This is a genomic window from Kerstersia gyiorum, from assembly GCF_004216755.1.
Lineage (GTDB): Bacteria > Pseudomonadota > Gammaproteobacteria > Burkholderiales > Burkholderiaceae_B > Kerstersia > Kerstersia gyiorum.
This window is the reverse complement of the sequence record NZ_SGWZ01000007.1, coordinates 114,026-171,696: the sequence shown is the minus strand read 5'-3', so window position 1 is coordinate 171,696 and position 57,671 is coordinate 114,026. Positions and strand designations below refer to the sequence as shown.

Genomic DNA, 57,671 nt, shown 5'->3' with positions numbered 1-57,671 from the left:
GCCGCCGGAACAGGCGCCCGAACAGGCCACCGCCGCGTTTCAGATAGACTTCCCAATCTTCGTAATAACGCTGCAGCCGCTCTATCGCCTTGCGCTGGGCAGCGTCCGGCTTGTAACCGCGCTCGGCCAGAGCATGTTCGTAGTACTCGATGACATTCATGCGCCCATCACTCCATGGCATTCGCGAACAAAGCGTGAGATGCACCGGGCTGTGCCATCATCTTCCGCTCAAAAGAGCGATTGTAAGTGCCTGTTGGCAGCAGAACCACAGACATCCCTGAAAATCCTGTCAAAACCACGACACGTGCACGCAATCTCCGTCAGCTGATGGATGCACTCCGCCCGTCAACGCCCCACGCAGCGGGACGACTGCGCGGCCCCGGCGCCAAGCTTGTCTGCGCCTGTCCTGCTTGCTACCCCTGTCCTGCTTGCTGCACCTAGCGCTGCTTCGCTACCCTTGCCGTGCCGCACTGCCCAGGCCTGCGGCCGCTGTGTGGCCCGGCCGTTCCTCAGTCTTCCGGGCTTCCGGGCTTCCGGGCTTCCGGGGCAACGGTAACAAGCGTTCGCAACGACCAATCAGCACCATAACAAAGGGCGCAACCTCGACGGAACGCACCGCGATCAAGCCATCGGTTGCGCGGTTTATCCCGGAGTAGATCCATCGCGCCACCATGCGGGGCTAAGGCGCTACTCAGACGCCCGCCGCATTCCAATCTTTTCATAAGATCTTTGAAAAATCGAACACTGAATTGACCGACGGTCGGTCGATTGATAACATAAACGCAAATATAGATAACCATTCGCATTTCTACACACCCGGGAATCCCTCGCCATGAATACTGCACGCCGCCGCGCCGCACTTGCCGCCGCGTATCTCGGCACGTTTCTCGCCACGCTGGATATCAGCATCGTCAACGTCGCCCTGCCCACCATGCAAACCGCCTTGCAAACCGATATTGCCGGCTTGCAATGGGTGGTCAATGCCTATGCCATTTGCCTCTCGGCGTTCATGCTGTCCGCTGGCCCGGCTGCTGACCGCCACGGGCACCAACGGGCCTGGCTGGCAGGCGTCGTCCTGTTCACGGTCGGCTCGGCAATCTGCGGGCTGGCCTCGACGCTGGCTGTACTGCTGGCCGGCCGGGCCATCCAGGGCGTATCGGCTGCCCTGTTGATTGCCGGCGCCCTGCCCATCCTGACCCACCTCTTCCCGGAACCCAAGGCCCGCGCCAACGCCATCGGCGGCTGGTCTGCCTTCTGCGCTCTGGCGCTCATCCTCGGACCGCTGCTGGGCGGCCTGCTGCTGCACGGCCTGGGCTGGCAGAGCATCTTCCTCATTAACCTGCCCCTGGGCCTGCTTGCCATCGCGCTGGGAGCCTGGGGCATACCGGAGCGCCGTTTTCCTGACCACGCGGCCCGTGACCCCTGGGGCCAGGCCCTGAGCGTCATCGCCCTGGGCGCGCTGGCCTATGGCCTGATCCAGGCCGGCGACACCGGTTTCGGCACTCCGGCCACCCTGCTGGCGCTGGGCGTGGCTGTACTCGGCTTCATTCTGTTTGCCGTGGTGGAGCGCCGCTTGGCGCGCCCCTTGCTGCCTTTGCAACTGTTTCGCCAGCCCGCCTTTGTCCTGGCGAACAATGCTTCCTTCATGCTGGGCTTCGCCTACTACAGCAGCCTGTTCTTCTTTTCGATCTACTTGCAGCAGATCCACGGCTGGTCGCCGGTCGAAACCGGCTGGCGCATGATGCCGCAGTTCTTTGTCACCGGCTGCCTGTCCATGCTGTTCGGGCGGCTGGGCATGTGGCTGCCGGTACGCACCCTGATGATCAGCGGCTACGCCCTGACCGCCCTGGCCATGTTTGCCATGATGCTCTGCGATGCCCACACGCCCTACTGGTTCATCGGCATCAACCTGGTGCTGCTGGGCGCAGGTGCCGGACTGGCAGTTCCTGCCACCAGCCTGGTCATCATGGTCATGGCCCCGGCAGAACAGGCCGGCTCGGTCTCGGCCACCATGAATGCCTTGCGCCAGGCCGGCATGACACTCGGCATCGCGCTGCTGGGCGCCCTCATGAGCAGCCAGGCTATCCGCCAGCTCACGCACAGCGCCACCGAGGCCGGGTTGCCGGACGCCGCCGCCCTGGCCCACCTCGCCATCAACCAGCATCAGTTCCCGGCTGACGCCGGCGCGCAACTGGCCGGGCTCTATACCTCAGCCATGACCAGCGGCTTCCACCTGGCCATGCTGGGCGCAGGTGTGGCGTGCCTGCTCGCCATCGCCGGCCTGCTCGCCATACGCCATCCCGCGCCAGCGCAGGCCTAGCCGCGGCGGCCTGGGCATCCTAGTGAACAGCGGCAGGCCCGCCCCATGAAAAAAGCCCCCATCCTCGCGGAAGGGGGCTTGGAGTCCAATCACCCGCCCGAGGCGGGCTGGAATCAGAAGTTCAATGCACGCTTGTCCACGGCCAGCGCAGCTTCTTTCATGGCTTCCGACAGGGTCGGGTGAGCATGGCAGATGCGGGCGATGTCTTCAGCGGCGCCACGGAATTCCATGATGGTCACGGCTTCGGCGATCAGCTCGGAAGCAACCGGGCCGACGATATGCACACCCAGGACTTCGTCGGTCTTGGCATCAGCCAGCACCTTCACGAAACCGGTGGTGTCGCCCAGGGCGCGCGCACGGCCGTTGGCCAGGAAGGGGAAGCTGCCCGCCTTGTAGGCGCGGCCTTCCTTCTTGAGCTGCTGCTCGGTCTGGCCCACCCAGGCGATTTCCGGCGAGGTGTAGATCACCCACGGAATGGTCGCGAAGTTGACATGGCCATGCTGGCCGGCGATGCGCTCGGCAACCGCCACGCCTTCTTCTTCGGCCTTGTGCGCCAGCATCGGGCCGCGCACCACGTCACCCACCGCCCACACATTGGGCAGGTTGGTGCGGCATTCCGCGTCCACGGCGACAAAACCGCGCTCGTCCAGGGTCAGGCCCACGGCCGGAGCGTTCAGGCCAGCGGTGAACGGCACGCGCCCGATCGACACGATCAGGCGGTCCACCGTCAGCTTCTGCTCTTCACCAGCGGCGTTCTTGTAGCTGATATCGACCTTCTTGGCGGAAGGCTTGATTTCGCTGATCTGCACGCCAACCTGGATGTCCAGGCCCTGCTTGGTGAAAGCCTTCAAGGCTTCCTTGGCAACCTGCTGGTCGGCAGCCGCCAGGAACTCGGGAGCCGCTTCCAGCACGGTCACGGCGGAACCCAGGCGGCGCCACACGCTGCCCATTTCCAGGCCGATCACGCCCGCGCCGATCACGCCCAGCTTGCCGGGCACTGCGTCCAGGCTCAGGGCGCCGTCGTTGGACAGGACGATCTTTTCGTCGAAGGGCACGCCTGGCAGTTCGCGCGGAGCCGAACCCGTCGCCACGATCACATGACGGGCAACCAGGTTTTCCTCGGTCTTGCCGGTCACATTGATGGACCAGCCGCCCTCGACCTGACCGGCAAATGCCGCATGGCCGTGGAAGAAGGTGACCTTGTTCTTCTTGAACAGGTACAGAATGCCTTCGTTGTTCTGTTTGACGACTTCGTTCTTGCGGCCGATCAGCTTGTCGAGCTTCAGGGACACGCCCTTCACTTCGATGCCGTGCTCGGCAAAGTGGTGATTGGCTTGTTCGAAATGCTCGGACGATTGCAGCAGTGCCTTGGACGGAATGCAGCCGACGTTGGTGCAGGTGCCGCCAGGCGCAGGACCGCCCTTGGCATTTTCTGCGGCATCGACGCAAGCCACGGACAGACCCAGTTGCGCGGCGCGGATCGCAGCCACGTAGCCGCCAGGGCCTGCGCCGATGACGACAAGATCAAATTGCTTGGACATGATTGAGGAATCTCTCGCTAGTGTCGGCGTGCCGGCCATGCCTGGTGCATGGAACGGCAGCCTCGGGGACGCAGCCCGCTCGCGGCGGCTGCTGCGAATGACCGGCCCCGGCAGGCACTGCCGGGGCCATGCTGGTGCTTACAGGTCCAGCAGCAGGCGCTGCGGATCTTCCAGCGCTTCCTTCATGGCGACCAGGCCCAGGACGGCTTCGCGGCCGTCGATGATGCGGTGGTCGTACGACATGGCGAAGTAGTTGATCGGGCGGATCACGACCTGGCCGTTTTCCACAACCGGGCGTTCACGCGTGGCGTGGATGCCCAGGATCGCGGCTTGGGGCGGGTTGATGATCGGGGTCGACAGCATCGAACCGAACACGCCGCCGTTGGAAATCGAGAAGGTACCACCGGTCAGCTCTTCCAGGCCCAGCTTGCCTTCGGAGGCACGCTTGCCGAAGTCGGCGATCTGCTTTTCGATCTCGGCGATCGACAGCTGGTCAGCGTTGCGCAGGATGGGCACCACCAGGCCACGCGGGCTGCCGACAGCGATACCGATGTCGAAGTAGCCGTGGTAAATGATGTCCTTGCCGTCCACCGAGGCGTTCAGGATCGGGTATTTCTTCAGCGCAGCAACCACGGCCTTCACGAAGAAGGACATGAAGCCCAGCTTGACGCCGTGTTCCTTTTCGAAGCGCTCCTTGTACTTGTTGCGCAGGTCGATCACTGCCTTCATGTTGATTTCATTGAAGGTGGTGAGGATGGCGTTTTCGCTTTGCGATTGCAGCAGGCGCTCGGCCACGCGGGCACGCAGGCGGCTCATCGGCACGCGTTGTTCCGGACGGCCGTCCAGCGACAGCTGCACCGGCTGGGCAGCAGCAGGAGCGGCGGCGGACTTGGCGGCAGGCGCCTGGGCAGCCAGGGCATCGCCCTTGGTCACGCGGCCGCCACGACCGGAGCCTTCCACCGAGCTGGCTTCGACGCCCTTCTCGGCCAGGATCTTGGCAGCAGCAGGAGATGCCACACCAGCAGCGCTGGCAGCAGCAGGCGCTGCGGCCGGCGCAGCAGCGGCAGCGGCGGGGGCTGCAGCGGCGACAGGAGCAGCGGCGGCGCCCTTGCCTTCGGTGTCGATCTTGGCGATCAGTTCACCGGAAGTCACGGTGCTGCCGTCACCACGGACGATCTCGGCCAGCACGCCAGCCTTGGGCGCAGGCACTTCGAGCACGACCTTGTCGGTTTCGATTTCGATCAGGATCTCGTCAGCGGCAACGGCTTCGCCAGGCTGCTTCTTCCAGTTGAGCAGGGCGGCTTCCGAGACGGACTCGGAAAGCTGCGGGACAACAACGTCGATAATGGCCATTATGTTCTTCCTGTATGGATATTGGTTCTGTTCCGGAATGGATTACTTGCTCAGCACGAAGCCCTTGAGCTTGCCGAAGGCCTGTTCGATCAGGGCCTTTTGCTGCTCGACGTGCTTGGCGAGATAGCCCACGGCAGGCGAAGCGGATGCGGGACGGCCCGCGTAGCTCAGCTTCTGGCCAGCGCTCATGTTTTCATACAGGTGGTGCTGGATGTAGAACCAGGGGCCCTGGTTCTGCGGTTCGTCCTGCACCCACACCACTTCAGCAAGATTCGGGTACTTCGCCAGCTCGGCGGCGAAATCCTTGTGCGCAAACGGATACAGCTGCTCGACGCGGACGATGGCGACATCTTCCGCATTGCGTTCGCGGCGGGCATGGACCAGATCGTAATAGACCTTGCCCGAGCAAGCCAGCAGGCGCTTGACCTTTTCCGGCTGGATGGCGGTATCGACTTCGCCGATCACCGGACGGAAATGGCCGTTGGCCAGTTCTTCCAGGGGCGAGCCTGCATCCTTGTTGCGCAGCAACGACTTCGGCGTGAAGATCACCAGCGGCTTGCGGAACTGACGGATCATCTGGCGGCGCAGCAGGTGGAAAATCTGCGCGGACGTCGTCGGTTGCACGGCCTGGATGTTGTTGTCGGCACCCAATTGCAGAAAGCGCTCGATGCGGGCCGAGGAGTGCTCGGGGCCCTGGCCTTCATAGCCGTGCGGCAGCATCATGGTCAGACCGCATTGGCGACCCCACTTGGCTTCGCCAGAGACGATGAACTGGTCGATCACGACCTGAGCGCCGTTGACGAAGTCGCCGAACTGGGCTTCCCAGATCGTCAGCGTGTTGGGTTCGGCCGAAGCATAGCCATATTCGAAACCCAGCACTGCCTCTTCGGACAACACGGAGTCGATCACTGTGAACGGGGCCTGGTCTTCCGAGACGTTCTGCAGCGGAATATAGATGCCGTCATTCCAGCGCTCGCGCTTCTGGTCGTGCAGCACGGCATGGCGGTGCGTGAACGTGCCACGGCCGGAATCCTGGCCGGTGATGCGAATCGGGTAGCCGGCAGCCACCAGGGTGGCGAAAGCCAGGTGCTCGCCCATACCCCAGTCGAGGTTGACCTCGCCACGAGCCATTTCCGCACGGCTGTTGAGCAGGCGCGCCACCAGCGGGTGCACCGTAAAGCCTTCCGGCACTTGCGTCAGCTTTTCGCCGATGCGCTTGAGTTCGGCCAGCGGCACGCCGGTATCGGCATGATCCGTCCACTTGGCGTTCAGGAATTGGGTCCAGTCGGTGGCGTACTTGCCCTTGTAGTTAGTCAACACCGGTTCGATGGTGCGTTGGCCGTCTTCCATCAGCTGGCGATAGGCAGCAACCAGTTCGTCACCGCTGCCAGCCGGCAGGATACCCTGGCTTTCCAGCTTTTCAGCATACAGCTGACGGGTGCCGGGGTGCTGGCCGATACGCTTGTACATCAGGGGCTGCGTCAGCGCCGGGGTGTCCTGCTCGTTGTGGCCCAGCTTACGGAAGCAGACGATATCGACCACGACGTCATGGTTGAATTCGCGGCGATAGTCCAGCGCCAGGCGGGTCACGAACACGACAGCTTCGGGGTCGTCGCCGTTCACGTGGAACACCGGTGCCTCGATCATCTTGACCACGTCCGTGCAATACAGCGTGGAGCGCGAGTCACGCGGGTCGGAAGTCGTGAAACCGATCTGGTTGTTGATGACCAGATGCACCGTGCCCCCCGTGCCGTAACCGCGGGTCTGAGCCAGGTTCAGCGTTTCCATGACCACGCCCTGGCCGGCGAAGGCGGCATCGCCATGCACCAGCACCGGCAGGACTTGTTCGCCCTTGACGTCGCCGCGGCGATCCTGGCGAGCGCGCACGCTGCCTTCCACCACGGGGTTGACGATTTCCAGGTGCGACGGATTGAATGCCAGCGACAGGTGCACGGGGCCACCGCGTGTCGACAGGTCGCTGGAGAAACCATTGTGGTACTTCACGTCGCCATCGGTCAGGCCTTCGGCGTGCTTGCCTTCAAACTCGGCGAACAGGTCGCCGGGCATCTTGCCCATGATGTTCACGAGCATGTTCAGGCGGCCACGGTGAGCCATACCGACGATGATTTCCTGCACGCCGGATTCACCAGCGTGGTTCACCAGTTCGTCCATGGCGACGATAAAGCTTTCGCCGCCTTCCAGCGAGAAACGCTTCTGGCCCACGTACTTGGTGTGCAGGAAGCGTTCCAAGCCTTCGGCCTCGGTGAGCTGCTGCAGGACATGGCGCTTTTGATCGACGGTCAGGTCCGGATGCGAATGCACCGATTCCAGGCGTTGCTGGATCCAGTGTTTGGCCTTCGGATCGGAGATGTGCATGAACTCTGCGCCGACGGAACCACAGTAGGTGTCGCGCAGGGCCTTGAGGATGTCGCGCAGCGTCATCCGGTCGGCGGTGGTGAAGTAAGTATCGGTCGCGGCGTAGACTTGGTCCAGGTCGGATTCGGTCAGGCCATAGAAGGCAGGATCGAGCTCCGGCAGTTGCGGACGCTCATGGCGCTTCAACGGGTCCAGTTCGGCCCAGCGGGCGCCCAGCGAACGGTAGGCGGAAATCAGCGTCTGGACAACGATCTGCTTGCTGGCGACGGAAAGGTCGGGTTCCTGGACACGGACGGCGAAGGCATTGGCCCGGGCGCGTTCGGCAAAGGATTGGACGATGGGAGCGTGGGCCCTGTCGCGCGTGGCTTCCTGACCATCGGTTGCAGGCTGATGCTGCAACTGGTCGAAGTAGGTGCGCCAGTTATCAGGCACTGCACCCGGATTGTCCAGGTACGTTTCGTAGAGTTCTTCTACGTATGGCGCGTTCCCCCCAAACAGGTATGAGGAGGACAGGGATTCTGTTTGCGATGACATGTAACGCTTCACCTTTCCGGGCGTTTCACCCTTGACGATGCAGGAAAACCTTCCGCGACACGGCCAAACCGGTTAGCGGATAGCGGGGCAGAAGGCGACGTGAACGAGCCTCAATAGCCGTATTGCAGTCCAGTATAGCGCTTTCATTCGCCTTGAGGCCCATTTTTGGCCCCGTTCTAGTCCAAGTGCGGCCCGCCAAAATAATTTTGTGCGGCGCGATGGCAGCAGTAGCTAAGACTTAGCGGTGACATGCCAAACAAATGCCGTTCGATAAGTCCAAATCACGCCTTCCAGCCATGCAGCGCAAAAACCGTTAATGCAGCGCAACACATGACAGCTGCCCGCAGGCCTTCGTTTTCGAGTATCTTTTGACTCTTGCCGGCGCAGCAGACCTACGCACGGCCCTAATTTCTCACCTGTCTTTCAGAAAGTCCATGGACGAAAATCTGACCAAACTGGCGCTGGACTACCACGCCTACCCCAAGCCCGGGAAAATCTCGGTCACTCCCACCAAGCCGCTGGCCAACCAGGACGACCTGTCCCTGGCCTACTCGCCCGGCGTGGCCGCGGCAAGCATGGCCATCCATGCGGAAGGCAACGCCGCCGCCGCCCGCTACACCTCGCGCGCCAACCTGGTGGGCGTGATCACCAACGGTACGGCCGTCCTCGGACTGGGCAACATCGGTCCGCTGGCCGCCAAACCAGTGATGGAAGGCAAAGGCGGGTTGTTCAAGAAATTCGCCGGCATCGACGTTTTCGATATCGAGCTGGCGGAAAACGACCCGGACAAGCTGGTCGACATCATCGCCGCGCTGGAACCCACCCTGGGCGGCGTGAACCTGGAAGATATCAAGGCGCCCGAGTGCTTCTATATTGAGAAGAAGCTGCGCGAGCGCATGCGCATCCCGGTGTTCCACGACGACCAGCACGGCACCGCCATCATTTCCGGCGCTGCCGTCCTGAACGGCCTGAAGATCGTCGGCAAGCCGCTGGACTCCGTCAAACTGGTCTGCTCTGGCGCGGGCGCTGCTGCCATCGCCTGCCTGGACCTGCTGGTCAGCCTGGGCATCCGCCGCGAAAACATCTATGTCGTCGATTCCCGTGGCGTAATCACCGTGGGCCGCGACGCCAACATGGAGCCCAACAAGGCCCGCTACGCCCAGCAGACTGATGCCCGCACGCTGGCCGATGTTACCGCCGGCGCCGACGTCTTCCTGGGCTGCTCGGCCCCCGGCGTCATGACCGCCGACATGGTCAAGACCATGGCCGACCGTCCGCTGATCCTGGCGCTGGCCAACCCCGAGCCCGAAATCCGTCCTGACGTGGCCAAGGCCGCGCGCCCGGATTGCATCATCGCCACCGGCCGCTCCGACTACCCCAACCAGGTCAATAACGTCCTGTGCTTCCCCTTCATTTTCCGTGGCGCGCTGGATGTCGGCGCTTCGCGCATCACCGAAGACATGAAGCTGGCCTGCGTGCATGCCATCGCTGCGCTGGCCCAGGCGGAACAGAATGATGAAGTCGCCCTGGCCTATGCCGGCCAGGAACTGAGCTTCGGCCCCGACTACATCATTCCCAAACCCTTCGATCCCCGCCTGATCGTGGAAGTGGCTTCGGCCGTGGCCCTGGCCGCAGAAAAATCCGGCGTGGCCGCCCGCCCGATCCAGGACATGGATGCCTACCGCCAGGAGCTGCAGGCCTTCGTCTACCACTCCGGCCAGCTGATGCGCCCGCTTTACAAGCAGGCCCGCCAGGCACCCAAGCGCGTCATCTACGCCGATGGCGAAGAAGAACGCGTGCTGCGCGCCGTCCAGACGGTCGTGGACGAAAAACTGGCCTTCCCGATCCTGGTCGGCCGCCCTGCCGTGATCGACATGCGCCTCAAGAAATTGGGCCTGCGCCTGGAAGCCGGCACGCACTTCGAAGTCGTCGACCCCGAGGATGACGTGCGCTTCAACGAAACCTGGCAAGCCTACTACCAGCTCAAGGGCCGCAATGGCGTCACGCCCGCGGTCGCCAAGGCGATGATCCGCAAGCACAACACGCTGATCGGCGCGCTGCTGGTCAAGCGCGGCGATGCCGATGCGCTGATCTGCGGCGTCAGCAGCCGCTACGACAACCAGTTGCGCTACATCGACGAAGTGATCGGCCGCAAGCCCGGCATCAAGGCCTATGGCGCGCTCAACGTCCTGATGCTGCCAGAACAGACACTGTTCATCACCGACACGCACGTCAACGAGAATCCCAACGCCGAGGAACTGGCCGACATCACCATCCAGGCCGCGCACGAAATGCGCCGCTTCGGTGTCGAGCCGAAGATCGCCCTGCTGTCGCACTCCAACTTCGGCAGCCGCCCCAGCGAATCGTCGAACAAGATGGCGCTCGCCCGCGAACTGCTGGCGCAACAGGCGCCGGACCTGGAAGTCGATGGCGAAATGCACGCGGACTCCGCACTGTCGGAAAAAATCCGCAAGCTGTCGTTCCCGGATAGCACGCTCAATGGCCGCGCCAACCTGCTGGTCATGCCCAACCTGGATGCCGGCAACATCACCTATAACCTGCTGAAGATGACCGGCAGCCATGGTGTCGCCATGGGCCCCATCCTGCTGGGCGCCGCCCTGCCCGCGCACGTGCTGACCAACAGCGCCACCGTGCGCCGCATCGTCAACATGACGGCGCTGGCCGTGGTGGACGCGCAACAGCACGCGGAAGCCGCGAACTAAGGCAAGCCTGCTCCGCCCGGCTCCCGCCACAACGGGACCGGGCGACAAAAATGGGCCCCACGCCGCGCCTTCGGCTTGCTGCCCCCCAAGGGGACGTTTTTGCCTTGGGGCGGCCCGGCGACAAAAAATCCCGGCGGACACCACTCCGCCGGGATTTTTCTTTGGCTGACCGCCTGCGGCGCAATTGCCTCGGCGGCCTGTCAACACCGCACATCCAGGTGCGGCTGTCTCCCGGAACGCTGCCCCACGCAGCATTCCGCCTCCTCTACACCCAATGGCTACCGCCCAAAGCCGCAGCGGCCCAACACGTGCGCACGGTCACCTGCCCGAGAACGCAGGGACGGCAATTGCCGCAAACCGTGCGCGATCCTCGCGCCGCCACCGGAAAGCGCGAGGACTTTACTGCCTTGTTACTGCCAATACTGGTACAGACGGCCTGCGCGCATCAATGCTGGGCGGCGAACTGGGCCTCTTCGGTCGAGCCCGTCAGCGCGGTAGTGGACGAAGCGCCGCCCTCGACCGCCTGGGTCACGGCATCGAAATACCCCGTCCCCACTTCGCGCTGGTGCTTGACTGCCGTGAAACCACGCTCGCCAGCGGCGAATTCCTTTTCCTGCAGCTCCACGAATGCGCTCATGTTGCGGCGGGCATAGCCGTAGGCCAGATCGAACATGCCGTAGTTCAGGGCATGGAAGCCGGCCAGCGTGATGAACTGGAACTTGTAGCCCATGGCACCCAGCTCGCGCTGGAACTTGGCAATCGTGTCGTCGTCCAGGTTCTTCTTCCAGTTGAAGGAAGGCGAGCAGTTGTACGACAGCAGCTTGTCCGGGAATTGGCGGTGAATGGCCTCGGCGAAGCGGCGGGCATAAGCCAGGTCGGGCACCGAGGTTTCGCACCAGACCAGGTCGGCATAAGGGGCGTAGGCCAGGCCACGTGAGATCGCCTGCTCGATGCCCGGACGCGTGCGGAAGAAGCCTTCCACGGTGCGCTCGCCGGTGATGAACGGACGGTCGTTTTCGTCCACGTCGCTGGTCAGGAGATCCGCTGCATCGGCATCCGTGCGTGCCACCAGCAGCGTGGGCACATTCAGCACATCGGCCGCCAGGCGGGCAGCAGCCAGCTTGGCCACCGCTTCACGCGTAGGCACCAGCACCTTGCCGCCCAGGTGGCCGCACTTCTTGGCCGAGGCCAGCTGGTCTTCGAAGTGCACGCCCGCCGCACCGGCCTCGATCATGGCCTTCATCAGTTCGAAGGCATTGAGCACGCCACCGAAACCGGCCTCGGCATCCGCCACGATAGGGGCGAAGTAGTCGATATAGCCTTCATCACCAGGGTTGCGCCCTTCCATCCACTGGATCTGGTCGCAACGCTGCAGACTGTTGTTAATGCGACGCACCACCTGGGGCACCGAGTTCGCCGGGTACAGCGATTGGTCGGGATACATCTCGCCCGCCAGGTTGGCGTCACCCGCCACCTGCCAGCCGGACAGATAGATTGCCTTCAGGCCGGCCTTCACCTGTTGCATGGCCTGGTTGCCGGTCAGGGCACCCAGCGCGTTCACGAAGGGTTGTTCATGCAGCAACTGCCACAGCTTTTCGGCGCCGCGGCGCGCCAGCGTGTGTTCGATACCGGCAGTACCGCGCAAGCGGACCACCTCGGCGGCGTCGTAATCACGACGGATGCCTTTCCAACGCGGATTTTCCGCCCAGTCTTTCTGCAGTTCGCGGATCAGGTTTTCGCGGGTGCTCATGGTTTGCCTCCTCAGCAGCTTCTTTGGATTGACGATGAAAAAATTGAAACCGTTGGGAGAAATTCTAAGTTTTATATGCGCCGCAACATATCAATTAGTCTTGCACAGGACAAATTAATTTTTCCTTAAAAATCAATAAGATAACAGAACCAAACCACACTATGAAATGATACATCCGAGATGTGAAAAACAAATTTTCGCAGCGCAGCAAACATTTTTCATCAGATAAATCCTGCGTTTCACCATATAAAATATGGGGTATCGTTTTCTCTCGGGCGGGCGCCTTACCATGCACTGGCGGCAGCCAACAGGGCAGCATGCGGCCCAGGCGGACAAACGACCGCCAGCCGCTGCCCGGCTCTTGCCCTCCTCATTGTCTTCTTCGCCCTGGTTTTGCCATGTCACACACCCCATTGCCCGGCGCAACATTGCTGGGCCAAAGCGTCAGCTACCCCGACCATTACGACCCCACCGTCCTGCATGCCATCCCCCGGGAAGCGGCGCGCCAGGCGCTGGGCTACGCTGCCGTCCTGCCATTCCAGGGCGCGGATATCTGGCGCGCCTATGAGCTCTCCTGGCTGAACGCACGCGGCAAGCCACTGGTAGCCACGGCCAGCTTCGTCATCCCTGCCGATAGTCCGAACCTGATCGAATCGAAATCCTTCAAGCTGTACCTGAACAGTCACAACCAGGCCCGCCATGCCAGCGCCGCCACGCTGCAGGAACTGCTGGCCCGGGACCTGTCCAGGGTGGCGCAGGCACCGGTGCAGGTTGCGCTGCAACTCGAGGCCGGGGACATGGCTACCCCACCGTTGGCGGAGCTTTCAGGGCAATGCATAGACGGGCTGGATATTGACATCGAACGCTACGACCCGGCGCCCGAACTGCTGGCCTGCCGGCCAGACGCGGGCACAATCGAGGAAACCCTGGTTTCGCGGCTGCTGCGGTCCAACTGCCCGGTCACCAGCCAACCGGACTGGGGCAGCGTACAGATCCAGTACCGGGGCCCCGCCATGGATCATGCTGCGCTGTTGCGCTATATCGTTTCGTACCGTACACACACCGGCTTTCACGAACAATGCGTGGAGCAGATTTTCCGCGACATCATGGCCCAGTGCCGCCCCGAGCAACTGCGTGTCCATGCCTGCTACACGCGACGTGGAGGCCTGGATATCAACCCGTGGCGGGGCACGCATGGCATGCCGGCACCCGACGCAGCCCGCACCCCGCGCCAATAGGCCAGACAGGCTACGGCGGCGGCCAGGCTTGCGGAGGCAAAAAAAAGCGCCCTTGCGGGCGCCAGCCTGGCTATCAGGAAGAAGAACGCTCGCTGATGATGGGCCAGGCACGCTTCATATAGAACAGCATGGACCAGAGCGTGAGGATGGCGGCGATAATGATCAGCACGCCGCCGATCTGGCGCGCAGGAAACCAGGCGATTGCGTTATCCAGCAGCAAGCAGGGAATCGCGACCATCTGCACCGCCGTCTTGAATTTTCCAATGCGGTGCACCGCCACGCTGGCGGCTGCGCCTATCTTCGCCATCCATTCGCGCAACGCAGAAATCGTCAATTCACGGCCGATGATGATCAGCGACACGAAGACATCCACCCGGCCAAGATCCAGCAGTACCAGCAGGACGGCGCTGACCATCAGCTTGTCGGCAACGGGATCGAGAAAGGCCCCAAAGGCGGAGGTCTGCTGCCAGCGGCGCGCCAACCAGCCGTCAAACCAGTCGGTAAGCGCTGCCAGCACGAAGGCCACTGCCGCGACAACATCCCGCACCGGCACGGACAGCCAGGACTCGGGCAAATAGAACATGCCGACCACCAGCGGAATCATGACGATGCGCAACCAGGTCAACAAAATGGGAAGATTCAGCGGCATGGAAAATCAACGGTATTGGCAACGGCGTATGCTAACCCAGGCAGGTCGCGGCGTCAGGCGCGACCGCAGCGCAGTCGCCCCTTCGAGCCATTCTAGCGCCTGTTGGCAGGAAACGCCCAACCTGCCTCGGCAGGCCTAGTGCAGCGCGTCGTAAATGCGCTGCGCCAGGCCCAGGGAAATGCCCTCGACAGACGCAAGATCGTCCACACTGGCGCGTACCACGCCGGAAAAACCGCCGAAACGCGCCAACAAGCGCTGGCGCCGGCGTGCCCCGACGCCTTCGATCTCTTCCAGGCGCGACACCAGGCGGGCCTTGGAGCGCCGGGCGCGCATGCCTGTAATGGCGAAGCGGTGAGCTTCGTCACGGATCTGCGCCACCAGCATCAGCGCCGCCGATTCCAGGCCCAAGGCGCGCGGCTCGCGGCCATCGGCAAAAACCAGGGTTTCCAGACCGACCTTGCGCCCCTCGCCCTTGGCGACCCCCACCAGCGTGCCGATATCCAGCCCCAGCTCGCTGAACACCTGGCGCGCCATTTCCACCTGCCCGCGGCCACCGTCGATCAACACCAGCCCGGGCATCGGCGCGTCGCCATCGGCCACTTTGCCGAAGCGACGCGACAGCACCTGCCTCATGGCTGCGTAATCGTCGCCGGGCGTGATGCCGGCAATGTTGTAACGGCGATAGAGTGTGGGCTGCATTTCGTGGTGGGCGTACACCACACAGGAAGCCTGAGTCGCCTCCCCTGCGGTATGGCTGATATCGAAGCATTCGATGTGCAGGGCATCCAACGCTTCCGGATCGGTATCCAGATCCAGCGTTTCCGCCAGCGCCAGGGTACGCGCCGTTCTGGCGCCGCTTTCGCTCAGCGCCCGGGCCAGCGCCAGCCCGGCATTCTGTTGCGCCTGCTCCAGCCAGGAACGGCGGATACCCTGCGGGCGCAACACGATGCGCGACTTTCTTCCGGCCTGGGCGGACAGCAAATCCAGCAGGCCGGGGTCCGGCCAGGCATGCGAACAGACCAGCACTGGCGGCAGGGGATGCACCAGATAGTGCTGGGCGGCAAACGCTGCCAGGATTTCGCCTGGCTGGGATTCCTGCTGACCGCCAGCCTGCGCCGGGAAGACGGCACGGTCGCCCAGGTGCCGGCCGCCACGCACCATCGCCAGGTTCACGCAGGTCCGGCCGCCGGCGCTGGCCACGGCGATGATGTCGGCATCCTCGGCATCGGCATCCTCCATGGTCTGCTGGTGCAGGATGCTGGCCAGCGCCCCCATCTGGTCACGCAGCACGGCTGCGGCCTCGAAATCCAGCGCCTCCGAGGCAGCAAACATGCGTTGTTCTATTTCCTTCAGCAGGTCTTCCGCCTTGCCATCCAGGAATGCAGCAGCACGCTGTACGTCCTGCTGATACTCCTCCAGCGAGACCTGCCCCGTACAGGGGCCGGAACAACGATGGATCTGGTACAGCAGGCAGGGCCGCGAGCGGTTGGCATACACCGCATCCTCGCAGGTCCGCAGGCGAAACACCTTCTGGATGATCTGCATGGTTTCCCGCACCGCACCGCCATTCGGATAGGGTCCGAAAAAACGCCCCGGGCCGCTGGTGGACCCCCGGTAGTACGCCAGCCGGGGCGCGGCATGCGCGCTCAGCTGTATATACGGATACGACTTGTCGTCGCGGAAAATGATGTTGTAGCGCGGCTTGAGCTGCTTGATCAGGTTGTTCTCGAGGATCAGTGCTTCCGCCTCGGAACGCGTTACCGTCACCTCTATCCGGGCCACCTGCGCCACCATCAGGGCGATCCGGGGGCTGGCCAGGTTTTTCTGGAAGTAGGATGAAACCCTTTTCTTGAGATCCTTGGCCTTGCCGACATACAACACTTCGCCATGGGCATCCAGGTGCCGATAGACCCCAGGCAGCCCGGGCAACTGCGCCAGAAAGGCCTTGATGTCGAACGGTTCACCACCTTCGGCGGCGTCACCCGCTACTTCCGGACTGCGATCCATGATGTTCCCGATGCGTCTCAACCGACCTGCTGCGCGGACGGGAAGCTTGCCAGCTGGTCCACCTGCAGACGCGCCTGGCGATACAGGGGCTGGGCCTGCAGTGCATCCCAACCCAGGGCCTGGCTGCGCGGCAGCAGGCGCTGAATACGCGCCGCTGCCGTTTCGTTTACCGGCATCTGCAAACGCGCCAGCAGTTCATCGGCCTGGTCGGGTCGGTTGCACACCAGCACCATATCGCAACCCGCGCCCAGCGCCGCCTCGGCGCGCGCCAGGATATCGCCGGCAGCGGTCGCCGCCTCCATCGTCAGGTCATCCGAAAAAACCACGCCGTCATAGCCCAGGCGCTCGCGCAGGATCTCCTGGATCCAGCGGCGCGAAAAGCCCGCCGGTTGGCTATCCACCTGGCGGTAGACCACGTGCGCGGGCATCACTGAAGGCACCACGGCGTCCCCCAGCCAGGCATAGGGCGCACCATCCTCGGCCAGGATGGCTTCCAGGTGGCGATCGTCGACCGGCATCTCGTGGTGTGAATCGCCCTCCACATAGCCATGACCGGGAAAGTGCTTGCCGCAATTGGCCATCCCGGCCAGCAACAGCCCATGGTTGAGCGCACGCGCCAGGCTGGCGACGATGGCAGGGTCACGATGCAAGGCGCGCTTGCCTATCACCCGGCTGCCGCCGTAATCCAGGTCCAGCACGGGCGTAAAACTCAAGTCCACGCCGCAGGCCCGCAATTCGGCAGCCAGCACATAGCCGGCCGCCGTGGCCAGGCGCTGCCCCAGGAAAGGGTCCTGGTCCCAGGCTTCGCCCAGGGCGCGCATGGCCGGAATATGAGTGAAACCATCCGTGCGAAAACGCTGCACCCGCCCCCCTTCGTGATCGACAGCGATCAGTACCGGGCCGGGACGGGCGGCGCGGATCTGCGCCGTCAGCGCCTCAAGTTGGGCGCGGTCGCGGTAATTGCGCGCGAACAGGATAACGCCGCCAGTCAGCGGATGGGCAATGCGCGCGGCTTCCGCCGGGGTCAGCGTCAGCCCGTCAACGTCCACCATGACAGGACCGGGCAGCAGCTCTTTACGGGATTCCACGCCAGACATACTTGCTATACCTTTTTTTCTACGATGACAGTGGCGGCGGCCAGATCGGTTTCATCCGTCAGGGAGATGTGCGCCGCGCCGAAACGCGCAACATACCACTCCAGCAGTTCTCCCGCCAAGACCACCTCCGGCCGGCCGGAGCGCTGGTTGAGCGTCTGCATGCGGTTCCACCACATCGGATGCCGCATCCCTAGCCCGACTGCCTTGGAAAAGGCTTCCTTGGCACAGAAACGGGTGGCCAGATAGCGCAAGCCGCGGCGTGGATCGCGCGCCTTGCGGCGCTGGTAAACCAGCCATTCATCCGGCCCCAGGATTTTCTGCGCAAAGCGTTCGCCGCGCCGCGCCATGGTCTGCTCCAGGCGCGGGATGCGCAGCAAATCCATGCCCATGCCGGCGATAGCCCCGGGAATCTGGTCGGTGCCGACAGGCTGTGAAGTGACGTGATTATCCATGCAGCTACTTTAGCGCAAAGCCAGCGCCGCCGCGCCATGCTGCCAGCCCTGCGGCGGGGTGCACAGCCGGATATACGTGCAGTACGCTCAGTCGCCCGGATAACTGGCGAGCATCGCCATCATGGCCTCAGGGTCCTGTGGTCGCGCGAACAGGAAGCCCTGCAATTCATGGCAGCCCTCCGCCACCAGCCAATCGCGCTGCGCGGCAGTTTCCACGCCCTCGGCCACGACCCGCAGGCCCAGGCTTCGTCCCATGCCAATGATGGCCCGGACGATCGCGCCATGATGCATATCGTCAGGTAGCTGGCTGACGAAACTGCCGTCTATCTTGAGACGGCTGACGGGAAACTGCACCAGGTGCGACAGGCTGGAATAGCCGGTGCCGAAATCATCCAGGGCAATGGAAATTCCCTTGGCACTGAGCCGCTGCAAGGTCTGGCGTACACTTTCCACCTCGCTGATCAGCATGGTCTCGGTAATTTCCAGCTCGATATCCGCGGGTTCGACGCCATATTCCTCGAGCACGGCACACAGCTTCTCGTAGAAATCGGCCTCCAGCACCTGCTCCACCGTGATATTGACGGAAATGCGCAGACGCCGGTCCATGCGTTCACGGATGATCCTGCTTTGGCGACAGACTTCGCGCAATACCCAGTACCCCATCGCGGCTGACTTGCGCGAATCCTCCACCAGGGGCACGAACACGCCCGGCGACACCAGGCCAAAATCCGGGTGTTGCCAACGGATCAACGCCTCTGCTCCCAGTACCTCACGTCCGCTGGCATCCATCTGCAACTGGTACTGCAGGAAAAATTCGTTATTGCGAATGGCGCGGTCGATATCTTTGGTCAAGGTGGACAGACGGTAGATGTCATGCGCCGCCTTGGGGGTCAGGTAACGCATGCCGTCGCATTCCTGCCTTGCCAAGGAACGGGTGCTCAGGCTCAACACCAGATTGCTTTCATCGCCCTTGCCATGAGACGTGACCGAGATGCTGGCACTGACATTCAATTGATGGCTGCCGCTCCAGAATGGCTCGGTCATCTGCGATATCAGTTCATCGAGCAAACCCAGCAATTCCTGCTCAGCCGCCTGGGGAAAAATGATGAGGAACTCATCGCTCTCGAGTCTTGCCAGATAGCCGCGCTGCTGTCCGGCTTGCCGCAATCGCTGCGAGACTGCCAATAAAACCTGATCGCCGACTCGATGACCATAGCGATTATTAATCTGCTTGAATTCATCGAGATCTATCAGGATGTAATAAAGCAACTGCCCGGGGACGTAATGCGCATTGATGTACCGCTTCTGCTGCCAGAAATAGGATTCGGCCATCAGGCGATTCGGCAATCCCGTCAATAGGTCGAAACCTTTTTCATGGCGGATGAAATCCTGATCCCGGACTTCTTCGGCGAACAGGTAATAACCGGGCGCATCGGAATGACTTAGCAGATATAAACGAAACTGACAATCCGAGCCTTCCCTAGCTCCGTGCCATACCGCCCCTCGGGTAGCAGCCCAGGTAACCAATTCGCGCCATTTGTCGAATTGCTCGTGCTGGGCCTGCAGCATCACCGGCCCTGGCGTGCGATCTTTGAAGCCATATTCGCGGAATATGCTGACGACGGGCTGTCCGCGCCCCCTGTCTGGCAGAAAAGCCAGCAAGGCGGCAGCGGCGGCATTGAACCAGACGATACTGCCGTCAAGATCCAGCCTGAATACGGCTATTGGAATGTGATCAAGAATGGAAAGGTAATTGCTACCCTCGGGCGGCTGCCAGGTGCTTTCCGGAGCTTTATGATTGTAATTAGCCGGCACGCCATTCGGATACACCCTTACCCCCCGTCACGAGCCTAGATTCACATGCGAGCGAACACTATAAAACATTGTTATCGGACGTGCCAATAGCGAATAAACTATTTCCAGGGCTGTATTTTGTTAATCAATATTAGCAGGCCCAGATACTTCATTTAAATAAATTCTTAATTTTCATAACAATTAAAACAAACTATCGAAGCCAAAAATCAATACATTCATTCTCTGCAGCGGCTGGCTCAGCCTATCCTGGCACAGCACAAAAAAAACGCCATGGTGTGCAAGCACACCATGGCGTTTATCTGTTGCCGGCGTATTACGCGACAGCAGCGCGTACGATCAATCCTTTCATTTCACGGATGGCTGCTTCCCAACCGGTGAACACCGCCCGCGCCACGATCGCGTGGCCGATATTCAGCTCGGAAATTCCCGGCAAGGCTGCGACTGGCTGCACATTGTCGTAATGCAGGCCATGACCGGCATTGACTCGCAGGCCACCCTGCTTGGCAAGGCCGACGGCCTGGCGCAGCCGTGCCAGCGCTTGCACCGCACGTTCGCCTTCGGCTTCGGCGTAATCCCCGGTGTGCAGTTCGATCACCGTAGCGCCAGCCTGCTGGGCCGCTTCGATCTGGCGAGCATCAGGGTCGATAAACAGGGATACCCGGATGCCGGCCTCTTGCAGGCGGATCACGGCATCGCGCACCTGGGCTGCATGCCCCAGCACATCGAGCCCGCCTTCCGTCGTCAGTTCCTGACGCCGTTCCGGCACCAGGCAGACATCATCCGGCCTGACCTGGCAAGCGATTGCCAGCATTTCCTCGGTGATGGCGCACTCGAGGTTCATGCGGGTCAGCAATTGCGGCCGCAAGGCTATTACGTCCGCATCCTGGATATGGCGGCGGTCCTCGCGCAAATGCAGTGTGATCAGGTCCGCACCCGCGGCTTCGGCACGCAGGGCGGCTTCCACCGGATCAGGGTAGGAAGTACCGCGCTGCTGCCGCAGCGTCGCGACGTGATCAATATTAACGCCCAGTTCCATGGCTGCTTTCCTTGATCGGCGCTCAGCTACCAGCGTTTTCCGCTTCGACGCGCTGCGCCGCCGCCAGGTCTTCCGCCTGCCAGCCGCCGCCCAGCGCCTTGTAGAGCGCCACGCGGTTGTTCAGCGACGCCGCTTCCGCCTGCACCACGGCCTGCTGTGCAGAGAAGTGCGAGATCTGCGCGGTTTGCACCTGCAGGTAGCTGTCCACACCGGTTTCATAGCGCAGGTTGGACAACTCCAGCGTACGGCCAGCAGCAGATTCCTGCGCCCGCAGCGCCTTCAGCTGATCACCGTACGTCGCCTCTCCGGCCAGCGCATCCGCGACTTCGCGGAAAGCCTGCTGGATGGTCTTCTCGTAATTGGCAACCGCGATATCCTTGCGCACTTCCGCCACGTCCAGGTTGGCCTGCAGGCGACCTGCCGTGAAGATCGGCAGATTGATCACCGGCACGAACGACCATGCGCCCGAACCGCTGCCGAACAGGTCGGACAGGTGCGTGCTGGCCGTCCCGAACTGGCCTGTCAGGGAAATGCTGGGGAAGAATGCCGCACGCGCCGCACCGATGCTGGCGTTGGCCGACAGCAACTGGTTTTCGGCCCCCAGAATATCCGGGCGCTGCGTCAGCAGCGAGGAAGGCACGCCCACGGGAATGTTGGTGATCAGCTGGCTGCTGCCGAACGGCGCCGGCGCCGGCAGGTCGGCCGGCAGTTCCTGGCCGATCAACAAGGCCAGGGCATTCTTGGCCTGCATGGAGGAGCGCTGCAGCTGGGCCAGCTCGGCGTCAATGGCGTCGCGCAGGCCACGCGCCTGGTTAAGTTCCAGCTCGGTAGCCACCCCACCTTCGAAGCGCGCCAGCACCAACTCGTAGGACGCCTGGCGCGCTTCGCGCGTCTTGCGGCCCAGATCCAGCAGGGTTTCCGCCGCGCGTTCAGCGAAGTACGCATTCGCCACTTCCGTCACCAGCGCGATGCGAGCCGTCTTGGCCGCCTGTTCAGTAGCCAGGTACTGTTGCAGGGCTGCCTCGGAGAGATTGCGCACCCGGCCGAAGAAGTCCAGTTCATAGGAAGTCATGGCCAGACCGGCCTGGTAGACCGTGCCCAACGCCGGGCTGTCCGGACCGCCCGCACGCAGCTGTTCCGCCGTGCGGCTGCGCTGCACCTGGCCGTTCACGCCAATGTTCGGCAGCTGGTCGGCACGCTGGATGCGGTATTGCGCCCGCGCCTCTTCCACACGCAGCAGGGCCACGCGCAGATCGCGGTTGTTTTCCAGCGAAATACCGATCAAGGCCTTGAGCTGCGGGTCGAGGAAGAATTCCTGCCAGCTGATCTCCGCCGCCGTCCTGGCCGTGTCGGTATCCGCCTGGTTGGCGGTCCAGGTCGCCCCGGAGGGCGTTTCCGGCCGCTCATAGGTGGGAGCCAGCGAGCACGCGCCCAGCGCAAGAGTCAGCGCCAGCGGCAGCAAACGCACCGAGAACCGCCCCGTGCCATGCCCAGCGTTCAGGGCATGCTGCGAGTCTTGCTTGATAGTCATGCTTTATTCCCTTCTTCCTTGTCTATCTGTGCTTCTGCCGCAGCCGCTTCCGCCTGTGCGCCCAGCAGGCGCGGACGGGTCTTGAAAATCGACATGACGACAACGAAGAACACAGGCACGAATACTACAGCGAATGGCGTCGCGGCAAGCATACCGCCCAGCACGCCGGTACCGACCGCACGCTGGCTGGCCGCGCTGGCGCCGGTGGCCAGCGCCAGGGGCACCACGCCCAGGATGAACGCCAGCGACGTCATCAGAATCGGACGGAAGCGCAAGCGCGCCGCCTCCATGGTGGCATCCAGCAGCGTCGCGCCGCGGGCGTAGGCGTCCTTGGCGAACTCCACGATCAGAATGGCGTTCTTTGCCGACAGACCAATCACGGTAATCACACCGACGTGGAAATACACGTCGTTGGCCATACCCATGGCACCAACCAACAGTACCGAACCCAACACCCCGAGCGGCACGACCAGCATGACCGACAGCGGGATGGCCCAGCTTTCGTACAGGGCGGCCAGCACCATGAATACCACCAACAGCGCCAGGCCCATCAGGATGAAGGTCTGGTTGCCAGCTTCCTGTTCCTGGTAGGACAGGCCGTTCCACGCATAGGAGAACCCGTCAGGCAACTGCTTCATCAGGTTTTCCATTTCCGTCATGGCATCGCCCGACGAATAGCCTTCTGCCGCGCTGCCTTCGATACGCACAGCCGGGAAGCTGTTGTAGCGCACCAGCTGCACCGGGCCCTTGGACCATTCGTAGCTGATGAAGGTAGACAGCGGCACCATTTCGCCCTTCTGGTTGCGCGCGCTGAGCTTGAGGATTTCATCGAGCTCCATGCGATAGGCAGTATCTGCCTGCACCCATACGTTCTGCATGCGGCCGGCATCCGGGAACTTGCCCAGATACGAGGAGCCCAGGCTGGTGGAGATCAGGCCGGCGACTTCGGAGAAGTCCACGCCCTGCGCCGCCGCCTTGACACGATCAACCGTCAGCGTGAGCTGCGCACCCGGTCCGAGGCCGGTGATACGCACCTGCGACAGCTTGTCGCTGCCTGCCGCCAAGCCCAGCATCTGGGCCGCCGCCGCATTCAGCGCCGCCGTCCCCTGGCTGGACACGTCCATCAGGCGGAAGTCGAAACCGCTGGCGTTGCCCAGCGACGGAATCGCAGGCAGGTTGACGGTCACGACCAATGCATCGGGAATCCCCATCAGCAACTTGCCCATACTTGCACCGGCAATGGCCTCGGCGCTGGCGTCAGGCGCCTTGCGGTCCTTGAAGTCCTTCAGCACCACGAACGCGATGGCAGCGTTGTAGCCACTGCCGTTGAAGCTGAAGCCGCGCACCGTCACCATGTTTTCCACGTACGGGTTCGCCTGGAAGTAGTCTTCCACTTCCTTGATCACCTCGTTGGTGCGGTTGGTCGACGCGCCGGCAGGCAGTTCGATGTTGGTAATGACGAAGCCCTGGTCTTCCTGCGGCAGGAAGGAGGTAGGCAGACGCATGAACATCCAGCCCATCAGCACGACCAGGATCAGGAACAGGACCATCATGCGGCCCTTCCACGTCAGGATCTTGCCGACGCCACGCTCATAGTGATGCGTCAGGTTGTCGAAGTGGCGGTTGAACCAGCCGAAGAAACCCTTCTTCTCGGCCTGGTGGTCACCCTTGATCGGCTTGAGCAGCGTCACGCACAGCGCAGGCGTGAAGGACAGCGCCATGAAGGCCGAGAACAGGATGGACACTGCCATGGCGACAGCGAACTGGCGATAGATCACCCCCACCGACCCGCTCATGAAGCCCAGCGGCAGGAACACCGTGGTCAGCACCAGCGTGATACCGACGATGGCGCCGGAAATCTGCGGCATTGCCTTCTTGGTGGCCTCCTTGGGCGATATGCCCTCCTCGGCCATGATACGCTCGACGTTCTCCACCACCACGATGGCATCGTCCACGAGAATCCCGATCGCAAGCACCATGGCAAACATGGTGAGCACGTTGATCGAGTACCCCAGGAACAGCATCACCGAGAACGTGCCGAGAATGGCGACCGGCACCACCAGCGCGGGAATCAAGGTGTAGCGGACGTTCTGCAGGAACAGGAACATCACCAGGAACACCAGCACCAGCGCTTCGAACAGCGTTTCGATCACTTTCTGGATCGACGCCTGGACATACGGAGCAGTGTTATAGGGAATTTCATACTTCACGCCATCCGGGAAGAAAGGCGCCATTTCCTCGAGCACCTTGCGCACGCCCTGTGCCGTTTCCAGCGCGTTGCCGTCCGGCGTCAGCTGGATGGCGAACGCAGCAGCGGCCTTGCCGTTCAGACGTGAGGCAAACTGGTAGCTGTCCTGGCCAAGCTCGATGCGAGCGACGTCTCGCAGACGTACCGTCGTACCGTCGGGGTTGGCGCGCAGCAGGATGTTGCCGAACTCTTCCGGCGTCTTCAGCTGACCGCTCACCATGACGATGGACGTCGTTGACTGGTCACTGGCCACGGGAGGCGCGCCCAGCGAACCGGACGGCACCACCACGTTCTGCTGGCGAATGGCCTGGTTCAGCTCGTTGACACTGATGTTCAGGCCGGTGAGTTTGGCAGGGTCCAGCCAGACGCGCATGGCCCGCTGGGCCGCGAACAGCTGGAACTTGCCGACGCCAGGCACGCGCGACACCGAGTTCTTCAGGTTGCGGGTGATGTAATCGGCCAGGTCAACGGCGTCGAGACGACCGTCTTCCGAGTACAACGCGGCGATCAGCAGGAAGCTGGCGCTGCTCTGTTCGAAGCGCAGGCCCTGCTCCATCACGGCGGTGGGCAGGGATGCCGACACGTTGGACACGCGGTTCTGCACGTCCACCTGAGCCATATCCGGGTCGGTACCCGGCTGGAAGGTCACGGTGGTTTCCGACTGGCCGAACGAGTCGGCCACGGATTCGAAGTACAGCAGGTTCTTCGCGCCCGGCAGCTCATCCTCGATGATGCTGGTGACCTGCTCGGACACATCCTGCGCCGACGCCCCCGGATAGGTGGCCGTGATCGTTACCGACGGCGCCGCCACTTCCGGATACTGGGCCACGGGCAGGTTCGGGATTGCCAACAGCCCCGCCAGCGTGATGAATAACGCAACCACCCAGGCAAAGATGGGACGTTCTATGAAAAATTGAGGCATGGAAATCTATCTCGCGATACGGTACAGGGAATCGCCTGGCGCCCGTTGGGGCGCCGAGGCGTGCGCGACCTCGCTGTGAATCATTTGGCCTCCGCAGGCGCCGCGGCGGCTGCAGGCGCAGCGCCCTCTTCCTGCTGCTTCCAGGGGTGTGCTTTCACCTTGGCCCCCGGGCCGATCTTCTGGAAGCCTTCAACGACGACGACATCGCCAGCGCTCACGCCTTCCTGGATCACCCACTGGCCTTGATAGGCAATGCCCACCTTGACCGGTGCCACGGCGATCGTGTCGCCATCACGCAACAGGAACACGCTGGCCGAACCGTCCACCGCACGCTGCAGCGCCTGTTGCGGCACCAGCACGGCGTTCTCGTCATAGCCCTGTTCAAGCTTCACCCGCACGAACATGCCCGGCAGCAATTCGGAATGGGGATTGGGTACCTCGGCACGCAGCTTGACCTGGCCGGTGCTCGGGTCGACCGTCACACCGGTAAACAACAGGCGGCCCTTTTGATCATAGGGCTGGCCATCGAGCATCACCGTAACCGGCGCCTCGTCGACGCGCTGCACCTTGCCATGGCTGAACACCTTGCGCAGCTGAGCCAGGTCGGCCGTACTCTGGTTGAAATCCACGTAGATGGGATCGAGCTGCTGCACGGTTGCCATGTGCGTTGCCGTCGAGCCTTCCACCAGTGCGCCCTCAGTTACCAGCGGTTCGCCGATGCGGCCGCTAATGGGCGACGTCACCTTGGTATAACCCAGGTTGATGGCAGCCGACTCCAGCGCGGCCTTGGCTGCCACCACGGCGGCTTCCGCCTCACGCGACGCCGACAGCGCGTTGTCGTATTCCTGGCGGCTGACCGCGTTGACCTTGACCAGCGGTTCGTAGCGTTGCGCCAGCGAACGGGCGCTCAGCAGCGCGGCCTCGGCCTGCTTGAGCTGTGCATTCGCCTGGTTGTAGACGGCCTGGAGCTGGGCGCGGTCGATCGTGAACAGCAGATCGCCCGCCTTGACGTCGCGGCCTTGTTCGAAATTGACCTTCTCTACAATGCCGGTGACCCGGGCACGGACCTGGGCGTCCCGGACGGCATCGACGCGGCCAGGCAACTCAGAAATAATGGGCACGCGCTGCTGGATCGCAGTCACGACCTTGACCTCCGGCTGCATCTGCGGCGCGCCTTGCGGCTTGTCGCCGCAAGCAGCCAGCAACAACAACATGGCACCCGTAACCACGATGCGTGGCGCAGTGAAAGAGATAGGCTTGGCTCGCATAGAAACCCTGTATTGAATCTTCTTGGCGTTAATCATGGCGCGCCCATATGGGACAAAAAAGCAACCATGACTATGGCGACATGGCCGCCGGACGACGCGGCCATGGGTGTGATAGCGGAAAGAATTGTGTGCACCGGGTAACCAGCCCGGGTAACTCGCTGAGTGTAATGCGAAAACGACGCAATTTGCAGCACCTGAAACAGGGCGAAGTACCTGGAAAATCCGGCCCTCCATGCATCTTTTTTGCTTGCTAATATTACCCTTTCCACGCCTTGCCGTGCCCCTCACCCGCGCCATTTGGGGAGATATCTGATGCCCGTCCTTGCGCGATGCCCGGAGGCGCTCAGTCACATCGCCGCAATCTCCCCGCCCGCCATCGGCACGAATCGCAGAACATGCCGTGAAAATACCGCAAAAAGCCTTGACTTGAGGGGTTTTCGCTCGTTCCGTCAGATTGACAAAAAACCGTCCGGGCGGTATCTTCCCCTGCCATGTCGATAGCTCATCAGCGCAAGAAACAGCCTGAATCGGTACGCCGGCAATTGCTGGATGAAGCGGCGCGGATTGCGCTCGAACATGGCCTGAACGGGCTGACCCTACGGGCCGTGGCCCAGGAAGCAGGCGTCAGCAAAGGCGGCCTGCTGCACCATTTTCCCAGCAAGCACGCGCTGCTGGAAGCCATGTGCGATGAGTTCCTGCGGCGCCTGGACCGGCAGATCGCGGCACTCATGCAGCAGGACCCGGTCCCCCAGGGACGCTTCACCCGCGCCTACCTGGATGCCATGAGCAGCGCGCCGGCCAGCGCGCCATCGCAACGCTGGGCCGTCCTTTCCGTCATGCTGTTTTCCGAACCGGCCTTGCGCCAGCGGTGGCATGAATGGGTCAGCCGGCGCCTGAATGATGACTGCGGTGGCCAGGTGTCCGTCGGCGCCTGGATCGTCTGGTTCGCCACTGACGGCCTCTGGCTGTCGGATCGCCTGGGCAACCCCAGGCCGGATGGCCCGGAACGGCTATCCATCATTGCCCGCCTGCGGGCTGAGACATACCGGCAGGATGGCTGTTCCATCCCGCAAAACCCTTGCCACGAAGCGAATCTTCGCGGCAACGCCGCCGGCAACATGCCAGCCAGCGCCGTGGAACCCACCGGTCCCCTCGCGGACCGCTCCTCCATCGGCCAGTAAGCTGCCCCCCGCCGACGGCAATTTCCGGCTAGCGCCTGCTGCCTCCGGCCTGATACCAGGCTGGGCGGCCGGCATTGTTTTCACCCAGTCAGTTAGACGCGCCTGAACTTTCCGCAACTGCCAAATGATCCAGACTCCTTACTACCTGATAGATGAATCCCGCCTGCTGCGCAACATGGAGAAAATTGCCCATCTGCGGCAGCGCTCCGGCGCCAAGGCCCTGCTGGCCCTGAAGTGCTTCGCCACCTGGTCCGTCTTCGGGCTCATGCGGGATTACATGGACGGCACGACATCGTCCTCGCTGCTGGAAGTGCGCCTGGGCCGCGAGAAATTCGGCGGTGAAACCCATGCCTACAGCGTCGCCTACAGCGATGCGGAAATTGCCGAGGTCGTCTCCCATGCTGACAAGATCATTTTCAACACCATCGGCCAGCTGCAGCGCTTCCGCCAGGCGGCCGACGGCATCCCGCGCGGTTTGCGGCTCAATCCGCAGGTGAGTAATTCCCCATACCTGCTGGCCGACCCTTCTCGCCCCCACAGCCGGCTGGGCGAGCACGACCCGGCCCGTGTCGAACCTTTCATCGGCGACATCAGCGGCTTCATGATCCACAACAACTGCGAAAACCGCAGTTTCGAGAGTTTCGACCAGATGCTCTCGCGCATCGAAGCCCGGTTCGGCCATCTGATTGCCCAGGTGGACTGGATCAGCCTGGGCGGCGGCGTGCACTTCACTGCTGACGACTATCCGATCGACGCCCTGGCAGACCGCCTGAAGGCCTTTGCCGACACCTATGGCGTGCAAATCTACCTGGAACCGGGCGAGGCCGCCATCAGCGGCAGCGCGACGCTGGAAGTCTCGGTGCTGGACACCCTGAACAATGGCAAGGACATCGCCATCGTCGACAGCTCCATTGAAGCGCACATGCTGGACCTGCTGGTCTACGCCCTGCCTGCCCGCATCGAACCCGACGCTGGCGCGCACCGCTACATGGTGTGTGGCAAGTCCTGCCTGGCGGGCGATATTTTCGGCGAGTTCAGTTTCGAGCAGCCACTGCAGGCCGGCGACCGTATCTCCATCCAGGATGCCGCTGGCTACACCATGGTCAAAAAGAATTGGTTCAACGGACTGAACATGCCATCCATCGTGGTACGGCGCCTGTCCGGTGAAACCGAGATCGTCAAAACCTTCGGGTACGACGATTACGCAGCGAGCCTCTCCTGACAGCCGTTACTGGCGGGGCTCTCCCGATTGTTCCCCTTTTCTCAACGAGGGTTTGATCGAGAAATGAAAAAAAATGTCCTGATTATTGGCGCTGGAGGTGTCGGGCAGGTAGTCGCCCACAAATGCGCCCAGAACAATGATGTGCTGGGCGACATACACATCGCCTCGCGCTCCATTGAAAAGTGCCGCGCTATCGCCAGCGATGTGCATACGCGCCGCAGCATGAAGATTGCCGGCAAGCTCGAAGTCCATGAACTCGACGCCATGGATAGCGCCGCTACCCGCGACCTGATAAACAGGACGAACGCGCAAATCGTCATCAACGTCGGATCGGCCTTCGTCAACATGCCTGTGCTCGAGGCCTGCATCGAAACCGGCGCAGCCTATCTCGATACGGCAATCCACGAAGATCCCGCACACGTCTGCGAACAGCCTCCGTGGTACGCAAACCATGAATGGAAGCGCCGCGAGCGCTGCGATGCCGCAGGCGTCACCGCCATCCTGGGAATAGGTTTCGATCCTGGCGTCGTCAATGCCTATGCCGCCCTGGCAGTCAATGAATACTTCGATAGTGTCGATTCCATCGACATCATCGACATCAATGCCGGCTCGCACGGCCGGTACTTCGCCACCAACTTCAACCCGGAAATCAATTTCCGCGAGTTCACCGGCACGGTCTGGACCTGGCAGGACAGCCAATGGAAAGCCAACCGCATGTTCGAGGTCAAGCGCGAGGACGACCTGCCTGTGGTCGGACGCCAGGCCAGCTACCTCACCGGCCACGACGAACTGCATTCGCTGTCACAGCATCTCAATGTGCCCAACATCCGCTTCTGGATGGGTTTTAGCGAACACTACATCAACGTTTTCAACGTACTGAACAATATCGGCCTGCTGTCCGAAAAGCCTGTGACGACCGACTGCGGCCAGACCGTCGTGCCGCTGCAAGTGGTCAAGGCCGTCCTGCCGGACCCCGCCTCGCTGGCACCGGACTATACCGGCAAAACCTGCATCGGCGACCTGGTGAAAGGCCGCTGGCAAGACCAGGAACGCGAGGTGTTCATCTATAACATCTGCGACCACAAGGCCGCCTACGAAGAAGTGGGCAGCCAGGGAATCTCCTATACCGCAGGCGTACCAGCCGCTGCAGCCGCCGTGCTGATCGCCAAAGGTGAATGGGATGTGCGCCGCATGGTCAACGTCGAACAGTTGCCGGCACGGCCACTGCTTGCCTTGCTGGAAACCATGGGCCTGCCTACCCGCATCCGCGATGAACGCGGCGAGCGCTCCCTCTTCGAAGAAGAGCTGGAACTGGAAGACGCGGCGCGCGCCTGATTTTTCGGCACGCCCCCCTTGCGCCAGAAACGCCTCCCTCCAGGGAGGCGTTTTTCATGGGCAGCCAGGCCCTGCCGCTCAAGCCCCCTGAACAGTATCCCGCAGCACCCGTATCCCGTGCCCGGCCAGCCATGCCGGGAGGGCAGCCAACCGCATTGGAATGTCTTCGCCCTTCAGGACATAGCGATGCGTCCTGCCCTTGCGCACCTGAATGCTGAAGCCCGCCCGCCGGCCCTGCTGGCCGCCGGGCGTGGCGTCATGGATGGTCACGCAAGACACTTCCGCCAACGGGTAGAAAGTGTGCAGCAAATTGCCAGCGTACAGCCGCCCGCCGTCCACATACAGAACCGGGCGCCCCCGCCAGCCGACGGCCTGCCAAAGGAAACGGTAGCCAAGCAGCGCCAGCACCAATGCAGCCAGGGCTACGCCCAGCGCGGCCGCGACACCGAAGAAACGATAGACGGAACGCGCCATGCCCAGTTCCCTCATGGGTGTCGGCGTCAATTGCCCTGCTTCGATACGCGCGCGCAAATCCTTGTTCGACAAGGGTGGCAAGGATGCATCCAGCAACCACTGCCGCGTAGGCTCGTCCGCAATGCGATAGATGGGCTGCTCCAGGCCAAGCGACCAGCGCTCGCCGGGCAGGAAATACATCCGGCTGCCATGGCGCCATACCTCTCCCAGCCCCTGGCGTGCCTTTCCTGCCGAAACCCACCCGCCGGGTTCGCCATCATCCAGCATCCAGAGGCGCGTCCAACGTTCCTGCAATACCCTGCCACCCTGCCGCCCGCGCCTGATCCACTCCCTGCCGGCGTGCAACACCAGCACCTGACTGCCATTGCTCGCCAGACGGTCCGACAGCGGCCGCCAGCCGCCGGTACGAGTCACTTCCGAAGTCAGCCTCAGGACCTCGCCGCGCACCGGTTCAGCGTAATAGACGCCGTCCGTTCCCGCCAGCAGCATGTGGTTCACCGGCGCATCCGGCGCACTCAGCGGCAGATAGGGCCCCTGCCCGGAGTCAAAGGCCAGATCCTGGGTATAGGCGCTGCCCGCCGGATCAATCAGGGTCTGCGGCTGGCGGTCGCCGCCCGCGATACTCACGACATACATGGCCGGGCTGGCCGGAATGTCCAGGCGTTTGCCCCGGTAATAGACATGGCGCGTATCCGCCAGGTAATCACTGGACCCAACCGCGCGGCCCCCACGCGACCAGGGCAGCACACGGATGTTCAAGGGATCTGCCCCAGGCAGCAACTGGCCTGCCAGATACACCAGCCGGCCATCGGTCGCCAGATGCGCACCCGGTAAAATGCGGTAGGGCACCGCGCTTTCAGGCAGTTGCACCCAGGCATGGATATGCGACTGGCGGCGTGGGCCCAGCCCCAACGCGTGTCGCTGCGCCTGCCAGAATCCTGCCAAGCCCTGCTGATCTGGATTGGCCGCGCTGCTTTCGCTGCAGAAATAGGTGGTGCGGCCGTCGCTAACGTAGTCCTGGCCCAGCACGACCGTCCGCGTCGGATTCATCCCGGCCAGCACATGGTTGCCGCAATATACATGCGTCCGGTCCCGCCCCATGTGGAACACCGAGCGCTGTTCCGCCTCCAGCGGTGCAAAGCTGGCTGGGTCCGCCTGCGGCATGGCGACCAACCCACTGCCCACCACCTGCGCATGCACGACGCCATCCACCAGGAAAAAGCGGCTGTGCCCATAGCGCTGCCCCTCATTGCGGTCCGGCCTGTCGATATCGCCAAGCAAAATCGCAACCAGATCAGCGACCAGCAGCAATGCCAACGCAGCCAGCGCCCACAAAACCATGCCCTGCCTGCGCGTCATGTCACCGATCACCCGTTTCATTGCATTGCCAGCATTGTAATGAGAGACGCGATACTGAAACGCCCATCAACACCCCCACCCTCGCCGTGCCTTTGGCCCGGGGCTTCCGAGAAACGCTTTGCCCAGGGCCGCTCCGGCAAAAAAAAGACCTTCCCGGCGCAGGCGAAGGCCCGTCAGCCAGAGAAGGTCCAGGCACGGCGCCAGGCGCCGGCGCGGCAAGCGTTGCTTAGCCGAAACGGCCGGTAATGTAGTCCTCGGTTTCCTTGCGCGAGGGCTTCACGAACATCTGCCCGGTCTCGCCGAACTCCATCAGCTCACCCAGGTACATATAAGCCGTGTAGTCCGAGCAACGGGCAGCCTGCTGCATGTTGTGGGTCACGATAACAACGGTGTATTCGTTCTTGAGTTCCGCAATCAGCTCTTCAATCTTGGCGGTGGAAATCGGGTCCAGCGCCGAGCAGGGTTCGTCGAGCAGCAGGACTTCCGGCTTGATCGCCACGCCGCGAGCAATGCACAGGCGCTGCTGCTGGCCACCGGAGAGACTGTGGCCGCTCTGGTGCAGCTTGTCCTTCACTTCATTCCACAGCGCGGCCTTGCTCAGCGCCCATTCGACCCGCTCGTCCATTTCGCCGCGGCTGAGCTTCTCGAACAGTCGCACGCCGAAGGCGATGTTGTCGTAGATGCTCATGGGGAAAGGCGTGGGCTTCTGGAAGACCATGCCGACTTTGGCGCGCAGCAGCGAGATGTCCATCTTGGTGGTCAGCAGATTCTCGCCGTCGAGCAGGATTTCGCCCTCTGCGCGCTGCCCCGGATAGAGCTCGTACATGCGGTTGAAGGTACGCAGCAGCGTGGACTTGCCGCAACCCGACGGGCCGATGAAAGCCGTCACGCGATGTTCCGGAATCGTCATATTGACGTTGCGGATGGCGTGGAACTTGCCATAGTAGAAATTCAGGTCATTGACCTGCAGCTTCGCGGGCTCACTGGGGATCTGGATGTGCGGAGCACTCGTCTTGGCGGCGGTAGCGGTATTTTCCATGATGAATCCTGGACAGCAGAGTATTCGGGTCGTATGCGCGGAGGATATGCGTTCAGTGCTTGCGGAACAGGCTGCGCGCAAGAATGTTGATGGCCAGCACGAAAAGCGTGATCAGCGCGGCGCCGGCCCAGGCCAGCGTGTTCCAGTCCTTGAAGGGGCTGGCTGCGTATTGGAAGATCACCACCGGCAGGTTGGCCATGGGCGCATTCATATTGAAGGACATGAACTGGTTGGACAGCGCGGTGAACAGCAGCGGTGCGGTTTCCCCAGCAATCCGGGCCACAGCCAGCAGCACACCGGTGATCATGCCCGAGCGGGCAGCGCGGTAACAGACCATCAGGATCATGCGCCACTTGGGGCAGCCCAGGGCGAAGCAGGCTTCACGCAGGCTGTTAGGCACCAGCAGCAGCATGTTGTCAGTCGTGCGGACCACCACGGGGATCACCAGGATGGACAGCGCCACGGCGCCCGCCCAGCCGGAATAGTGCCCGACCTGGTAGACATAGACCGAGTAGATGAACAGGCCGATGACGATGGACGGCGCCGACAACAGCACATCGTTCAGGAAACGTGTGGCCGGCGCGAGCCAGCCTCGCTGGCCATATTCCGCCAGGTAGGTACCGGCCAGAATGCCGATCGGGGTGCCGATCAGCGTGCCGACACCCGCCATGGCGAAGCTGCCCAGAATGGCGTTGGCCAGGCCGCCAGTCTGTCCTGGCGGCGGGGTAATTTCGGTGAACAGCGACAGCGAGATCGCGCCGCCACCCTTGACCAGCAGCGTAAGAATGATCCAGAACAGCCAGAACAGGCCGAAGATCAGTGTTGCCATCGACAGGCCCAGCATGACTTTGTTGGTCATGCGGCGGCGCTGGTAGATGCCGTTCTGCATGTTGATGACCGACTTGTTGCCGGAAGAAGCGGAATTCGTGGACATGGTGAGTCTCTCTTGCCTAATGTTTCCGGTCCGGTTCAGCTCTTGGTGCCTTCCGAGCGCGACAGGCGCAACAGCAGGACCTTCGAACACGCCAGCACGACCGTCGTGATCAGGAAGAGGATCAGGCCCAATTCGATCAGCGCGGATTTCTGCATGCCGCCCGCCTCGTTGAATTCATTGGCCAACGCGGAAGCAATCGAATTGCCCGGTGCGAAAATGGAATCCGGAATGCGGAAGGCGTTGCCGATGACGAAGGTGACGGCCATGGTTTCACCCAGCGCCCGGCCCAGGCCCAGCATGATGCCGCCGATGACGCCAGAGCGCGTGAAAGGCAGCACGACCTTCCACATCACTTCCCAAGTGCTGCTGCCCAGGCCGTAGGCCGATTCCTTGAGCATGGGGGGCACCAGTTCGAACACGTCACGCATCACCGAGGCAATGAACGGGATGATCATGATGGACAGGATCAGGCCGGCGGTGAAGATGCCGATGCCGAAGGGCGGGCCGGAGAAAAAGCCGCCGATGACCGGAATGCTGCCCAACACGGAAATCATGGTGGGTTGCACGTATTGCTGGAAGACAGGTACGAACACAAACAGGCCCCACATGCCGTAGATGATCGACGGAATGGCGGCCAGCATTTCAATGGCAGTGCCCAGCGGGCGGCGCAGCCAGGCGGGGGACAGCTCGGTCAGGAACATGGCGATGCCGAAGGACACCGGCACGGCGATGATCAGCGCGATGAAGGACGTCAGCAAGGTGCCGACAATAGGCACCAGCGCGCCATAGGACTCCTGCACCGGGTCCCATTCATTGGTCCAGAGGAAGGACAGGCCATACTCGGAAAGCGTTTCATGGCTGCCATAAATCAGCGACACCATGATCGCCGCCAACAGGATGAAAACCAGGAAAGCGAATATTCGGGTGAGATTCCTGAACAACGCATCCATCAGTGCGTTGCGGTTGGGGGTTTCGGGGACCGGGGCGCCTGTCGCCGCCTCGGGCTGACGCACAGCCTGCTCGCTGTTATCCATTACCGCACTCATGGGTGCATCTTCCTAATATTCAACAGAATCATTGCAAAAAAAATGCCGGGGTATGTTCTGAGGCAGCCCCCGGCCCAGGTGCCGCGGAAGCGGTCGCCCGCTTCCGCCCGGCCCTGCTGATTACTTCCAGATCGCGGCGCCGTCGGCAGCCTTGATTTCCTGCGCCCAGATGGTGCGGATCTTGCCGGTCACAGCTTCAGGCAGAGGCACGTAGTCCAGCGCGGAGGCCGACTCCTGGCCGTTCTTGAACGCCCAGTCGAAGAACTCCAGTACAGCCTTGCCTTGGGCCGGCTTGTCCTGGGTCTTTTGCACCAGGATGAAGGTGGCTGCCGTCACGGGCCACGAATCATCGCCAGGCTGGTTGGTCAGGACCACGCCCATGCCGGGAGCGGCATCCCAGTCGGCGTAGGCAGCAGCAGCGGCAAAGGCCTTCTGCTCAGGCTGAACGAACTTGCCGGCGGCATTCTGCAGCTGCGTCCAGGCCAGGTTGTTCTGCTTGGCGTAGGCGTATTCGACGTAGCCGATCGAATTCTTCAGCTGGCCGACATAGTTGGCCACGCCTTCGTTACCCTTGCCGCCCTGGCCCACCGGCCACTTGACGGCCTTGCCTTCGCCAACCTGCGACTTCCAGTCGGCATTGACCTTGGACAGATAGTTGGTCCAGCCGAAGGTCGTGCCCGAGCCGTCCGAACGGTGCACCACGACGATGTCAGCGTTGGGCAGGGTCACGCCCGAGTTCAGCGCGGCAATCGCGGGGTCGTTCCACTTCTTGATCTTGCCCAGGAAGATGTCGCCCAGGATCTGGCCCGACAGCTTCAGCTGGCCCGGCTGTACGCCGTCGATATTGACCACGGCCACGGTGCCGCCGATCACGGCGGGGAATTGCAGCAGATTGTTTTCCTGCAGCTTTTCGGCGTTCAGGGGGTCATCGGAAGCACCGAAGTCCACGGTCTTGGCAATGATCTGTTGTTGACCGCCGCCCGAGCCGATGGATTGGTAATTCACCTGGTTGCCCGTCTGGGCCTTGTAGTCCGATGCCCACTTGGCGTAGATCGGATAGGGGAAGGACGCGCCGGCGCCAGTGATGTCGGCGGCATGCGCGGACAGGGTGAACGCGCCAAAGGCGACACCAACGGCCAGCTGCTTGAAAACACGTTTGAACATTGCAATCCCTCAGGTCTTGTTAGGAAGTCACTGACAGGCATCCAGCCTGTACGAACGCTATCGTAGAGTCTGTCGATGACAGAAACATGACAGTCATGACTTTCCAAGCAAGGCCATCAATTTGTCGTGCAGGTTATACGCTTCGCCACGGCCGCGCACCCGCGCATAGTCGCCATCGGGGCGTTGCTGCCAGGCCAGCTGATTGTCACGCAACGCCATCAGGAAGGCTTCACTGATGACCCGGCGCTTGAGCTTGCGCTCCAGGATGGGGAAACCCAGCTCCACGCGGCGGAAGAAATTGCGTTCCATCCAATCAGCCGAGGACAGATAGACAGTCTCCTTGCCGCCGTCGTAGAAATAAAACACCCGGGAATGCTCCAGGAAGCGCCCGACGATGGAGCGCACCCGGATATTTTCCGACAGGCCCGGCACCCCGGAACGCAGCGCGCAGGCGCCACGCACGATCAGGTCTATCTTCACGCCGGCCTGGCTGGCCGCATACAGTTCCTGGATGATGTCCGGCTCCAGCAGGGCATTCATCTTGGCCATGATGCGGGCCTTCTGGCCTTCGGCCGCCGCGCGGGCTTCGGCGCGTATCAGCGACACCATGCGTTCGTGCAGGTTAAACGGCGACTGCAACAGCAATTGCAGATTGCGCCGCGCCCCCAGCCCGGTCAACTGGGAAAACACTTTGTCCATGTCGTCGCACAGCGCAGGGTTAGCCGTCAGCAGGCCGAAATCGGTATACAGCCTGGCGGTGCGGGGGTGATAGTTGCCAGTACCCAGGTGACCGTAGCGGCGAATCTGGCCGTTCTCGCGGCGCAGCACCAACGCCATCTTGGCATGAGTCTTGTGACCGACGACGCCATACACCACGTGCGCCCCGACCTCTTCCAGCTTGGCCGCCCAGTTGATATTGGTCTGTTCGTCGAAGCGGGCCATCAACTCCACCACAACGGTGACTTCCTTGCCGGCACGCGCGGCCGCCATCAGCAGGCGCATCAGTTCGGAGTCTTCTCCGGTGCGGTAGATGGTCTGCTTGACCGCCACCACATCGGGGTCCAGCGCCGCCGCCGTCAGGAAATCAATGACGGGCTGGAACGATTGATAGGGATGATGCAGCAGACGGTCGCCCGCCGCGATCGCGGCAAACAATTCCGCCGGTTTGGCGCCGCGCTGTGAGAATGGTTCCGGCACGGGTGCCCGGTAGGAAGGAAACAGCAAGGCTGGCCGGTCCGCGACGTCGCACAGGCGCATGAGGCGCGACAGATTCACCGGTCCGCTGACGCGATAGGTATCCGCCGCCGTCAGGGCGAATTCCTTTTGCAGATAGACTTCCAGGTCCTTGGGCGCGCGCGTATCGAGTTCAAGCCGCACGGCAGCCCCGAAATTGCGTTGCGACAGCTCCCCCTGCAAGGCCTGGCGCAGATTGGTGACTTCTTCCTCGTCCACGAACAGGTCGCTGTTGCGAGTCACGCGCCACTGGTAGCAACCACGCACTTCCAGGCCAGGGAAAAGCTCGCCGACGAAGGCGCGCATCAAGGCCGTCAGCAGCACATAGCCGTGCTGCATGCCGGAAACCGCCTCGGGCATATGCACCAGACGCGGCAGTGCCCTGGGCGCCTGGACGATGGCAATGGAAGCATTGCGGCCGAAGGCATCGGTACCGGACAGCGAAACGATGAAATTCAGGCTCTTGTTGTACACCCTGGGGAACGGATGCGCCGGATCCAGGCCTATGGGTGTCAGCAGCGGCATAACGTCGCGCAGGAACATGTCGAAGGCCCAGGCGCGCTGCTCCTCGGTCCAGCGGTCCACGTGCAGCAGCGCGATCCCTTCCTTTTCCAGCCGCGGCAGCAGTTCCTCGCTGAGCAGTTCGTACTGTCTCTCGACCAGATCATGCACGCGGCTTTGCACCAGGCGGAAGGCTTCGTCCGGCGTCAGGCCGTCGTCACCACGCAGGTCCGGCGTCAGGCGCTGCTGCTCTTTGAGACTGGAGACGCGAATCTCGAAAAACTCATCAAGGTTCGAATTGACGATGCAGACATAACGCAGCCTTTCGAGCAAGGGCGTATCTTCCCTGTCCGCCATGCTGAGCACTCTTTCATTGAACTTGAGCAGCGACAGCTCCCGGTTCAGAAGCAATGCATCCGGACGGATGGAAACAGTATCAGGCATGGGATCTCTTCAACAAAATCGGCAGACGGAGAAAAACTCCTACTTTTACTTCAATAGAATGACATAAATATGACAGCACGCCAAAGCGCCTGCCATAGGGCCATCAGGGATTAATTCCCGAACAATGGAAAAATTCCGTTGCTGTGCAGCATTCTGGCTCTTTCATAAATCTATAATCCGGCAACTGCATATAACTGATAACAAGGGGAACCATGGATAACCTCCTGGCCGCCGTAGACCTCGGCTCCAACAGTTTCCGACTGTCCATCGGACGAGTCGTGCAGGAAGCCGGGGTCAGTCAGATCTACCAGGTCGACAGGCTCAAGGAAACGGTACGACTGGCTGCCGGCCTGGATGCCTCACTGGTTCTGGCAGACGAAGCCATCGTCCGCGCCACTGAAGTCCTGCGCCTGTTCGGCGACCGCCTTCGCGATTTCCGCCCGGACCGCGTCCGTGCCGTCGCCACCAATACCTTCCGGGTCGCGCGCAACGCCGATCAATTGCTGGCCCGCTGCGAAGCCGCGCTGGGCTTTCCCATCGAAGTCGTGGCTGGCCACGAAGAGGCCCGCCTGATCTATGCCGGCGTGGCGCATTGCCTGCCTTCCTCCACGGCCCAGCGGCTGATCGTCGACATCGGCGGCGGCTCCACCGAACTGATCATTGGCAAAGGCTACCGGCCCTTGCAGGTCGCCTCGCTGCACATGGGCTGTGTGAGCTTCAGCCAGCGCTTTTTCCCGGATGGCCAGATCACCAGCGCCAGCATGCAGCAGGCCGACCTGGCAGCCCGCCGCGAGATCGAAACCATCACCCGGCGCTACAAAAAAGTGGGCTGGGCCGAGGCCTTCGGCTCGTCCGGCACCGCCAAGGCGCTCTACGCGATCCTGACCGAATCCGGCCTGTCCAGCCAGGGCATCACTCTCAAGGGCATGGAAGCGCTGAAAGCCAAGCTGATACGCTCGGGCAAGGTCATTGCGTCCGAGCATCCCGGCATCAAGCTGGAACGCGCCGACGTGCTGCCCGGCGGTCTGGTCATCATGGCCGCCATTTTCAGTGAACTGAAAATAGAATCCATGCGTACTGGCGACGGCGCGCTGCGTGTCGGTGTCCTGTACGACCTGCTGGGCCGCGAAGACGAACACGATACGCGCCAGGAAACCGTCGATCAGTTCATGCGGCGCTACCACGTGGACCAGAACCAGGCGGAGCGCGTCCGCGACGCCGCGCTGGCGCTGTTCGAGCAATGCCGTCCAGCGGAAGTCGACCACGAACTGGTACTGGCGCTCAAATGGGCCGCCAGCCTGCACGAGATCGGCCTTTCCATTGCACACAACGGCTACGCCCGTCACACCGCCTATGTGCTGGAAAATGCGGAAATGCCAGGCTTTTCCAATGACGACCAGGAATTGCTGGCGCAATTGGCCTTCGCCCACCACGGCAAGCTCTCGCGCCTGCCCGGCAAGCCAAAGAATGATGTGAAATGGCGCGCCATTCTTTGTCTGCGCCTGGCCGCCCTGCTCTTTCGGCGGCGTCAGTCCATGGCTCGACTGCCGCTCTCGCTGGCCGTCAAGAACAGCCAGATCAGCGTCAGCATGCCGAACGGCTGGCGCCGTACCAACCCCTTGCTGGAATACGCCCTGGAAACTGAGGCCTCAGAATGGCGCAAAGCGGGTTTTTCTTTCGAAATCCTTGAGCGTCAGGCGTAAGCTGCGCGTCGCCCGCAAATAGCGGCGCAACACCAAACGGCGCAGCCGTCTGTCAGACCGCTGCGCCGTTGCCATCTCAGGCCTTCCCGCCAGGCTGATTGCCCAGGGCGGGCAACCCTTCCGCCAGCAGGGCATCCAGCCCGAAGTGCTTGCGGTAACGTTCGTCCATTTCATCGACCGTCAGCAACATGGGAAAATCGGCCGTATTGAAATCAGGGTCCCAGGCCGGCTCGCCGCAGACCTTGGCTCCGATTTTCAGGTAGCCTTTGATCAGCGGCGGCAGCTTGGCCGGCAGGCTGTGATTCAGGCGTTCGACAGGATAACGATGCCAGGGCGCCACCTTCGGGCCCGGGCCACGGATCTGTGCTTCGGCCTGGCGATAGACTTCCGCCGCCGTCACGCCATCATCACGCAGCGGCACGCTGGCGCAGCCCAGCACGTAGCGGAAGCTGCCGCGCACCAGGAACTCCGACAGGCCAGCCCACAGCAACATGATCACTGACCCGCTGCGGAAATCGGCATGCGTGCAGGAACGGCCGAACTCGACCAGCTCCTGGCGGATTTCCCCCAGGCCGCTGAGATCGAACTCGGATTCGGAATAGTAGGCACCCGCGCCCCGCGCGCCTTGCGGCGTCAGGATGCGATAGGTGCCGACGACGCGCCCCGTGCCCAGTTCGCGCACCATCAGGTGTTCGCACCAGGGATCGAAACGATCTCGATCCAGGCCGTCTTCACAGCCATGCAGCACCGCGCCCATTTCCTCGGAAAAGACCTGGTAGCGCAGCCGCTGCACTTGCTCGATTTCCTCGGCCGTGCTGGCCAGGCCCGCGACCAATCCGGCCTCCCCATCGGGGGGCCAGGATTCTCCGGCCTCCTGAGGCGTAGAAATTCGGGCTAATTCGAGCATGCATGGACTCCTTGGCAAGGCATCATAGTGTCGCTCAGCGACATTTCAAGTCATTGACACTTTCATGAAGCCTGGGTGAAGTTTACGCTGGCCAGATGCTGCGCGCACGAACGAGCCAGTTCCGCTTCCTCCGCTTCGACCATCAGCCGCAGCTTAGGTTCGGTGCCGGAAGCACGGATCAGAATCCGGCCACGGCCAGCCAGTCGCGCTTCCACGTCTGCTTGCGCCGCCTTGAGACCCGGATGAGCCTGCCAGTCAGTCCCGGGGTTCAGGGGCACATTGATCATGACTTGCGGATACATTTTCAGATCGGACACCCAATCGGCGAGTGTCACGTTATTGCGGCTCAAGGCCGCCATCACCTGCAGCGCGGCGATGATACCGTCACCCGTGCGATGGCAATCCAGGCACAGCAGGTGTCCGGAACTTTCGCCGCCAAACAGCCAGCCGCGTTGCAGCAACTGCTCCAGCACATAGCGGTCGCCGACCTTGGCACGCACGAAGGGAATGCCGAGCTTCTTCATCTGCAGCTCGAAGCCGTAGTTGGTCATCAGCGTACCCACCACGCCTTCCACCGGGCCACGCTTGAGGCGATCCAGCACGATGGCATAGAGCAATTCATCGCCGTCGTAGATGCGGCCGTTGCCGTCGACCATCTGGATACGGTCGGCATCGCCATCGAGCGCCACGCCCATGTCCGCACCACGGACCAGCACTTCGGTGGCCAACGCTTCGGTATGCAGCGCACCCACGCCTTCGTTGATGTTCAGGCCGTCAGGCGAGCAACCGATGGCATGCACCGTCGCACCCAGTTCGCGGAACACGTGCGGTGCGATGTGGTAAGCCGCGCCATGCGCGGCATCCACCACGACCTTCTTGCCGCTCAGGTCCAGGTCATTGGGGAACGTGCTCTTGCAGAACTCGATGTAGCGCCCCGAGGCATCGTCCAGCCGCTGGGCCCGGCCCAGCTTTTCCGACTCCACGCAGCTGATGGGCTGCTCCAGCGCTGCCTCGATGGCGGCTTCGGTCTCATCGGGCAGCTTCATGCCCTGATCGGAAAAGAACTTGATGCCGTTGTCGTAATACGGGTTGTGCGAGGCACTGATCACCACACCGGCATTCAAGCGGAACGCGCGCGTGAGGTAGGCGATGGCGGGCGTCGGCAGCGGACCGGCCAGCAGAACGTCGATGCCTGCCGCCGACAGGCCCGCTTCCAGCGCCGACTCCAGCATGTAACCGGAAATTCGCGTGTCCTTGCCGATCAGCACGCGGGGCCGGCCGGAACCGGCATAGCTCTGCGCCAGCACCTTGCCGGCTGCATAACCCAACTTTAGGGCGAATTCCGCATTGATCACCGGACCGCCAACCTTGCCGCGCACCCCATCGGTGCCGAAATACTTACGCTTCGTCATTTGAGATATACCCCTGTTCCGCAGCCTGCCACACTTTCAGCGCATCGCATGTGGCTGCCACGTCGTGCACTCTGATAATTTTTGCACCTCGGGCCACGCACGCCAGTGCGCCAGCCAGGCTCCCCGCCACACGCTGCGCCACCGGACGGCCCGTGGCCGCGCCTATCATGGTCTTGCGCGACAACCCGATCAACAGGGGCAGGCCGGCAGCCAGCAGTTCAGGCAGCCGTTTGAGCAATTCGTAATTTTGATCCGCCGTCTTGCCGAAGCCGAAGCCTGGATCCAGGCAAAGACGCTGACGCGCCACGCCTGCCGCTTCCAGCGCTGCGACCCGCAGCGCCAGGAAAGCAGCGATATCACCAGCCACGTCCTGGTAGACAGGCGACTGCTGCATGGTGCGCGGTTCGCCCTGCATGTGCATGACGCACAGGCCGCAACGGCTGTCGGCGACTGCTGCTACCGCTTCCGGCGTGCTGAAACCGGCAATATCGTTGATCATGTCGGCACCGGCATCCAGTACGCGGCGCATGACTTCGGGCTTGCAGGTATCCACAGATAGCGGCACCCCTGCGCCCTGCAGGGCGCGCACTACCGGCAGCACCCTGGCCAGCTCATCTTCGACCGACACCGGCTGCGCGCCGGGCCGTGTCGATTCACCGCCGATATCCAGGATATCGGCGCCTTCTTCCAGCAACTGCCAGGCATGGGCGATGGCCTGCTCCGGGGCATCGTGCTGTCCGCCATCCGAAAAGGAGTCCGGCGTTGCATTGACGATCCCCATGACAAGCGGACGCTTGAGCGCCAGCTCAAAGCGTCCGCAAAGCAGCGTATCTACCATGTGTGCAGAATTTGTACCGCAATAATCAGACCGTCGGCGACGAGGGCGCACTGTTGCCAGCGGCGTCGTCTTCCCCGGACTTCACGCCAGCCGACGGCGCGCCAGGCGCGGCATCGTTGCCGTTGCTGTCGCTGGGGGCATCCGGCACGTGGGGAGGACGAGGCTTGCGCCCGGCCATGATGTCCTCGATCTGGTCGAAGTCGATGGTTTCCCATTCCAGCAGCGCCTTGGTCATGACTTCGACCTTCTCGCGGTTGTCTTCGAGGATCTTGCGTGCCACGGCATACTGCTCGTCGATGATCTTGCGGATTTCCGCATCGACCTTCTGCATGGTGGCTTCGGACATATTGGTCGTCTTGGTCACGCTGCGGCCGAGGAATACCTCGCCTTCGTTATCCGCATAGACCATCGGGCCCAGGGATTCCGTCATGCCGTAACGCGTCACGATGTCGCGGGCGATGGCCGTGGCGCGTTCGAAGTCGTTCGAGGCGCCAGTGGTCATCTGGTGCATGAAGATTTCTTCGGCAATACGGCCGCCGAACAGCACGGCGATGGTATTGAGCAAGCGCTCTTTGTCCATGCTGTAGCGGTCGCCTTCCGGCAGTTGCATCGTCACGCCCAGCGCACGACCGCGCGGGATGATGGTGACCTTGTGTACGGGATCGGTCTTGGGCAGGCAACGCGCCACGACGGCGTGGCCGGACTCGTGGTAGGCCGTGTTGCGGCGCTCTTCCTCGGGCATCATGATGGAGCGGCGTTCCGCACCCATAATGATCTTGTCCTTGGCCTTTTCGAAGTCAACCATGTCCACGGTGCGGCCATTGCGGCGGGCGGCAAACAGCGCGGCCTCATTGACCAGGTTGGCCAGGTCGGCGCCCGAGAAGCCAGGCGTACCACGGGCCAGCACGTGAGCATCGACGTTCGGCGCCACCGGCACCTTGCGCATGTGCACCTTGAGAATCTGGTCGCGACCACGGACGTCGGGCAGCGGCACCACGACCTGGCGATCGAAGCGGCCTGGACGCGTCAGCGCCGGGTCCAGCACGTCGGGACGGTTGGTCGCGGCGATCACGATCACGCTCTGGCCGGATTCGAAACCATCCATTTCCACCAGCATCTGGTTCAGCGTCTGTTCGCGCTCGTCGTTACCGCCGCCCAGGCCTGCGCCACGCTGGCGGCCGACTGCGTCGATTTCGTCGATGAAGATGATGCAAGGCGCATGCTTCTTGGCGTTTTCGAACATGTCGCGCACGCGGGCAGCGCCCACGCCGACGAACATTTCAACGAAGTCGGAACCGGAAATGCTGAAGAACGGTACCTTGGCTTCGCCGGCGATAGCCTTGGCCAGCAGCGTCTTGCCGGTACCGGGCGAGCCCACCATCAGCACGCCACGGGGAATCCGGCCGCCCAGCTTCTGGAATTTGCTCGGGTCGCGCAGGAAATCGACGATTTCCTGAACATCTTCCTTGGCTTCATCGCAACCGGCAACGTCGGCGAACGTTACGGTGTTGTTGCTTTCATCCAGCATGCGCGCACGCGATTTGCCGAAGCTGAAGGCGCCCCCGCGCCCGCCACCCTGCATCTGACGCATGAAGAAGACCCAGACCCCGATAAGCAGGAGCATCGGGAACCAGGAAATGAAGATGCTCATCAGCATGGACGGCTCTTCACGCGGCTTGCCCGACACCTGCACCCCGTACTTCATCAGGTCAGGCACCATCCACAGGTCGCCCGGCGCCGTCAGGGAATACGGACGGCCTGCGTCCGGCGTCACGATCAGCGTGTCGCCCTGCACGTCCACGGAACGAATGCGCCCCCCACGCGCGTCCTCCATGAACTGCGTGTAGCTCACGCGGTCCTGACTGGGCGCGCGGCTATCAAACTGCTTGAAGACCGTGAAGAGGACGAGTGCAATCACCATCCACACGGCCACTTTGGAAAACGAATTGTTCAAGGTCGATCTCCTGCTCTGATTCCGACCAGATGACGCGGCAAGCCCCCTCGCTGCGCCGTCATGAGTTTGTCAATATGTCCCATTCTACCCTGCCTGCGCAAGATCGTCTGGAAACGGGCATTTCAGATCCCTTCAGCCTGTTCGCCGGCCTGTCCTGCCGGGAAGCACCTTCTGAAGGTGAAAAAGAGCGCAACCGCGTTACTGTCAACGACGCAACGCACCGAAACACGCCATTTCACGGTTTCAGGCCGACACCGACGATGAAGGTTTCCGAGGATTTGTCGCGCGAGGCCTTGGGCTTGCGCTCCACCACCCGGCGAAACACTCCCTTGAAATCGGCAACAATTTGTGAGAACCCACTGCCATGGAACGCCTTGACGATCAACGCGCCATCCGGCTTGAGATGCGCCTGCGCAAATTCGAGCGCCAGTTCGCACACATGCTGGATGCGTGCCGAATCTGCAGCGCCCACACCGGATAGATTGGGGGCCATATCGGAAATAACAAGATCCACGGCGGCGCCTTGCAGCTCTTCTTCAAGCTGGCGCAGCACTTCGTCTTCCCGGAAGTCCCCCTGGATGAAGGTAACCCCTGCGATGGGTTCCATCGGCAACAGGTCCAGCGCCACGATACGACCGTCAACCGTTCCGCCCGCGCCCACCAGCCGCTCGCGTGCAACCTGGGACCAACTGCCCGGCGCAGCACCGAGATCAACCACCACATCCCCTCGGCGCATCAACTTTTCACTGTCGAGAATCTCGATCAGCTTGAACGCCGCACGCGCGCGATAGCCCTTCTGTTGTGCCATTTTCACATAAGGGTCGTTAATATGCTGTTGCAACCAACTTTTAGAAAATTTCTTCTTAGCCATTCTCGTACAATCCGGTTCATGCCGAATCTAGAAATCACTCCACGCGAGCGCAGCGCCCTGCGCGCCGCCGCCCACTCCCTGCACCCGGTCGTACTGATCGGGGATCGCGGGCTGACTGACGCCGTTATTCAGGAAATCGACCGCAATCTTAACGCCCATGGGCTGATCAAAGTACGCGCGGGCGGCGAAGATCGCGAAAGCCGCGAAGAAATCATCGCCACGATCTGCGAGCAGCTCTCCTGCGCCCTGGTGCATCACCTCGGCAAGATGCTGATTCTGTACCGTCCCGCCGTCGAAAAAGAAACGCAAGCCCAGGGCCGCCGCAACAACGATGTCTACGTGCCCAAGAAACAGGCTGCAGCTGGCCGCAGTGCTCCCAAGCCTGCGTCGCGCCGCCAGGCCAATGCCGAACCGGCCAAACCGGCGCGCAGGGATCCCTACGACACCGACCGCCCGGCCCGCCCCACCCTGCACAAGAGCAAGACCGCTGGCCGCAGCAGCCTGGGCGGCAATGTCCGTCGCGGCAGCTCGATGACACTGCGCGCTGGCGCACGTCGCGGCCGCTGAGCTACGCATGACGGGCCGCCACAGGCCCGTCCGGCACCGCGCATTGCGCGCAGCCAACAAAAACGGGCCAGATGGCCCGTCATTTCTGCTTTGCCAACGGCGCATCGCTGCGCCGCCGGCCAGAGTCACCGCGCGCTGCCTTTCAGGCGTAGCGCACGCTGATGATTTCATACTCCTTGAGACCGGATGGCGCGTTGACCTCAACGACGTCACCAGCACTCTTGCCGATCAGCGCACGGGCCACCGGACTGGAAACCGAAATGCGGTTCGCGCGGATATCCGCTTCGACGTCACCCACGATCTGGTACACCACCCGGACTTCGCTTTCCAGGTCTTCGATTTCCACGGTTGCGCCGAACACCACCCGGCCCTCGCCGTCCAGTTCGGACGGATTGATGATTTGCGCGTTTGACAGCGTTCCTTCCAGCTCGGCGATCCGGCCTTCAATGAAGCCCTGACGCTCACGCGCCGCATCGTACTCGGCATTTTCCGACAGGTCGCCCTGGGCCCGTGCATCGGCGATCGCCGCAATTACAGTGGGACGTTCAACGGTTTTCAACTGATGCAATTCGGCTTGCAGACGTTCAACGCCACTCGCAGTCAACGGAATAGCAGGCATGTCTCTTCCTACACAACAAACAGCGCCTTGCCTCAAGGATAAGGCGCCTAGACTAGAACCGTACCGGTCTAAGCCTGTACGGGCGTTCATCACCAGGCGACGAAACCCCTCGCCACCTGGAAAAAACCCGATCTGCCAAGCAGATCGGGCCAGCAAAATCGCGGGCCGGCGTTGCCGCCAGCCGCGAAAGAAATCGGAGAAAATCTGGTTCCGCCTGACTGGCGGAAACCGGGGCGTTCTCTGCGCGGCCTTCATGGCGCGCCTACGCGCTGGCCACAGGCCAGCAGCAGGCCCCAGGCATCCAGGAGAACCCTGAACACCACAAAACAAAACCCCGGAACGTACTGAACCGGGGTGTGCGTTAATGACATTGTCGGCAAACTTGCAGGGAAAAGCAAGTACCCTAGGGGCTTTCTGCAAACATCTCCGGCGGCGCGCGCACCGGAGCGGGCCTCAAGGCTGGACGGCCGTTTTGCGGCTGCGCAACAAGGCGTACAGAATGATCGCGCCGAAGGTAGCCGTCCCGATACCGTTAAGCGTGAAATTGCCGATGGACAGCGAGAAATCACCCGCTCCCATGACCAGCGTAACGGCCGCGACAATCAGGTTGCGGTTGTCGCTGAAATCCACCTTGTTCACCACCCAGATACGGGCACCAGCGACCGCGATCAGGCCAAACACCACCACCGACACCCCGCCCAGCACCGGGCCGGGGATCGTCTGGATGAGGGCACCGAACTTGGGCGAGAACCCCAGCACGCAGGCAAACAGTGCCGCCACCACGAAAACCAGGGTGGAATAGATGCGAGTAACAGCCATCACGCCGATGTTTTCCGCGTAGGTCGTCACACCCGTCCCGCCCACGCTGCCGGAAATCATGGTGGCCACGCCGTCACCGACGAATGCCCGACCCATGTAGCTATCGAGATCCTTGCCCGTCATGGCGCTGACCGCCTTGATGTGCCCCAGGTTCTCCGCCACCAGGATGACGGCGACTGGTGCGATCAGGCCCATGGCTGTCCACTGGAACTCTGGTGCATGAAAGGTCGGCAAGCCGATCCATGCCGCCTGCGAGACCAGGGTGAAATCTATCGGCGTACCCAGGCCCGCGACATTCGTCAGCAGGAAATACAGCACGCAGGCCAGGAACAAGCCTACCAGGATCAGCAAACGCTGCACCATGCCGCCAGTCCACACGGCCACGCCGCCAACGCAGAGCATGGTCGCCAGGGCCATCAAGGCATCGAAGGTAGACCCACCCATGGCCCCTTTGGCCGCGATGGGTGCAAGATTCAGGCCAATCACCGCCACCACGGCGCCGGTCACGACCGGCGGCATCAGCTTTTCGATGAGGATGCTTGCACCGCCGCGGGTCTTGCTGTTGTACCACCACACAAGCAGACCAATCAGCGTATAGACCAGGCCGCAGGCGATGATGGCTCCCAGCGCCACGGCAATATTGGGGTTTGGCCCGCCGCCGGCGTAGCCTGTCACGGCAATCACCCCGCCGATGAATGCGAAGCTGGAACCCAGGTAGCTGGGAACTCGGCCGCCGACGAACAGGAAGAACAACAGCGTGCCGACACCAGACATCAGAATCGCGACGTTGGGATCAAAGCCCATGAGCAATGGGGCCAGCACGGTCGAGCCGAACATCGCGACCACGTGCTGCACCCCCATGGCCGCCGTTTGCGGCCATGGCAGCCGGTCTTCGGGACCGATAACCGACTGGGCCGAATCAGCCAGCCGCCAGCGCGGGAAATAACTACCAGACATACGGAAACTCCAGAAAAAACCAAGAAGAACTTGCCGCCGTTCCCAGCCCCGGACACGGCTGCCTGCCGCGCCCGACTCCAGCCAGGATCAGGAAAAATGCACCCGCCGTCAAAACAGCAGGCCGCAAAAAAGGCGGCGAGAAGAAAATCCTCATCGCCGCCTCGTTAGACTCTGGCTATCAGGCCTGCTGCTTGCGCAGGTCTTCGTGCAAGCCCTGCAGCGAGTAAACCTGCAGGCCACCGCCTTGGTGCAGATACTGCAGGCCTTCCACCGCAGCGCGGGCGCCGGCGATGGTCGTGAACTGCATCACACGCGCAGCCAGCGCATGGGTGCGGATGGCGCGCGAGTCGGCGATGGCATTGCGGCGCTCTTCCACGGTGTTGATCACCAGGTTGATTTCGCCATTCTTCAGCATGTCCACCACGTGCGGACGGCCTTCCGTCACCTTGTTGACCACCTGCACCGGGATGCCGGCGTTTTCGAGTTCAGCCGCCGTGCCACGCGTGGCCAGCAGCTTGAAACCCAGCGCATGCAGGCCACGGGCCACCTCGACGGCGCGGGCCTTGTCGCGGTTGCGCACGCTGATGAAGGCCGTGCCGGAAGCGGGCAGGCGCTCCCCTGCGCCCAACTGTGCCTTGACGAAGGCTTCGCCGAACGTGGCGCCCACACCCATGACTTCACCGGTGGACTTCATTTCCGGTCCGAGCAACGTATCGACGCCAGGAAACTTCACGAAGGGGAACACCGCTTCCTTCACGGAGAAGTAGGACGGCACCACTTCGCGCTCGACACCCTGGGCGGCCAGCGTCTTGCCTGCCATGACACGCGCGGCGATCTTCGCCAGTTGCAGGCCGGTGACCTTGGAGACGTAAGGCACGGTACGCGAAGCGCGCGGGTTCACTTCCAGCACGTAGACATCGCCGTCCTGGATAGCGAACTGCACGTTCATCAAGCCCTTCACGTTCAACGCACGGGCCATCAGCGCGGTCTGGCGCTTGATTTCCGCCACAGCATCTTCGGACAGCGAATACGGCGGCAGGCTGCAAGCAGAGTCGCCCGAGTGCACGCCAGCCTGTTCGATGTGCTCCATCACGCCGCCGACGAAAACGGTCTCGCCATCGGAAATGCAATCCACGTCGACTTCGGTCGCGTTGTTCAGGAAGTGATCCAGCAACACCGGAGAGTCGTTGCTGACCTTCACGGCCTCGCGCATGTAGCGCTCAAGGTCCTGCTGCTCGTGCACGATTTCCATGGCGCGGCCACCCAGCACGTAGCTTGGGCGCACCACCAGCGGATAGCCGATTTCGCCGGCATGAGCCAGGGCTTCCGCCTCGGTGCGTGCGGTGCGGTTGGAAGGCTGGCGCAGGCCGAGCTTGTTCAACAGCTTCTGGAAGCGTTCGCGATCTTCGGCAACGTCGATGGATTCCGGGCTGGTACCGATGATGGGCACGCCATTGGCTTCCAGGGCACGCGCCAGTTTCAGCGGAGTCTGGCCGCCATACTGGACGATCATGCCGACCGGCTGTTCCTTGTTGACGATTTCCAGCACGTCTTCGAGCGTCAGCGGTTCGAAGTACAGGCGATCGGAAGTGTCGTAGTCGGTGGAGACGGTTTCCGGGTTGCAGTTGACCATGATGGTTTCGTAGCCATCCTCGCGCAGGGCGAGCGCTGCGTGCACGCAGCAGTAGTCGAACTCGATGCCCTGGCCGATGCGGTTCGGCCCGCCACCCAGCACGATGATTTTCTTGCGATCCGACGGCGCCGCTTCGCACTCTTCCTCGTAGGTGGAGTACATGTACGCCGTGCGCGTAGCGAATTCGCCTGCGCAGGTATCAACGCGCTTGTACACCGGACGGATATCCAGCTGGTGACGCAGCTTGCGCACTTCGCCTTCGGAGGTATCCAGCAGGAAAGCCAGACGCCGATCGGAGAAACCGCGACGCTTCAGTTCACGCAGGCTGACGGCATCCAGATCGGCCAGCGTGCGCTGTTCCAGCGCCAGCTCAATATCGACGATTTCCTTGATCTGCGCCAGGAACCACGGGTCGATGCTGGTCAGCTGGTGCACTTCTTCCAGGCTGAAACCCTGGGCAAAAGCGTCGCCCACGTACCAGATGCGTTCCGGGCCGGGTTCGCCCAGCTCGACCTGCAGCTTTTCACGGTCCGTCGTCTTCTGATTCAGGCCGTCGACGCCGACTTCCAGGCCGCGCAAGGCTTTCTGGAAGGATTCCTGGAAGGTGCGACCGATGGCCATGACTTCGCCGACCGACTTCATCTGCGTGGTCAGGCGCGAATCTGCCGAGGGGAATTTTTCGAAAGCGAAACGCGGCACCTTGGTGACCACGTAGTCGATGGTCGGCTCGAAGGAGGCCGGCGTCGCGCCGCCGGTGATTTCATTGCGCAGCTCGTCGAGCGTATAGCCCACGGCCAGACGCGCCGCCACCTTGGCGATCGGAAAACCGGTGGCCTTGGACGCCAGCGCCGAGGAACGCGATACGCGCGGGTTCATCTCGATGACGATCATGCGGCCGTTCTTGGGGTTGACCGCGAACTGCACGTTGGAACCGCCGGTATCCACACCGATTTCACGCAGCACCGCGATAGACGCGTTGCGCATGATCTGGTATTCCTTGTCCGTCAACGTCTGAGCCGGCGCCACGGTGATGGAGTCGCCCGTATGCACGCCCATCGGGTCCAGGTTTTCGATGGAGCAGACGATGATGCAGTTGTCCGCCTTGTCGCGGACGACTTCCATCTCGAATTCCTTCCAGCCCAGCAGCGATTCTTCGATCAGCAGTTCTTTGGTCGGAGAAGCTTCCAGGCCGCGACGGCAGATGGTTTCGAATTCTTCAGCGTTGTAAGCAATGCCGCCACCGGTACCACCCAGCGTGAAGCTGGGACGGATGACCACGGGGAAACCGGACGTGCCGACATCGGCCGCGATGCGGCGCTGCACATCCCAGGCTTCGTCCATCGAGTGCGCCACGCCGGACTTGGCCGATTCCAGGCCGATGTCGGTCATGGCTTGCTTGAACAGCTGGCGGTCTTCGGCCTTTTCGATGGCCTTGGCATTGGCGCCGATCAATTCGACGCCATGGCGATCCAGCACGCCTTCACGGGCCAGGTCCAGCGCGCAATTCAGCGCGGTCTGACCGCCCATGGTCGGCAGCAGGGCATCGGGCTTCTCGCGCTCAATGATTTTTTCCAGCGCTTGCCAGGTGATGGGCTCGATATAGGTGACGTCCGCCGTTTCCGGGTCCGTCATGATGGTGGCAGGGTTGCTGTTCACCAGAATAGTGCGGTAGCCATCAGCCTTGAGGGCCTTGCAGGCCTGGGCGCCGGAATAATCGAATTCGCAAGCCTGGCCGATAATGATCGGACCCGCGCCGATGATGAGGATGCTTTTAATGTCTGTACGCTTGGGCATGGTAACGCTGTCTTCAGGATTTGGCGGTCATCAGGCTGACGAATTTGTTGAACAGCACGACAATGTCGCGCGGCCCGGGGCTGGCTTCAGGGTGCCCCTGGAAACCGAACGCGGGCCTGTCTGTCAATTCCACCCCCTGCAGCGTGCCGTCGAACAGCGAGATGTGCGTGACACGTGCATTGGCCGGCAGGGAATCGGCATCAACGGCGTAACCGTGATTCTGGCTCGTGATGTAGACGTTGCCGGTATCCAGTTCCTTGACCGGATGGTTGTTGCCGTGGTGGCCGTGGCTCAGCTTGATGGTGCGAGCACCCAGCGCCAGACCCAGCAGCTGCATGCCCAGGCAAATGCCGAACAGCGGCACGCGGGCGTCAAGCAGCTCGCGCACGGCGGCGATGGACTGCGTGCAGGCGGCAGGGTCCCCTGGGCCATTAGACAGGAACACGCCATCGGGCGACATGGCCAGCACTTCGCTGGCGGGCATGGTGGCCGGCACCAGGGTGACGCGGCAGCCGGCATCGACCAGCAGACGCAGAATATTGCGCTTGACGCCGTAGTCGTAGGCCACGACATGGGGACGCTGGTTGTCCAGGACGGGGAAGCCCTCGCCCAGGCGCCAGGTACCTTCATTCCAGTTCTGCACTTCCTTGGTCGAGACCTGCTCGCCCAGGTTCTGCCCATCCATGCCAGGGAAGGCACGGGCCAATGCAATGGCCTGCTCGGCGTCATCACCAACCAGGATGCAGGCGCCCTGGGCGCCGCCTTCGCGCAGGATGCGCGTCAGCTTGCGGGTATCAATGCCGGAAATGGCGACGACATTCTGCTCGCGCAAGTAGGCCGGCAGCGATTTTTCCGAGCGGAAGTTGGAAACGCGCAGCGAACAGTCGCGCACGATCAGGCCGCCGGCGCAGACGGCCGGCGACTCGCAATCTTCGGCATTGATGCCGGTATTGCCAATATGAGGATAGGTCAGGGTAACGAGCTGCCCGGTATAGGACGGATCGGTCAGCACTTCCTGATAGCCCGTCATTGCGGTATTGAAAACCGCCTCGCCAACAGCATGGCCCGGCGCGCCGATGGAAACACCCCGGAAAACCGTGCCGTCTGCCAATGCGAGAATTGCAGGCGCAAGCTGGTCTACGCCCTCGGGAAAAATGGACGGCAACAAGGTCAAGATAAGCCCCAGTTCAAAAACGGTAAGTAAACCTTTGGATTATACCTTGCGTCTGGCTTCTGTTCGCAGAGTTTTACAGCCGCAGAGCACCGAATCTGCGCAGATTCCCGCACTGGCTGCCGCCTTGCACGATTTGGGAATGCTCCGATGCCATGGCGCAACAGAACCTTTCCATCCCGCTGCACCCATGCAAAGCCCCTGCCGCCTGATATCCAGCCCCACATCAGGACGGCACAAAATGCTACGCTTCCGGCAGCGCACCGTTACCGCCCCAAGGGCAGTCCGCCGCGCCCCAGAACATCTTTTTCTCCGGAGTTCCGCCACCATGCCTTCGTTGCTCGAATCCCTGCGCCGCCACACCACCGTCGTCGCCGACACCGGCGATTTCGCCGCGCTGAGGACCCTGCAGCCCACTGACGCCACCACCAACCCTTCGCTGATCCTCAAGGCAGCGCAAAAAGAGGAATACCGTCCGCTGCTCGAACGCGTGGTGGCCCAGCGCCCGGATGCCTCCACCCCTGAACTGCTCGACGACCTGCTGGTCGCCTTCGGCCGCGAAATCCTGGCCCTGATTCCCGGCCGGGTCTCGACCGAAGTCGACGCCCGCCTGTCGTTCGATACCCAGGCAACCGCCGAACGCGGCCGCGGCATCATCGCCCGCTACGAAGAAGCCGGCATCCCGCGCTCGCGCGTACTGATCAAGATTGCCTCCACCTGGGAAGGCATCCAGGCCGCCCGCATTCTGCAGGCCGAAGGTATACGCTGCAACATGACCCTGCTGTTCGCCCTGCCGCAGGCCGTCGCCTGCGCCGATGCCGGCGCGCAGCTGATTTCGCCGTTTGTGGGCCGCATCTACGATTGGTACAAGAAGCAAGCCGGCGCCGCCTGGGACGAGCCCGCCAATGCCGGCGCCAACGACCCTGGTGTCAAGTCGGTCAGCAACATCTACGCCTACTACAAGACCCACGGCATCGAAACGGAAATCATGGGCGCGAGCTTCCGCAATGCCGGGCAGATTCTGGCGCTGGCAGGCTGCGATCTCCTGACCATCAGCCCCGAACTGCTGACCGAACTGGCCGCGCAGAACGGCGAGGTCGAGCCCAGGCTGAATGCCGCCAGCGCGCGCGAGCAGGCGCCTGCCCTGCTGCCGTGCAACGAAATTGCCTTCCGCACCCAGCTCAACGACGACGCCATGGCCACGGAAAAGCTGGCCGAAGGCATACGCGCCTTCTCGGCCGATGCCGTCAAGCTGGACGCCATGATCGAAGCGGCGCGCCAGCGCGCCGCCTGAGGCCTGGGCCAGCGGCGCCAGGCACCATCGCATGCCGGCGCCACATAGCAGCTGGACAAGGAAAACGCCTGCCTGACCCTCTCGGTCCGGCAGGCGTTTTTGCATTCCAGAAAGAGCACGACAGGCGCGCCACCCTGGCGCCCCTCCCCTGCCCGACCCGGCCGCTACTCAGCGCTGCGGCGCTCCATCAGCGCCCAGGCGATCGTACCTGCGTCGACATATTCCAGCTCACTGCCAGCCGGCACGCCGCGCGCCAGGCGCGTCACCTTCAGCCCACGAGCCGCCAGGGCTTCTGACAGGAAATGCGCCGTCGTTTCACCCTCAGCCGTGAAATTGGTGGCCAGGATGACTTCCCGCACCAGCCCGTCCGTCGCCCGGCGCAATAACCGGTCGAAGTCCAGTTCGCGCGGCCCGATGCCTTCCAGCGGAGCGAGGCGTCCCATCAGCACGTAATACAACCCACGGTAGCCTTGGCTGGCTTCTATGGTGTTCTGGTCTGCCGGCGTTTCCACGACGCACAGCAAACCTGGGTTCCGCCTGGGGTGGCTGCAGATTGCACAGGGATCCATTTCGGTGAAGTTGTTGCAGCGCGAGCAACGGCGCAGACGCGACAGCGCCCCGCCTATGCTGTCGGCAAGCTGGCGGGCGCCGTCCTGATCGTGCTGCATGAGGTGATACGCCATGCGGCGCGCGGAACGCACCCCTACGCCCGGCAAACGCCGCAGCGCGTCTATCAGTTCCCGCAAAGGCGCGGGTTCACCGGCAGGCGTATCCATCCCTCTGCGCCCTTAGAACGGCAGCTTCATGCCCGGGGGCAGCGGCATACCGGCGGTCGCGGCCGACATCTTTTCCTGGCTGGCGGCCTCGGCCTTGCGCAGCGCATCATTGAATGCGGCGGCAACCAGGTCTTCCAGCATGTCCTTGTCTTCGCCCAGCAGGCTGGGGTCGATGGTAACGCGGCGCACGTCGTGACGGCAGGTCATGGAAACCTTGACCAGGCCGCCGCCCGAAGCGCCATCCACGACCAATTCCGCCAGCGCTTCCTGCGCTTTTTTCATGTTTTCCTGCACTTGCTGTGCCTGGCGCATCAGGCCGGCAATTTGACCTTTCATCATGGTGCTGTCATTCCTTGCTTGCTTGGTGAAAATAGGGGCATCCAGGCACGCTCAGGCGTTGCCGGACGCCTCGGGCATGACTGCCCTGACCGAACCCGGATAGACCCGGGCGTCGAAATCCCGTTCGAGTTCCTGCACAAAAGGATCGGCCTGCACGGTTTCCTCGGCCACGCGCTGGCGCTCGGCGCGCACGGCCTCATCCACGGCATAGGCCGTGCCGTCACCGGTTTCCGCAACCTCGATGTCAAGGTTGACCCGGCAACCGAAGTATTCTTCCAGGCAGTGCCGCAGACGGTCCCGGCCATTGACCTCGGCCAGGGTCCGTGCCGCCACCTTGAGGCGGATGGTATTGCCCTGCACGCCCAGCCACTCGCTATGGCGCGCCAGCTCCGATGCCAGCCCGGTCACCGGCAGCGAGGCCGCGACCTCATACCAGGGACGGTCCAGGGCGATGACACCCGGCGAAGGAGCAGCCGGCCGAGCCCGGCGCGGCGCCGATTCCGCAGGCCGGCGCGAAGCCACGCGGGCATCGGCCTGGCCTGCGCCCTGTTCTGCAGCGCGCCCCTTGCCAGGAGCGCGCTGCGACCGCGCAGAAACGTCCAGTTCGTCATCAACCTGCAGATCGTCGCCGGACGGCGGAAAGGCAGGAATGTCCATATCCCAGGGCGGAACATCGTCATCCGGTGGCGCAGCGGCCGTCCCGACAGGGGAGCCTGCCGCTTCCGGCATACCAGATATGCCCGCGCTGTCAGCGGCCGGGCTGGCTGCTGCCACGGCTGGCTCGGTGACCGGCCCCTGATCCCGCACATCCGCCGTGGCGGATGGTGCAGCAGCCTCGTTTGCGCTGTCAGACGCGCAAGACGCAGGCTGAACCGTCGTCGTGGCGGCCTGCACACCAGGGGGCGGTTCGGCCTGAACGGTGGGCTCGGCCGCAACGGCAGCCTGGGCAGGCGAGGCCGCAGCAGGAACAGGTGCAAGGCCAGAAGCACCGTCACTGGCAGCATCCTTGGTCACGTCATGAGCCACATCAGAAGCGGCGGCCTGCTGCGGGTTGGCAGCGGCACTCGCAGTCCCCACCGTTGCCGGTGCAGGCGGCGCAGACGACATGGACGTTCTGGATTGCGCGGACGGATCGGACTGGGCAGGTGCAACGTTTGGTACCGGCGCAGCCACGGCAGCCGGCCTGGCCGTGCCCGTGTCGGCACCACCAGAGACGGGCGGCGCA

Annotated in this window: 41 protein-coding genes (2 of these 41 running past the window's edge); 9 read left to right on the top strand and 32 right to left on the bottom strand. The window is 62.5% G+C overall.

The features are described from left to right. On the bottom strand, positions 1-160 hold the start of the coding sequence (gene zapE, locus EV679_RS16645) for a cell division protein ZapE (RefSeq protein ID WP_068370172.1). 938 nt of this gene lie to the left of the window's left edge; the window shows 160 of its 1,098 coding nt (coding positions 1-160); the start codon lies at positions 158-160; the stop codon falls past the left edge of the window. Between the two features lie 672 nt (positions 161-832). Between zapE and EV679_RS16640 the strand changes: the two genes are divergently transcribed. Beyond that, positions 833-2,320 (top strand): MFS transporter, encoded by a 1,488-nt coding sequence (locus EV679_RS16640; RefSeq protein WP_068370174.1) that lies wholly within the window; start codon positions 833-835, stop codon positions 2,318-2,320. Positions 2,321-2,433: 113 nt separating this feature from the next. Here the strand turns inward: EV679_RS16640 and lpdA are convergent, their stop codons facing one another. The 3 genes from lpdA to EV679_RS16625 form a co-directional block, all read right to left on the bottom strand. Further along, positions 2,434-3,861: a dihydrolipoyl dehydrogenase gene (gene lpdA, locus EV679_RS16635; protein WP_068370176.1), complete on the bottom strand. Its 1,428-nt coding sequence runs from the start codon at positions 3,859-3,861 to the stop codon at positions 2,434-2,436. Positions 3,862-3,999: 138 nt separating this feature from the next. Beyond that, on the bottom strand, positions 4,000-5,214 hold the full coding sequence (odhB, locus tag EV679_RS16630; protein ID WP_068370178.1) for a 2-oxoglutarate dehydrogenase complex dihydrolipoyllysine-residue succinyltransferase: 1,215 nt from the start codon (positions 5,212-5,214) through the stop codon (positions 4,000-4,002). A 42-nt stretch (positions 5,215-5,256) separates the two neighbouring features. Next, on the bottom strand, positions 5,257-8,124 hold the full coding sequence (locus EV679_RS16625) for a 2-oxoglutarate dehydrogenase E1 component (RefSeq protein ID WP_130487804.1): 2,868 nt from the start codon (positions 8,122-8,124) through the stop codon (positions 5,257-5,259). Between the two features lie 434 nt (positions 8,125-8,558). Between EV679_RS16625 and EV679_RS16620 the strand changes: the two genes are divergently transcribed. Then, on the top strand, positions 8,559-10,847 hold the full coding sequence (locus EV679_RS16620) for an NADP-dependent malic enzyme (protein ID WP_068370184.1): 2,289 nt from the start codon (positions 8,559-8,561) through the stop codon (positions 10,845-10,847). A 445-nt stretch (positions 10,848-11,292) separates the two neighbouring features. On the opposite strand, the gene aceA is transcribed toward EV679_RS16620, so the two are convergent. After that, positions 11,293-12,597 (bottom strand): isocitrate lyase, encoded by a 1,305-nt coding sequence (gene aceA, locus EV679_RS16615; RefSeq protein ID WP_068370185.1) that lies wholly within the window; start codon positions 12,595-12,597, stop codon positions 11,293-11,295. Between the two features lie 398 nt (positions 12,598-12,995). Between aceA and queF the strand changes: the two genes are divergently transcribed. Further along, complete coding sequence (queF, locus tag EV679_RS16610; protein WP_068370187.1) at positions 12,996-13,835, top strand: NADPH-dependent 7-cyano-7-deazaguanine reductase QueF; 840 nt, start codon at positions 12,996-12,998, stop codon at positions 13,833-13,835. A gap of 73 nt (positions 13,836-13,908) precedes the next feature. Here the strand turns inward: queF and pgsA are convergent, their stop codons facing one another. The 9 genes from pgsA to EV679_RS16565 all read right to left on the bottom strand — a co-directional run bounded on the left by pgsA (position 13,909) and on the right by EV679_RS16565 (position 26,860). After that, on the bottom strand, positions 13,909-14,484 hold the full coding sequence (pgsA, locus tag EV679_RS16605; protein ID WP_130487803.1) for a CDP-diacylglycerol--glycerol-3-phosphate 3-phosphatidyltransferase: 576 nt from the start codon (positions 14,482-14,484) through the stop codon (positions 13,909-13,911). 135 nt (positions 14,485-14,619) lie between these two features. Next, positions 14,620-16,491 carry an excinuclease ABC subunit UvrC gene (uvrC, locus tag EV679_RS16600; RefSeq protein WP_130487802.1) on the bottom strand — a complete coding sequence of 624 codons (1,872 nt, stop codon included), beginning with the start codon at positions 16,489-16,491 and terminating at the stop codon, positions 14,620-14,622. Positions 16,492-16,508: 17 nt separating this feature from the next. Beyond that, the gene (nagZ, locus tag EV679_RS16595) at positions 16,509-17,588 is read right to left on the bottom strand and encodes a beta-N-acetylhexosaminidase (protein WP_068370194.1); all 1,080 of its coding nucleotides are present in this window, start codon (positions 17,586-17,588) and stop codon (positions 16,509-16,511) included. Positions 17,589-17,593: 5 nt separating this feature from the next. Beyond that, the gene (gene acpS / locus EV679_RS16590; protein WP_068370196.1) at positions 17,594-18,040 is read right to left on the bottom strand and encodes a holo-ACP synthase; all 447 of its coding nucleotides are present in this window, start codon (positions 18,038-18,040) and stop codon (positions 17,594-17,596) included. Positions 18,041-18,127: 87 nt separating this feature from the next. Further along, on the bottom strand, positions 18,128-19,855 hold the full coding sequence (locus tag EV679_RS16585; protein ID WP_165390076.1) for a putative bifunctional diguanylate cyclase/phosphodiesterase: 1,728 nt from the start codon (positions 19,853-19,855) through the stop codon (positions 18,128-18,130). Positions 19,856-20,168: 313 nt separating this feature from the next. Then, positions 20,169-20,891: a pyridoxine 5'-phosphate synthase gene (gene pdxJ, locus EV679_RS16580; protein WP_068370201.1), complete on the bottom strand. Its 723-nt coding sequence runs from the start codon at positions 20,889-20,891 to the stop codon at positions 20,169-20,171. Between the two features lie 22 nt (positions 20,892-20,913). Next, on the bottom strand, positions 20,914-22,422 hold the full coding sequence (locus EV679_RS16575; RefSeq protein ID WP_130487801.1) for an efflux transporter outer membrane subunit: 1,509 nt from the start codon (positions 22,420-22,422) through the stop codon (positions 20,914-20,916). Then, complete coding sequence (locus EV679_RS16570) at positions 22,419-25,592, bottom strand: efflux RND transporter permease subunit (protein ID WP_068370202.1); 3,174 nt, start codon at positions 25,590-25,592, stop codon at positions 22,419-22,421. The genes EV679_RS16575 and EV679_RS16570 overlap by 4 nt, the downstream gene beginning before the upstream one ends. Before the next feature lie 80 nt (positions 25,593-25,672). Beyond that, positions 25,673-26,860, bottom strand: coding sequence for an efflux RND transporter periplasmic adaptor subunit (locus EV679_RS16565; protein ID WP_068370204.1), 1,188 nt, complete (start codon positions 26,858-26,860; stop codon positions 25,673-25,675). A gap of 491 nt (positions 26,861-27,351) precedes the next feature. On the opposite strand from EV679_RS16565, the gene EV679_RS16560 reads away from it, so the two are divergent. From EV679_RS16560 to EV679_RS16550, 3 genes are all read left to right on the top strand, one after another. Continuing rightward, a complete protein-coding gene (locus EV679_RS16560) occupies positions 27,352-28,041 on the top strand; it encodes a TetR/AcrR family transcriptional regulator (protein ID WP_130487800.1) in 690 nt (229 codons plus the stop codon). Between the two features lie 124 nt (positions 28,042-28,165). After that, entirely contained in the window at positions 28,166-29,263 is a 1,098-nt protein-coding gene (locus EV679_RS16555; protein WP_068370208.1) for a carboxynorspermidine decarboxylase, read from the top strand. A 63-nt stretch (positions 29,264-29,326) separates the two neighbouring features. After that, a complete protein-coding gene (locus tag EV679_RS16550; RefSeq protein WP_068370211.1) occupies positions 29,327-30,598 on the top strand; it encodes a saccharopine dehydrogenase family protein in 1,272 nt (423 codons plus the stop codon). Between the two features lie 78 nt (positions 30,599-30,676). Here EV679_RS16550 and EV679_RS16545 read toward each other — a convergent pair whose 3' ends face one another. The 6 genes from EV679_RS16545 to ppk1 form a co-directional block, all read right to left on the bottom strand. Continuing rightward, positions 30,677-32,452, bottom strand: coding sequence for a DKNYY domain-containing protein (locus tag EV679_RS16545; RefSeq protein ID WP_130487799.1), 1,776 nt, complete (start codon positions 32,450-32,452; stop codon positions 30,677-30,679). Between the two features lie 205 nt (positions 32,453-32,657). Beyond that, the gene (gene pstB, locus EV679_RS16540; protein WP_068370213.1) at positions 32,658-33,470 is read right to left on the bottom strand and encodes a phosphate ABC transporter ATP-binding protein PstB; all 813 of its coding nucleotides are present in this window, start codon (positions 33,468-33,470) and stop codon (positions 32,658-32,660) included. A 52-nt stretch (positions 33,471-33,522) separates the two neighbouring features. Next, a complete protein-coding gene (pstA, locus tag EV679_RS16535; RefSeq protein ID WP_127774727.1) occupies positions 33,523-34,404 on the bottom strand; it encodes a phosphate ABC transporter permease PstA in 882 nt (293 codons plus the stop codon). 35 nt (positions 34,405-34,439) lie between these two features. Beyond that, the gene (gene pstC / locus EV679_RS16530; protein WP_068370214.1) at positions 34,440-35,450 is read right to left on the bottom strand and encodes a phosphate ABC transporter permease subunit PstC; all 1,011 of its coding nucleotides are present in this window, start codon (positions 35,448-35,450) and stop codon (positions 34,440-34,442) included. A 120-nt stretch (positions 35,451-35,570) separates the two neighbouring features. Beyond that, positions 35,571-36,614: a phosphate ABC transporter substrate-binding protein PstS gene (pstS, locus tag EV679_RS16525; protein WP_068370216.1), complete on the bottom strand. Its 1,044-nt coding sequence runs from the start codon at positions 36,612-36,614 to the stop codon at positions 35,571-35,573. Between the two features lie 93 nt (positions 36,615-36,707). Beyond that, positions 36,708-38,792 (bottom strand): polyphosphate kinase 1, encoded by a 2,085-nt coding sequence (ppk1, locus tag EV679_RS16520; RefSeq protein WP_130487798.1) that lies wholly within the window; start codon positions 38,790-38,792, stop codon positions 36,708-36,710. A gap of 212 nt (positions 38,793-39,004) precedes the next feature. On the opposite strand from ppk1, the gene ppx reads away from it, so the two are divergent. Beyond that, the gene (gene ppx / locus EV679_RS16515) at positions 39,005-40,495 is read left to right on the top strand and encodes an exopolyphosphatase (protein ID WP_130487797.1); all 1,491 of its coding nucleotides are present in this window, start codon (positions 39,005-39,007) and stop codon (positions 40,493-40,495) included. 76 nt (positions 40,496-40,571) lie between these two features. Here ppx and EV679_RS16510 read toward each other — a convergent pair whose 3' ends face one another. From EV679_RS16510 to EV679_RS16490, 5 genes are all read right to left on the bottom strand, one after another. Next, complete coding sequence (locus EV679_RS16510; protein WP_130487796.1) at positions 40,572-41,402, bottom strand: GNAT family N-acetyltransferase; 831 nt, start codon at positions 41,400-41,402, stop codon at positions 40,572-40,574. A 62-nt stretch (positions 41,403-41,464) separates the two neighbouring features. Continuing rightward, on the bottom strand, positions 41,465-42,814 hold the full coding sequence (glmM, locus tag EV679_RS16505; protein WP_068370224.1) for a phosphoglucosamine mutase: 1,350 nt from the start codon (positions 42,812-42,814) through the stop codon (positions 41,465-41,467). After that, positions 42,801-43,652 carry a dihydropteroate synthase gene (gene folP / locus EV679_RS16500; RefSeq protein WP_130487795.1) on the bottom strand — a complete coding sequence of 284 codons (852 nt, stop codon included), beginning with the start codon at positions 43,650-43,652 and terminating at the stop codon, positions 42,801-42,803. Before folP ends, glmM begins: the two co-directional genes overlap by 14 nt. A 25-nt stretch (positions 43,653-43,677) precedes the next feature. Continuing rightward, the gene (gene ftsH / locus EV679_RS16495) at positions 43,678-45,606 is read right to left on the bottom strand and encodes an ATP-dependent zinc metalloprotease FtsH (RefSeq protein ID WP_130487794.1); all 1,929 of its coding nucleotides are present in this window, start codon (positions 45,604-45,606) and stop codon (positions 43,678-43,680) included. A 235-nt stretch (positions 45,607-45,841) separates the two neighbouring features. After that, positions 45,842-46,477, bottom strand: a complete 636-nt coding sequence (locus EV679_RS16490) for an RlmE family RNA methyltransferase (RefSeq protein WP_068370230.1) — start codon at positions 46,475-46,477, stop codon at positions 45,842-45,844. Positions 46,478-46,495: 18 nt separating this feature from the next. Here EV679_RS16490 and EV679_RS16485 point away from each other — a divergent pair, with 18 nt between their 5' ends. After that, positions 46,496-47,044: a YhbY family RNA-binding protein gene (locus EV679_RS16485; protein ID WP_130487793.1), complete on the top strand. Its 549-nt coding sequence runs from the start codon at positions 46,496-46,498 to the stop codon at positions 47,042-47,044. Between the two features lie 142 nt (positions 47,045-47,186). Here EV679_RS16485 and greA read toward each other — a convergent pair whose 3' ends face one another. From greA to carA, 4 genes are all read right to left on the bottom strand, one after another. After that, positions 47,187-47,663, bottom strand: a complete 477-nt coding sequence (gene greA / locus EV679_RS16480; protein ID WP_068370234.1) for a transcription elongation factor GreA — start codon at positions 47,661-47,663, stop codon at positions 47,187-47,189. Positions 47,664-48,116: 453 nt separating this feature from the next. Further along, positions 48,117-49,439, bottom strand: coding sequence for a solute carrier family 23 protein (locus EV679_RS16475; RefSeq protein ID WP_130487792.1), 1,323 nt, complete (start codon positions 49,437-49,439; stop codon positions 48,117-48,119). A gap of 178 nt (positions 49,440-49,617) precedes the next feature. Next, the gene (gene carB / locus EV679_RS16470; RefSeq protein ID WP_068370239.1) at positions 49,618-52,866 is read right to left on the bottom strand and encodes a carbamoyl-phosphate synthase large subunit; all 3,249 of its coding nucleotides are present in this window, start codon (positions 52,864-52,866) and stop codon (positions 49,618-49,620) included. A 13-nt stretch (positions 52,867-52,879) separates the two neighbouring features. Then, on the bottom strand, positions 52,880-54,034 hold the full coding sequence (gene carA / locus EV679_RS16465) for a glutamine-hydrolyzing carbamoyl-phosphate synthase small subunit (protein WP_165390077.1): 1,155 nt from the start codon (positions 54,032-54,034) through the stop codon (positions 52,880-52,882). A 331-nt stretch (positions 54,035-54,365) separates the two neighbouring features. Here carA and tal point away from each other — a divergent pair, with 331 nt between their 5' ends. Then, complete coding sequence (gene tal, locus EV679_RS16460; RefSeq protein ID WP_130487791.1) at positions 54,366-55,331, top strand: transaldolase; 966 nt, start codon at positions 54,366-54,368, stop codon at positions 55,329-55,331. Positions 55,332-55,495: 164 nt separating this feature from the next. Here tal and recR read toward each other — a convergent pair whose 3' ends face one another. The 3 genes in view from recR to EV679_RS16445 are tightly spaced (at most 51 nt apart) and all read right to left on the bottom strand, a layout consistent with a single transcriptional unit that may run on beyond the window. Beyond that, positions 55,496-56,107: a recombination mediator RecR gene (gene recR, locus EV679_RS16455; protein WP_130487790.1), complete on the bottom strand. Its 612-nt coding sequence runs from the start codon at positions 56,105-56,107 to the stop codon at positions 55,496-55,498. A gap of 12 nt (positions 56,108-56,119) precedes the next feature. Beyond that, positions 56,120-56,446 (bottom strand): YbaB/EbfC family nucleoid-associated protein, encoded by a 327-nt coding sequence (locus EV679_RS16450; protein WP_068370245.1) that lies wholly within the window; start codon positions 56,444-56,446, stop codon positions 56,120-56,122. A 51-nt stretch (positions 56,447-56,497) separates the two neighbouring features. Further along, positions 56,498-57,671, bottom strand: partial view of a DNA polymerase III subunit gamma/tau gene (locus tag EV679_RS16445; RefSeq protein ID WP_130487789.1) — the 3' portion only. It continues 1,100 nt past the right edge of the window; only the last 1,174 of its 2,274 coding nucleotides appear in the window; the start codon falls outside the window, past its right edge — the gene reads right to left on this strand; its stop codon occupies positions 56,498-56,500.

Coding starts and splice junctions, on each gene's coding strand:
- EV679_RS16640 (WP_068370174.1), top strand. CDS start 833: ATGAATACTGCACGCCGCCGCGCCGCACTTGCCGCCGCGTATCTCGGC.
- lpdA (WP_068370176.1), bottom strand. CDS start 3,861: ATGTCCAAGCAATTTGATCTTGTCGTCATCGGCGCAGGCCCTGGCGGC.
- odhB (WP_068370178.1), bottom strand. CDS start 5,214: ATGGCCATTATCGACGTTGTTGTCCCGCAGCTTTCCGAGTCCGTCTCG.
- EV679_RS16625 (WP_130487804.1), bottom strand. CDS start 8,124: ATGTCATCGCAAACAGAATCCCTGTCCTCCTCATACCTGTTTGGGGGG.
- EV679_RS16620 (WP_068370184.1), top strand. CDS start 8,559: ATGGACGAAAATCTGACCAAACTGGCGCTGGACTACCACGCCTACCCC.
- aceA (WP_068370185.1), bottom strand. CDS start 12,597: ATGAGCACCCGCGAAAACCTGATCCGCGAACTGCAGAAAGACTGGGCG.
- queF (WP_068370187.1), top strand. CDS start 12,996: ATGTCACACACCCCATTGCCCGGCGCAACATTGCTGGGCCAAAGCGTC.
- pgsA (WP_130487803.1), bottom strand. CDS start 14,484: ATGCCGCTGAATCTTCCCATTTTGTTGACCTGGTTGCGCATCGTCATG.
- uvrC (WP_130487802.1), bottom strand. CDS start 16,491: ATGGATCGCAGTCCGGAAGTAGCGGGTGACGCCGCCGAAGGTGGTGAA.
- nagZ (WP_068370194.1), bottom strand. CDS start 17,588: ATGTCTGGCGTGGAATCCCGTAAAGAGCTGCTGCCCGGTCCTGTCATG.
- acpS (WP_068370196.1), bottom strand. CDS start 18,040: ATGGATAATCACGTCACTTCACAGCCTGTCGGCACCGACCAGATTCCC.
- pdxJ (WP_068370201.1), bottom strand. CDS start 20,891: ATGGAACTGGGCGTTAATATTGATCACGTCGCGACGCTGCGGCAGCAG.
- EV679_RS16575 (WP_130487801.1), bottom strand. CDS start 22,422: ATGACTATCAAGCAAGACTCGCAGCATGCCCTGAACGCTGGGCATGGC.
- EV679_RS16570 (WP_068370202.1), bottom strand. CDS start 25,592: ATGCCTCAATTTTTCATAGAACGTCCCATCTTTGCCTGGGTGGTTGCG.
- EV679_RS16565 (WP_068370204.1), bottom strand. CDS start 26,860: ATGCGAGCCAAGCCTATCTCTTTCACTGCGCCACGCATCGTGGTTACG.
- EV679_RS16560 (WP_130487800.1), top strand. CDS start 27,352: ATGTCGATAGCTCATCAGCGCAAGAAACAGCCTGAATCGGTACGCCGG.
- EV679_RS16555 (WP_068370208.1), top strand. CDS start 28,166: ATGATCCAGACTCCTTACTACCTGATAGATGAATCCCGCCTGCTGCGC.
- EV679_RS16550 (WP_068370211.1), top strand. CDS start 29,327: ATGAAAAAAAATGTCCTGATTATTGGCGCTGGAGGTGTCGGGCAGGTA.
- EV679_RS16545 (WP_130487799.1), bottom strand. CDS start 32,452: ATGAAACGGGTGATCGGTGACATGACGCGCAGGCAGGGCATGGTTTTG.
- pstB (WP_068370213.1), bottom strand. CDS start 33,470: ATGGAAAATACCGCTACCGCCGCCAAGACGAGTGCTCCGCACATCCAG.
- pstA (WP_127774727.1), bottom strand. CDS start 34,404: ATGTCCACGAATTCCGCTTCTTCCGGCAACAAGTCGGTCATCAACATG.
- pstC (WP_068370214.1), bottom strand. CDS start 35,450: ATGAGTGCGGTAATGGATAACAGCGAGCAGGCTGTGCGTCAGCCCGAG.
- pstS (WP_068370216.1), bottom strand. CDS start 36,614: ATGTTCAAACGTGTTTTCAAGCAGCTGGCCGTTGGTGTCGCCTTTGGC.
- ppk1 (WP_130487798.1), bottom strand. CDS start 38,792: ATGCCTGATACTGTTTCCATCCGTCCGGATGCATTGCTTCTGAACCGG.
- ppx (WP_130487797.1), top strand. CDS start 39,005: ATGGATAACCTCCTGGCCGCCGTAGACCTCGGCTCCAACAGTTTCCGA.
- EV679_RS16510 (WP_130487796.1), bottom strand. CDS start 41,402: ATGCTCGAATTAGCCCGAATTTCTACGCCTCAGGAGGCCGGAGAATCC.
- glmM (WP_068370224.1), bottom strand. CDS start 42,814: ATGACGAAGCGTAAGTATTTCGGCACCGATGGGGTGCGCGGCAAGGTT.
- folP (WP_130487795.1), bottom strand. CDS start 43,652: ATGGTAGATACGCTGCTTTGCGGACGCTTTGAGCTGGCGCTCAAGCGT.
- EV679_RS16490 (WP_068370230.1), bottom strand. CDS start 46,477: ATGGCTAAGAAGAAATTTTCTAAAAGTTGGTTGCAACAGCATATTAAC.
- EV679_RS16485 (WP_130487793.1), top strand. CDS start 46,496: ATGCCGAATCTAGAAATCACTCCACGCGAGCGCAGCGCCCTGCGCGCC.
- greA (WP_068370234.1), bottom strand. CDS start 47,663: ATGCCTGCTATTCCGTTGACTGCGAGTGGCGTTGAACGTCTGCAAGCC.
- EV679_RS16475 (WP_130487792.1), bottom strand. CDS start 49,439: ATGTCTGGTAGTTATTTCCCGCGCTGGCGGCTGGCTGATTCGGCCCAG.
- carB (WP_068370239.1), bottom strand. CDS start 52,866: ATGCCCAAGCGTACAGACATTAAAAGCATCCTCATCATCGGCGCGGGT.
- tal (WP_130487791.1), top strand. CDS start 54,366: ATGCCTTCGTTGCTCGAATCCCTGCGCCGCCACACCACCGTCGTCGCC.
- recR (WP_130487790.1), bottom strand. CDS start 56,107: ATGGATACGCCTGCCGGTGAACCCGCGCCTTTGCGGGAACTGATAGAC.
- EV679_RS16450 (WP_068370245.1), bottom strand. CDS start 56,446: ATGATGAAAGGTCAAATTGCCGGCCTGATGCGCCAGGCACAGCAAGTG.